The 57,671-nt window shown below is 37.4% G+C and carries 52 protein-coding genes and 2 pseudogenes (1 of these 54 running past the window's edge); 26 read left to right on the forward strand and 28 right to left on the reverse strand.

Features of this window, described 5'->3' with window-relative positions; genetic code table 11:
* The first annotated feature begins 36 nt into the window (after window positions 1-36).
* The 11 genes from H7254_RS09655 (at window position 37) to lpdA (ending at window position 10,726) form a co-directional block, all read left to right on the forward strand.
* The gene (locus H7254_RS09655; RefSeq protein ID WP_301932767.1) at window positions 37-450 is read left to right on the forward strand and encodes a DUF4878 domain-containing protein; all 414 of its coding nucleotides are present in this window, start codon (window positions 37-39) and stop codon (window positions 448-450) included.
* Between the two features lie 118 nt (window positions 451-568).
* Window positions 569-1,117: an inorganic diphosphatase gene (locus H7254_RS09660; RefSeq protein WP_301932768.1), complete on the forward strand. Its 549-nt coding sequence runs from the start codon at window positions 569-571 to the stop codon at window positions 1,115-1,117.
* Window positions 1,118-1,134: 17 nt separating this feature from the next.
* Window positions 1,135-1,557, forward strand: a complete 423-nt coding sequence (locus H7254_RS09665) for a sulfite exporter TauE/SafE family protein (protein WP_301932769.1) — start codon at window positions 1,135-1,137, stop codon at window positions 1,555-1,557.
* 272 nt (window positions 1,558-1,829) lie between these two features.
* Window positions 1,830-3,275: a tRNA (N6-isopentenyl adenosine(37)-C2)-methylthiotransferase MiaB gene (gene miaB, locus H7254_RS09670; protein WP_301932770.1), complete on the forward strand. Its 1,446-nt coding sequence runs from the start codon at window positions 1,830-1,832 to the stop codon at window positions 3,273-3,275.
* 137 nt (window positions 3,276-3,412) lie between these two features.
* Window positions 3,413-4,651: a sigma-54-dependent Fis family transcriptional regulator gene (locus tag H7254_RS09675; protein WP_301932771.1), complete on the forward strand. Its 1,239-nt coding sequence runs from the start codon at window positions 3,413-3,415 to the stop codon at window positions 4,649-4,651.
* A gap of 99 nt (window positions 4,652-4,750) precedes the next feature.
* Complete coding sequence (gene lptE, locus H7254_RS09680; protein ID WP_301932772.1) at window positions 4,751-5,311, forward strand: LPS assembly lipoprotein LptE; 561 nt, start codon at window positions 4,751-4,753, stop codon at window positions 5,309-5,311.
* A gap of 41 nt (window positions 5,312-5,352) precedes the next feature.
* Window positions 5,353-6,465: a hypothetical protein gene (locus H7254_RS09685; RefSeq protein WP_301932773.1), complete on the forward strand. Its 1,113-nt coding sequence runs from the start codon at window positions 5,353-5,355 to the stop codon at window positions 6,463-6,465.
* 51 nt (window positions 6,466-6,516) lie between these two features.
* Window positions 6,517-6,867, forward strand: coding sequence for a preprotein translocase subunit SecG (gene secG, locus H7254_RS09690; RefSeq protein ID WP_301932774.1), 351 nt, complete (start codon window positions 6,517-6,519; stop codon window positions 6,865-6,867).
* An 87-nt stretch (window positions 6,868-6,954) separates the two neighbouring features.
* Complete coding sequence (gene mltG, locus H7254_RS09695) at window positions 6,955-8,001, forward strand: endolytic transglycosylase MltG (protein ID WP_301932775.1); 1,047 nt, start codon at window positions 6,955-6,957, stop codon at window positions 7,999-8,001.
* 77 nt (window positions 8,002-8,078) lie between these two features.
* Entirely contained in the window at window positions 8,079-9,041 is a 963-nt protein-coding gene (locus H7254_RS09700; RefSeq protein WP_301932776.1) for a YihY/virulence factor BrkB family protein, read from the forward strand.
* Between the two features lie 293 nt (window positions 9,042-9,334).
* Window positions 9,335-10,726, forward strand: coding sequence for a dihydrolipoyl dehydrogenase (gene lpdA, locus H7254_RS09705; RefSeq protein WP_301932777.1), 1,392 nt, complete (start codon window positions 9,335-9,337; stop codon window positions 10,724-10,726).
* Between the two features lie 95 nt (window positions 10,727-10,821).
* On the opposite strand, the gene H7254_RS09710 is transcribed toward lpdA, so the two are convergent.
* Both H7254_RS09710 and H7254_RS09715 read right to left on the reverse strand, forming a co-directional pair.
* Window positions 10,822-11,589 carry a GLPGLI family protein gene (locus H7254_RS09710; RefSeq protein WP_301932778.1) on the reverse strand — a complete coding sequence of 256 codons (768 nt, stop codon included), beginning with the start codon at window positions 11,587-11,589 and terminating at the stop codon, window positions 10,822-10,824.
* 19 nt (window positions 11,590-11,608) lie between these two features.
* Window positions 11,609-14,401 carry an outer membrane beta-barrel family protein gene (locus tag H7254_RS09715; RefSeq protein WP_301932779.1) on the reverse strand — a complete coding sequence of 931 codons (2,793 nt, stop codon included), beginning with the start codon at window positions 14,399-14,401 and terminating at the stop codon, window positions 11,609-11,611.
* Between the two features lie 478 nt (window positions 14,402-14,879).
* Here H7254_RS09715 and H7254_RS09720 point away from each other — a divergent pair, with 478 nt between their 5' ends.
* On the forward strand, window positions 14,880-15,902 hold the full coding sequence (locus H7254_RS09720; RefSeq protein WP_301932780.1) for a tetratricopeptide repeat protein: 1,023 nt from the start codon (window positions 14,880-14,882) through the stop codon (window positions 15,900-15,902).
* 357 nt (window positions 15,903-16,259) lie between these two features.
* On the opposite strand, the gene secDF is transcribed toward H7254_RS09720, so the two are convergent.
* Window positions 16,260-19,208 carry a protein translocase subunit SecDF gene (gene secDF, locus H7254_RS09725; RefSeq protein WP_301932781.1) on the reverse strand — a complete coding sequence of 983 codons (2,949 nt, stop codon included), beginning with the start codon at window positions 19,206-19,208 and terminating at the stop codon, window positions 16,260-16,262.
* A 176-nt stretch (window positions 19,209-19,384) separates the two neighbouring features.
* On the opposite strand from secDF, the gene H7254_RS09730 reads away from it, so the two are divergent.
* The gene (locus H7254_RS09730; RefSeq protein ID WP_301932782.1) at window positions 19,385-20,677 is read left to right on the forward strand and encodes a serine hydrolase; all 1,293 of its coding nucleotides are present in this window, start codon (window positions 19,385-19,387) and stop codon (window positions 20,675-20,677) included.
* 73 nt (window positions 20,678-20,750) lie between these two features.
* Here H7254_RS09730 and H7254_RS09735 read toward each other — a convergent pair whose 3' ends face one another.
* From H7254_RS09735 to H7254_RS09755, 5 genes are all read right to left on the reverse strand, one after another.
* Window positions 20,751-21,641, reverse strand: coding sequence for a serine hydrolase (locus H7254_RS09735; RefSeq protein ID WP_301932783.1), 891 nt, complete (start codon window positions 21,639-21,641; stop codon window positions 20,751-20,753).
* A 48-nt stretch (window positions 21,642-21,689) separates the two neighbouring features.
* The gene (locus H7254_RS09740; protein ID WP_301932784.1) at window positions 21,690-23,543 is read right to left on the reverse strand and encodes an alpha-amylase family glycosyl hydrolase; all 1,854 of its coding nucleotides are present in this window, start codon (window positions 23,541-23,543) and stop codon (window positions 21,690-21,692) included.
* 5 nt (window positions 23,544-23,548) lie between these two features.
* Window positions 23,549-25,069, reverse strand: a complete 1,521-nt coding sequence (locus tag H7254_RS09745) for an MFS transporter (RefSeq protein ID WP_301932785.1) — start codon at window positions 25,067-25,069, stop codon at window positions 23,549-23,551.
* 101 nt (window positions 25,070-25,170) lie between these two features.
* Entirely contained in the window at window positions 25,171-26,448 is a 1,278-nt protein-coding gene (locus tag H7254_RS09750) for a glucose-1-phosphate adenylyltransferase (RefSeq protein ID WP_301932786.1), read from the reverse strand.
* A gap of 71 nt (window positions 26,449-26,519) precedes the next feature.
* The gene (locus H7254_RS09755; protein ID WP_301932787.1) at window positions 26,520-27,935 is read right to left on the reverse strand and encodes a glycogen synthase; all 1,416 of its coding nucleotides are present in this window, start codon (window positions 27,933-27,935) and stop codon (window positions 26,520-26,522) included.
* A 310-nt stretch (window positions 27,936-28,245) separates the two neighbouring features.
* Here H7254_RS09755 and H7254_RS09760 point away from each other — a divergent pair, with 310 nt between their 5' ends.
* Window positions 28,246-29,691 carry an MFS transporter gene (locus H7254_RS09760; RefSeq protein WP_301932788.1) on the forward strand — a complete coding sequence of 482 codons (1,446 nt, stop codon included), beginning with the start codon at window positions 28,246-28,248 and terminating at the stop codon, window positions 29,689-29,691.
* Window positions 29,692-29,757: 66 nt separating this feature from the next.
* A complete protein-coding gene (locus H7254_RS09765; protein WP_301932789.1) occupies window positions 29,758-30,741 on the forward strand; it encodes an ROK family protein in 984 nt (327 codons plus the stop codon).
* A gap of 96 nt (window positions 30,742-30,837) precedes the next feature.
* Here the strand turns inward: H7254_RS09765 and lipA are convergent, their stop codons facing one another.
* A complete protein-coding gene (gene lipA, locus H7254_RS09770) occupies window positions 30,838-31,761 on the reverse strand; it encodes a lipoyl synthase (RefSeq protein WP_301932790.1) in 924 nt (307 codons plus the stop codon).
* A 205-nt stretch (window positions 31,762-31,966) separates the two neighbouring features.
* The gene (locus tag H7254_RS09775) at window positions 31,967-32,773 is read right to left on the reverse strand and encodes a hypothetical protein (RefSeq protein WP_301932791.1); all 807 of its coding nucleotides are present in this window, start codon (window positions 32,771-32,773) and stop codon (window positions 31,967-31,969) included.
* 41 nt (window positions 32,774-32,814) lie between these two features.
* Here H7254_RS09775 and H7254_RS09780 point away from each other — a divergent pair, with 41 nt between their 5' ends.
* Window positions 32,815-33,222 carry an OsmC family protein gene (locus tag H7254_RS09780; protein WP_301932792.1) on the forward strand — a complete coding sequence of 136 codons (408 nt, stop codon included), beginning with the start codon at window positions 32,815-32,817 and terminating at the stop codon, window positions 33,220-33,222.
* Here the strand turns inward: H7254_RS09780 and H7254_RS09785 are convergent.
* The 6 genes from H7254_RS09785 to H7254_RS09810 all read right to left on the reverse strand — a co-directional run bounded on the left by H7254_RS09785 (window position 33,217) and on the right by H7254_RS09810 (window position 37,633).
* Window positions 33,217-34,476: a DUF2851 family protein gene (locus tag H7254_RS09785; RefSeq protein ID WP_301932793.1), complete on the reverse strand. Its 1,260-nt coding sequence runs from the start codon at window positions 34,474-34,476 to the stop codon at window positions 33,217-33,219. The two genes, H7254_RS09780 and H7254_RS09785, sit on opposite strands and share 6 nt — an antisense overlap.
* A 57-nt stretch (window positions 34,477-34,533) precedes the next feature.
* Window positions 34,534-35,139, reverse strand: a complete 606-nt coding sequence (locus H7254_RS09790; protein WP_301932794.1) for a Maf family nucleotide pyrophosphatase — start codon at window positions 35,137-35,139, stop codon at window positions 34,534-34,536.
* A gap of 47 nt (window positions 35,140-35,186) precedes the next feature.
* Window positions 35,187-36,134 carry a geranylgeranylglycerol-phosphate geranylgeranyltransferase gene (locus H7254_RS09795; RefSeq protein WP_301932795.1) on the reverse strand — a complete coding sequence of 316 codons (948 nt, stop codon included), beginning with the start codon at window positions 36,132-36,134 and terminating at the stop codon, window positions 35,187-35,189.
* 236 nt (window positions 36,135-36,370) lie between these two features.
* Window positions 36,371-36,889 (reverse strand): HAD family hydrolase, encoded by a 519-nt coding sequence (locus H7254_RS09800; RefSeq protein WP_301923886.1) that lies wholly within the window; start codon window positions 36,887-36,889, stop codon window positions 36,371-36,373.
* A 56-nt stretch (window positions 36,890-36,945) separates the two neighbouring features.
* Complete coding sequence (iscX, locus tag H7254_RS09805) at window positions 36,946-37,185, reverse strand: Fe-S cluster assembly protein IscX (protein WP_301932796.1); 240 nt, start codon at window positions 37,183-37,185, stop codon at window positions 36,946-36,948.
* A gap of 112 nt (window positions 37,186-37,297) precedes the next feature.
* Window positions 37,298-37,633, reverse strand: coding sequence for a 2Fe-2S iron-sulfur cluster-binding protein (locus H7254_RS09810; protein WP_301932797.1), 336 nt, complete (start codon window positions 37,631-37,633; stop codon window positions 37,298-37,300).
* Window positions 37,634-37,880: 247 nt separating this feature from the next.
* On the opposite strand from H7254_RS09810, the gene H7254_RS09815 reads away from it, so the two are divergent.
* Window positions 37,881-38,528, forward strand: a complete 648-nt coding sequence (locus H7254_RS09815; protein ID WP_301932798.1) for a GyrI-like domain-containing protein — start codon at window positions 37,881-37,883, stop codon at window positions 38,526-38,528.
* A gap of 6 nt (window positions 38,529-38,534) precedes the next feature.
* On the opposite strand, the gene H7254_RS09820 is transcribed toward H7254_RS09815, so the two are convergent.
* A complete protein-coding gene (locus tag H7254_RS09820) occupies window positions 38,535-39,293 on the reverse strand; it encodes a Rossmann-like and DUF2520 domain-containing protein (protein ID WP_301932799.1) in 759 nt (252 codons plus the stop codon).
* 19 nt (window positions 39,294-39,312) lie between these two features.
* Here H7254_RS09820 and H7254_RS09825 point away from each other — a divergent pair, with 19 nt between their 5' ends.
* The 4 genes from H7254_RS09825 to H7254_RS09840 all read left to right on the forward strand — a co-directional run bounded on the left by H7254_RS09825 (window position 39,313) and on the right by H7254_RS09840 (window position 44,894).
* Window positions 39,313-40,158 (forward strand): alpha/beta hydrolase, encoded by an 846-nt coding sequence (locus tag H7254_RS09825; RefSeq protein ID WP_301932800.1) that lies wholly within the window; start codon window positions 39,313-39,315, stop codon window positions 40,156-40,158.
* A gap of 321 nt (window positions 40,159-40,479) precedes the next feature.
* Window positions 40,480-43,038 (forward strand): type I DNA topoisomerase, encoded by a 2,559-nt coding sequence (gene topA, locus H7254_RS09830; protein ID WP_301932801.1) that lies wholly within the window; start codon window positions 40,480-40,482, stop codon window positions 43,036-43,038.
* A gap of 374 nt (window positions 43,039-43,412) precedes the next feature.
* A complete protein-coding gene (locus tag H7254_RS09835) occupies window positions 43,413-44,282 on the forward strand; it encodes a transglutaminase family protein (protein ID WP_301932802.1) in 870 nt (289 codons plus the stop codon).
* Window positions 44,283-44,423: 141 nt separating this feature from the next.
* Window positions 44,424-44,894, forward strand: a complete 471-nt coding sequence (locus H7254_RS09840) for a Dps family protein (protein ID WP_301932803.1) — start codon at window positions 44,424-44,426, stop codon at window positions 44,892-44,894.
* Here H7254_RS09840 and H7254_RS09845 read toward each other — a convergent pair.
* Window positions 44,887-45,345: an N-acetyltransferase gene (locus H7254_RS09845; protein ID WP_301932804.1), complete on the reverse strand. Its 459-nt coding sequence runs from the start codon at window positions 45,343-45,345 to the stop codon at window positions 44,887-44,889. The genes H7254_RS09840 and H7254_RS09845 overlap by 8 nt on opposite strands.
* Window positions 45,346-45,397: 52 nt before the next feature.
* On the opposite strand from H7254_RS09845, the gene H7254_RS09850 reads away from it, so the two are divergent.
* The gene (locus tag H7254_RS09850; protein ID WP_301932805.1) at window positions 45,398-45,727 is read left to right on the forward strand and encodes a tRNA-binding protein; all 330 of its coding nucleotides are present in this window, start codon (window positions 45,398-45,400) and stop codon (window positions 45,725-45,727) included.
* On the opposite strand, the gene H7254_RS09855 is transcribed toward H7254_RS09850, so the two are convergent.
* Window positions 45,724-46,014 (reverse strand): helix-turn-helix transcriptional regulator, encoded by a 291-nt coding sequence (locus H7254_RS09855; RefSeq protein ID WP_301932806.1) that lies wholly within the window; start codon window positions 46,012-46,014, stop codon window positions 45,724-45,726. The genes H7254_RS09850 and H7254_RS09855 overlap by 4 nt on opposite strands.
* 86 nt (window positions 46,015-46,100) lie before the next feature.
* Between H7254_RS09855 and H7254_RS09860 the strand changes: the two genes are divergently transcribed.
* Complete coding sequence (locus H7254_RS09860; RefSeq protein ID WP_301932807.1) at window positions 46,101-46,613, forward strand: methylated-DNA--[protein]-cysteine S-methyltransferase; 513 nt, start codon at window positions 46,101-46,103, stop codon at window positions 46,611-46,613.
* A gap of 11 nt (window positions 46,614-46,624) precedes the next feature.
* Here H7254_RS09860 and H7254_RS09865 read toward each other — a convergent pair whose 3' ends face one another.
* The 5 genes from H7254_RS09865 to H7254_RS21475 all read right to left on the reverse strand — a co-directional run bounded on the left by H7254_RS09865 (window position 46,625) and on the right by H7254_RS21475 (window position 51,559).
* Window positions 46,625-47,110 carry a cytidine deaminase gene (locus H7254_RS09865; protein WP_301932808.1) on the reverse strand — a complete coding sequence of 162 codons (486 nt, stop codon included), beginning with the start codon at window positions 47,108-47,110 and terminating at the stop codon, window positions 46,625-46,627.
* A gap of 106 nt (window positions 47,111-47,216) precedes the next feature.
* Window positions 47,217-48,779, reverse strand: coding sequence for a signal peptidase I (gene lepB / locus H7254_RS09870; protein ID WP_301932809.1), 1,563 nt, complete (start codon window positions 48,777-48,779; stop codon window positions 47,217-47,219).
* A gap of 275 nt (window positions 48,780-49,054) precedes the next feature.
* Window positions 49,055-49,693 carry an alpha/beta hydrolase gene (locus H7254_RS09875; protein ID WP_301932810.1) on the reverse strand — a complete coding sequence of 213 codons (639 nt, stop codon included), beginning with the start codon at window positions 49,691-49,693 and terminating at the stop codon, window positions 49,055-49,057.
* 9 nt (window positions 49,694-49,702) lie between these two features.
* Window positions 49,703-50,863 carry a sigma-54 dependent transcriptional regulator gene (locus H7254_RS09880; RefSeq protein WP_301932811.1) on the reverse strand — a complete coding sequence of 387 codons (1,161 nt, stop codon included), beginning with the start codon at window positions 50,861-50,863 and terminating at the stop codon, window positions 49,703-49,705.
* 597 nt (window positions 50,864-51,460) lie between these two features.
* Entirely contained in the window at window positions 51,461-51,559 is a 99-nt protein-coding gene (locus H7254_RS21475) for a hypothetical protein (protein ID WP_367875433.1), read from the reverse strand.
* A gap of 387 nt (window positions 51,560-51,946) precedes the next feature.
* Between H7254_RS21475 and H7254_RS09885 the strand changes: the two genes are divergently transcribed.
* Window positions 51,947-52,468 (forward strand): DinB family protein, encoded by a 522-nt coding sequence (locus H7254_RS09885; protein ID WP_301932812.1) that lies wholly within the window; start codon window positions 51,947-51,949, stop codon window positions 52,466-52,468.
* A gap of 272 nt (window positions 52,469-52,740) precedes the next feature.
* Here H7254_RS09885 and H7254_RS09890 read toward each other — a convergent pair whose 3' ends face one another.
* The 3 genes and pseudogenes from H7254_RS09890 to H7254_RS09900 all read right to left on the reverse strand — a co-directional run bounded on the left by H7254_RS09890 (window position 52,741) and on the right by H7254_RS09900 (window position 55,555).
* Complete coding sequence (locus H7254_RS09890; protein ID WP_301932813.1) at window positions 52,741-53,067, reverse strand: hypothetical protein; 327 nt, start codon at window positions 53,065-53,067, stop codon at window positions 52,741-52,743.
* A gap of 24 nt (window positions 53,068-53,091) precedes the next feature.
* The gene (locus tag H7254_RS09895) at window positions 53,092-54,525 is read right to left on the reverse strand and encodes an NAD(P)/FAD-dependent oxidoreductase (RefSeq protein ID WP_301932814.1); all 1,434 of its coding nucleotides are present in this window, start codon (window positions 54,523-54,525) and stop codon (window positions 53,092-53,094) included.
* Between the two features lie 376 nt (window positions 54,526-54,901).
* Window positions 54,902-55,555: pseudogene (locus H7254_RS09900) on the reverse strand (DUF547 domain-containing protein).
* Window positions 55,556-55,990: 435 nt separating this feature from the next.
* Here H7254_RS09900 and H7254_RS09905 point away from each other — a divergent pair.
* Window positions 55,991-57,301: a TIGR00341 family protein gene (locus tag H7254_RS09905; RefSeq protein ID WP_301932815.1), complete on the forward strand. Its 1,311-nt coding sequence runs from the start codon at window positions 55,991-55,993 to the stop codon at window positions 57,299-57,301.
* A gap of 144 nt (window positions 57,302-57,445) precedes the next feature.
* A pseudogene (locus H7254_RS21480) lies at window positions 57,446-57,577 on the forward strand (DUF4372 domain-containing protein); the annotation flags it as partial.
* A 2-nt stretch (window positions 57,578-57,579) separates the two neighbouring features.
* On the opposite strand, the gene H7254_RS09910 reads toward H7254_RS21480, so the two are convergent.
* A protein-coding gene (locus tag H7254_RS09910) for a hypothetical protein (RefSeq protein ID WP_301932816.1) crosses the window boundary here: on the reverse strand, window positions 57,580-57,671 show its 3' end. Its footprint extends 172 nt past the window's final position; 92 of the gene's 264 nt are visible here — the last part of the coding sequence; the start codon falls outside the window, past its right edge; its stop codon occupies window positions 57,580-57,582.

The following is a 57,671-nucleotide window of genomic DNA, read 5'->3' on the forward strand; positions in this document are numbered from 1 at the left end:
ATGTAATATTTAATATAAAGATGGCTACCTTTAATTATGAAAATTAAATTATTGATTGTAACGCTTTTTTTTATTGTGTTGAATTCCTGCAATAATACCGGCAATGTTCCTAATACAGATATTGATGTGGCCAGGGCGTTTATAAAGGACATCCTGGAAAATAATTTTAAAAAGGCCAAAAGTCTGGTGTTGGATGAAAACATCAATAACCAGTATTTTGATCTTGCAAAAAAGGAATTTGAAAGTAAAACCAAAGAAGATCTTAAAAAATATAAAGCGTCCGATATTATTATAAATGAACTAAAAAATCTAAATGATACTGTAACCATCGTTAACTATTCAAATTCCTTTAAAAGGGATATCAGGAATGAAGTAAAAGTGGTGAGGGTAAACGGGCAATGGCTTGTTGATTTAAAGCATACTTTCCAGGACTTCAATAAAGAAAAATAGTATGGTTGTTTTTAAAAGCAAACTTTTACAGGCTGTAAAATGGTGCTTTTAAAAGTCAGTTGCCGGTACTGGCTAAGATAAAAATTAAGTCAATCCAATAAAATTTTAAATTATTTTTATGTACGTTTTACATCCCTGGCATGGTGCCACTTATGGAGAAAATGCTCCTGATATTGTAAATGCTCTAATAGAAATACCTCAAGGATCCAGAGCAAAATATGAAATTGATAAAGCCACAGGACTCCTCAAATTAGACAGGGTAATTCATTCATCCTTTCACTACCCTGTTAATTATGGTTTTATTCCCCAAACCCTGGGAGATGATCATGATCCGCTTGATATATTGGTAATGTGCGGCGAAAGTATTCAACCGCTATGCCTGGTGGAAGCAACGGTAATTGGAAACATGCAAATGATTGATAATGGAGAAAGAGATGATAAAATTATAGCGGTGGCTACACACGACCCTACAGTTAATCATTTTACCAGTGTACATGATTTGCCGAAGCATTTTATTGCTGTGCTTAAAAACTACTTCGAACAATATAAGGCACTCGAAAATAAGGTAGTTGAAATTGATGAGTTCCAGGATAAGAAAGCCGCATACGAGGTCATCACTCATGCAATTGCATTTTATAAAAGAAGTTACCCCAACGGTAATAAATGAACAAAAACAACAAAACCATGGATATACAAACACTCATCATTCTTATAATGATAGGTATCCTGGCGGGCACGCTGGGCGGAATGGTAGGCGTTGGCGGCGGAATTATTATTGTGCCTGCGCTGGTATTCTTCCTGGGGTTTTCGCAAAAAATGGCGCAAGGTACTTCCCTCGGAATATTACTTTTACCGGTAGGCCTGTTAGGCGTTATACAATATTACAAACTGGGCTTTGTTGACTTAAGGGTTGTATTTATAATTTCTGCCGGCTTTTTTTTGGGCAGCTTTTTAGGAAGTAAACTGGCACTTAGTTTATCACAGGAAAGTATGAAAAAAATATTTGCCATCATATTGATACTTGTAGCCGTAAAAATGTTATTTTTTGAAAAAGAAACTCCAAAAACGAATTCTTCCCTGGAAATAACAACCGAACCTACAAAATAACATTTCTTTTAAAAATCATTGTTCGCAAATCAATAAGTCCTGTTTAAGGGACTTATTTTATTTATATAACCTGGTATTTGGAAAATCTTTCATTAAATATTAACAAAACCCATCCATTCAGTCATCGCTAAAGTTAGTGTTAGAAACAGTTTTAGCCTGTAAATCTGATTAAATGCCTTTTTGTTTTAAAGTAAGAATTGTTTGAAGAAACAAGTATGTCAATCTGGCACATTTACATCGTAAATGCCTATTTTTGCACCTTAAATTTACTGATGGATACTTTAATAAATACCAACACAAAAGCGCACGACGAAAAAAGGCAGGGAGAAGCGTTTGCTCCTTTTGTGGCGGATAAAAACGAATACAGAAAATTATTTTATATAGAAAGCTATGGGTGTGCGATGAATTTTGCTGATAGTGAAGTGGTTGCTTCTATTTTGCAACAGCATGGTTATGGCGCAACGTTAAATTTTGAATCTGCAGACCTCATCTTTGTAAATACCTGCTCCATCCGGGAAAAAGCAGAAGCAACGGTAAGTAAAAGACTTACGGAATTCCGTAAGTTGAAAAAATCTAATCCCGGATTACTGGTAGGTGTATTGGGTTGTATGGCCGAGCGGCTGAAAGAAAAATTCATTGAACAGGAAAGATTGGTTGACCTGGTAGTTGGCCCGGATGCCTATCGCAGTTTACCGGGGTTAATTGAAGAAGCAGAAACCGGACAGAAGGCTGTAAATGTTTTATTAAGCCGCGATGAAACCTATGCTGATATTGCTCCTGTACGTTTAAACAGCAATGGAGTAAATGCTTTTGTAAGCATCATGCGGGGATGTAATAACATGTGTTCGTTTTGCGTGGTGCCATTTACAAGGGGCAGAGAAAGAAGCCGTGATGCGGATTCTATCATTAAAGAATGCACTTCTTTATTTGAAGACGGTTACAAAGAAGTAACTTTACTGGGACAAAATGTTGACAGCTATCATTGGGTAGCGACACAAAATTTTGGGCAAAATGAAGGCTATGAAAAGCCTGTAAATTTTGCAAACCTGCTGGAAAAAGTTGCCTTGATTTCTCCCTTGCTTCGGGTTCGTTTTTCTACGTCTCATCCTAAAGATATTACGGATGAAGTGTTGTTTACAATAGCAAAATATGATAACATCTGCAACTACATCCATTTGCCGGTGCAAAGTGGCAGCAGCAGGATATTGCAACTGATGAACAGAACTTATACCAGGGAATGGTATATCGCCAAAGTAAACCGTATCAGGGAAATATTACCCGATGCAGGTTTATCAACCGATATGATCACAGGGTTTTGTACAGAAACAGAAGAAGATCACCAGCAATCGCTGAGCCTGATGGAATATTGTAAATACGACCTGGCTTACATGTATTTTTACAGCCAGCGGCCCGGAACACTTGCTGCACGGAGGTTTGAAGATGATGTTCCCGAAGATATCAAAAAAAGAAGATTGCAGGAAATGGTAAACCTGCACCGTAAAAATACCCTGCAGAGTATGCAGCGGGATGTGGGTAAAACATGCAGGGTTTTGGTTGAAGGATTTTCTAAAAAAACGCCTGATGAATTACAAGGAAGAAATGACCAGAATAAAGTGGTGGTTTTTCCAAAACAAAATTTTAAAAAAGGGGAGTATGTTTTTATAAAAATTACTGCCTGTACAGCGGGCACGTTAATTGGTACTGCTGTGGATATATAAAAAATACTTTTTTATGACGGGGAGTATGAAAGCATTTTCTTAAAAATATTCCCTTCTGTTACAAGAAAAAAATTGAAACAACTTTATAAATTATTCCCGCTTTGCGGATACAAAATGCAGTTGCATTTATTTTAATTATGGACTTACAATCAATTAAAAACCGTTTTGCAATTATTGGCAACTCCACTGCCCTTAACCATGCTTTAAATATTGCAGCTCAGGTTGCCAATACGGATCTGAGTGTTTTAATTAATGGCGAGAGCGGTGTGGGTAAAGAGGTGTTCTCCCAAATCATTCATGCATTGAGTTCAAGAAAACACAATTCGTTTATAGCCGTTAACTGCGGGGCCATTCCGGAAGGAACCATTGATAGCGAATTATTCGGCCACGAAAAAGGTTCTTTTACGGGTGCGGTTGACAGTCGTAAAGGTTACTTTGAAACAGTGAATGGCGGCACTATTTTTTTGGATGAAATTGGTGAGTTGCCGTTGGGTACGCAGGCCAGGTTATTGCGGGTGCTGGAAGCGGGTGAATACATACGGGTGGGTAGCAGTAAAGTACAAAAAACAGATGTAAGGGTAATTGCAGCAACCAATAAAGAACTGATTGAGTTTACCCAAACGGGAAGGTTTAGAGAAGATTTATATTATCGTTTAAATACAGTACCCATAAGAGTTCCATCGTTAAGGGACCGCAAAGAGGATATCCCGTTATTGTTTAGAAAATTTGCCGCAGATTTTTCAGACAGGTACAAGGGAGCACCTATTCAATTAGAAGAAGATGCAAAGAATTTATTGATGAATTATCCATGGCCGGGCAATGTAAGGGAACTAAAAAATATTGCCGAACAGATATCCGTATTATCCAAAGAAAAAAATGTTTCTGCAAAAGAATTACAAAGTTTTTTGCCAGATCATAATTACAATCGTTTACCTGTTTTAGCAGGAGGCAAATCAGCAGTGAGCCAGCAGGAATTTGCCAATGAAAGAGAGATATTATACAAACTATTTTTTGACATGAAAAAAGATGTCAATGAACTGAAGAAAATGTTTTTTGATCTTTTGCAAAATCCAAATCTGACGTCTCACATGCCCATGTATAACAATAATGATAACTCGCTGCCGGACTTAAAAAATAATGCAGGGCAAAATAATTATTCGTCGTCCAGCCTGCCGGTTTTTATCAATCAAAATGGCAATGAAATTCATCAGCATGAACAGATAGAAGAATCCTTGAGCATTATGGATAAAGAAAAAGAACTGATCATTAAAGCATTAAAAAAACATAAGGGAAAGCGAAAGGATGCCTCGTCTGACCTCGGCATCAGCGAAAGAACGCTGTACCGGAAACTGAAAGAATATGATATTGAAGAGTAATAATTAACGCTGCTTTTATCGGGATTTTCTGTTTTTAAAAACAGAAAATCCCGATAGTTTTAACAATTATACATAAATAAAAACAGGTTAATTTGCAATATGATGCAAGCTTCATCTTTTAATAAAAAACTACATCCAGTTAATTGGGTTAACCGTGTTGGTTTGATGACAATCTGTTTTTTTGTAGTAATTGTTTTTAGTTTCAATACCTGTAAATATTCATTTAAGGATACCTCTCCTATTCCGGCTGAAATAAAAACCTTTCGGGTAAATTATCTTGAAAACAAGGCCAGGTACATCAATACACAATTAAGTCCGCAATTAACTGAAAAATTAAAAGATAAAATACGCGGCAATACAAGGCTTCGCCAGGTGAATGAAGACAGTGCGCATTACGATATCAGCGGTTATGTATCTGATTATACGGTAAGCACCAGTGGCATTTCAGGTAATACTGCCAGTAGCAACAGATTGTCTGTTTCTTTTCACCTTATCTTTAAAAATAATTTAGATATTTCCAAAAATTTTGAAACTGATATATCCACCAACTATGATTTCAGTGCATCTCAAAACCTGTCGCAGGCCGAGTCTACACTAACACCAGATATTATTAAAAATACCATTGACGGCATCTTTAATAAAATCTTTTCCAACTGGTAAATGTCGGTTAATAATATTTATTTAAAAATCTGTTGTAAAATATGCAAAATACCGATCTTCTTTTTAAATCTTTATTTAAAAGAAACTTTCGTGCAGCTGACACAAAAGCTTTTCTGGCTGCCCTTACAAAAGAACATCCTTATTTTACTGCGGCTCAGTTTTATTTATTAAAACAAACCGAAAATACAGGTCGGGATTTTGTTAGTCAGGCAGCTAAAACATCGCTCCTTTTCAACAATCCTTTCTGGTTAAATTTTCAGTTAAATCAATTGGATACAATCATACCTGAGAAAGAACAGATTATTGAAAAAAGTAAAAATGATTTTGGAGGAGAAACAGAAGATTCCGAAAAATTACAACCATCAGCGGACGAAACTAAAATTATTGATGAGGAAATTTTAATTGCAGTACAACATCAGCAAACACAAATCACCGATATTAAAAACGAAATAGAACCGATAGTTTTACAACAACAGTCCACATCCATTTTTTCACCCATCACAACAATAAACAATGCGGTAAATAACGGGAATAATTACGCGACTGGTGATGAAATTTTAATTGTAGAACCTTCTCATCCAACAGAAATACCAGATACCGAAAACAACATAGTACCAGTAGTTTTGCAAGAACATTCTGCATCTATTTTTACACCAGGTGTAGTAATAAATGAAACGTTAGATGAGGAAGAGGATTACGATAATGAGGAAGAAGAAGACAATGGAAAAGATATTCAGCCACTGAATATTAAATTAAATTTTGATGCTTCAGTTATTACCAAGGATGATACCATTTCTTATCAGCCCTTGTACACTTCAGATTATTTTGCCAGCCTTGGCATTAAATTGGATGAAAACGGAAAGCCGGTTGATAAGCTGGGTAAACAATTGAAAAGCTTTACTGACTGGCTTAAAATTATGAAGAAAATACATCCGGATCAGTTATCCCAAGAGTCCGGCCAGTCAGACATTGAGATACAAAAAATGGCGGAAAAATCCAATACTAAAGGAGATATATTAACCGAAGCAATGGCAGAGGTATTAGCTCAGCAGGGCAAAATAACAAAAGCCATTGAAGTATATCAAAAATTAAGTTTGCTCAATCCTTCTAAAAGCGCTTACTTTGTAGCCAAAATTAACAGCATCGAAAGATAGGTTAATTGGATAAAATCAATTCAAAAATAATTTTAATTAAAGCATACCGTTATGTTAATTGTATTCGGAATTTTAATCATACTGTCTTCAGTTATTTTAGGGTTAATCGTATTGGTTCAAAATCCAAAAGGCGGTGGATTATCTGGTAGTTTAGGTGGCTTCAGCAACCAATTGATGGGCGTTAAACAAACCACCGATGTACTGGAAAAAGGCACCTGGTTTTTTGCAGGCATTGTTGCTATTCTTTGCATAGCATCTTCCGCGTTTATCCCCTCCGCAACCGGTACTTCATCAAAAAATGATGAATTAATTAAAAATGCACCTGCTTCATTGCCTTCAACTAAACCAACCAATGCGGTGCCAATTACTACGCCAGGTGCGGATTCGCCCAAATCAAAATAAAATATTTTAAAAAATATCTAAACCCCGTCTGTTTATGACGGGGTTTTTATTTTACTTTTAGTATCCATTGAAAACAGGATTACGATTATGGCTTCCGTTAAAAAAATTTCTTTTGTTATTTTTATTGTACTTGCTGTATTTACAACCTTTGTTGCCTGGCGGATATTTGGCAGCAATACTGATTTTGCTGAAAGCAGGAAAAGTTTTTACATTCAAACCGGTAGCAATTTTAATGACGTTATCAGCCAGTTAGCCGAACAAAAAATTCTTAAAAACCCCGGCACTTTTAAATTACTTGCCCACCAGTTAAAGTACGATGCAAATATAAAAGCCGGCAGGTATGTAATTGAAAACGGCGCCAGTATTTTTAAAGTAATAAAAGTTTTAAAAGCCGGCAGGCAAACACCTGTGAATTTAGTAATTACCAAGCTTCGTACTAAAGAAGACCTGGCACAAAAAATAGGCAATAATTTTGAATGTGATTCTTCAGCAGTAATTGCTTTGCTCAACAACAACGATTCGTTGCTGCATTATGGATTAGATACCAATACCGCCATGACAGCGGTTATACCCAACACCTACGCAATTTTATGGAATACTTCGGCCATAAAAATATTTAAAAAATTATTTACAGAACAGGAAAAATTCTGGACTACTGAAAGAAAGAAAAAAGCAGCCGCATTGAATCTATCTCCCAAACAATTATATATCCTGGCCAGTATTGTAGAAGAAGAAAGTAATAAGGAAGAAGATAAAGGAAAGATTGCAAGCGTGTACCTTAACCGCCTGCAAACAGGTATGCGGCTTTCTGCCGACCCAACAGTCATCTTTGCTTTAAAAGATTTTTCCATCAGGCGGGTGTATAGAAAATATACGGAGTTCCCTTCCCCATATAATACGTATCTCAACAACGGCTTACCGCCCGGGCCTGTTTGCACACCATCCATAAAAACAATTGATGCTGTACTGGATGCACCTAAGACCAATTATCTTTATTTTGTGGCGCAACCCAATTTAACCGGCTATTCAAATTTTGCTACTACCTACAAGGAGCATATGATGTTTGCAAAACAATACCAGCAATGGCTTACAGAATATTTAAAAGCTAAACAAACTACCGACAGTTTAAAGTGATTTGTTTTTTTAGCCGCTTAATCAGTAGGTTTGTTGCCTCAAAATTTTACTCATATTACATAACAAGACATTACGCATTGAATAAATTAGAACGGATTATAGTAAATAAAACACCCATTGGCTATTTTTTTCGCAAGAGCAAAAAATGGCATTTGCCGGGCTTTGAGGGTGTGCCTTTATATGATGTTATTATTTTTTTTTACAAGCAGGTAAAAACGGTAGGGCTAACAGAAAGAGCCTCTGCTGTTGCGTACAATTTCATAATGGCAATACCACCGTCTTTTTTATTTTTATTTACGTTAATACCTAGTCTGCCATTTATATCCAAAAGAAGCATCAAGCTGCAGTTACATGGTTTAATAACCGATGTAATTCCTCTAAAAGTGCATAACGAAAATCTGATAAAATTTGTTGATAGTTTTATTGATGGTTCTAAAATTGGCCTTATCTCCTTTGGCTTTATTACCGCATTATTTTTTGCATCCAATGCCATGATGGGTATTATGCGTTCTTTCAATAAAAATTATATTGGCTTTGCAAAAAGAAAAGGTTTACACAACCGCTGGATGGCCATTAAATTAACGATCCTGCTGTTTTTGGTAGTGCTGGGCAGCTTGATACTTTTGATAACACAGGGTGCTGTTTTAAAATGGATCGGGATAGAAAGTGAAACCATCCGCAACATCATTTATTATGCAAGATGGATTTTGATTGTATCGATGATTTTTTATTCAATGGCATTCATTTACAAATATGCACCGGCTGTGCAAAAACGCTGGAAATTAGTAAGCCCCGGAGCTATACTGGCAACCACTTTAAGTATCTTGGCCTCCGTTGGGTTCTCTTATTTTGTAAATAATTTTGGCAGGTACAATGCCTTATATGGTTCCATCGGCACCATCATTGTTTTAATGGCCCTCATCTATATAAATTCACTTGTGCTGATGATTGGCTTCGAGTTAAACGTAAGCATTAAAAGTCTTAAATCTATAGCTGAAAAAAGGGAGATAGTAGAAAAAGAAAGTCTGGAGACCAAATGAAATATAGGTTGGCTGACAGTGAATTTGAGATAACTCCTTTAAGATTAAATTTTAAAGTAAACTTTTACAATTTGAAATCCACCACTCGTACTTAATAAAAAGTTTCCAAAAATAAAATAAGCAATAACCTGAAAGAAATCAGCCATCCAATATCCAACCTAAAAAATCAGCCATCATACATCTAAAATTAGCTTTTGGCTAATCCCCTGTTTCAAAGTAATTTTACATCGTTAATCATTAAAAACCGGTTGACTTTTTATACTAATTAAATCAACCAATAAAAATAATCAAGTATGGCATACGATGTAATTGTTTTAGGCAGCGGCCCTGGTGGATACCCCGCAGCAATCAGGGCAAGTCAGTTAGGTAAAAAGGTTGCTATTATTGAAAAGGAAAGTCTGGGTGGTGTATGTCTTAACTGGGGATGTATTCCAACCAAAGCCTTATTAAAAAGTGCCAATGTGTATGAGTATGCCAAGCATGCTGCAAACTATGGCATTAAAGTAGATAACCCGGGGCATGATTTTGACGCGGTTATCAAACGCAGCCGTGGTGTGGCTGACAAGATGAGTAAAGGGGTTCAGTTTTTAATGAAGAAAAATAAGATTGATGTGGTGATGGGATATGGTAAACTGGTATCGCCCACAAAAGTAGAAGTTACAGCGGCAGACGGAACCAAACAAATAATTGAAGCAAAAAATATTGTGATTGCCACGGGTGCAAGAGTACGCCAGTTGCCCAGTATACCCATTGACGGTAAAAAAATACTCGGCTACCGGGAAGCAATGGTATTACCCTCTCCACAACCAAAAAGCATGATCATTTGCGGCAGCGGGGCTATTGGAAGTGAGTTTGCATATTTCTACAATACCATGGGCACCAAGGTTACCATGGTTGAGTTTATGCCCCGCATTGTACCGGTTGAGGATGAAGATATCAGCAAAGAACTGGAGAAGCAATTTAAACGTCAGGGCATTGAAATAATGACCAGCTGTGAAGTGTTGAGTGTTGACACAAGTGGTGAAGGAGTTAAGGCTAAAGTAAAAACACCTACGGGCGAAATTGAATTAACCGCCGACATTTTATTGAGTGCAATTGGTGTAACGGCCAACCTCGAAAACATTGGTTTGGAAGAACTGGGTATTAAAACAGAAAAAGGAAAAGTTGTAAGAGATATAAACGGCCTTACAAATGTACCTGGCATTTATGCCATTGGCGATTGTACTGCAGGGCAGGCATTGGCACACGTTGCAACCAAAGAAGGCATCAACGTGGCTGAACATATTGCCGGTCATCATCCGGAACCCATGGATTACAACAACATTCCTGGTTGTGTTTATTGTTCGCCTGAAGTTGCCTCTGTTGGCTATACAGAAAAAGCTGCTAAGGATGCAGGCTTTGAAATTAAAGTAGGTAAGTTTCCTTTTATGGCAAGTGGTAAAGCAAGTGCTGCCGGTGCTACCGAAGGTTTTGTAAAAGTAATTTACGATGCCAAATACGGCGAATTTTTAGGTTGCCACATGATAGGAATGAACGTTACCGAAATGATTGCCGAAGTAGTGGTAGCCCGTAAATTAGAAACTACGGGACTCGAAATACTAAACTCCGTTCACCCACATCCCACCATGAGCGAAGCGCTGAAAGAGGCTACCGCTATGGCTTATGGAGAAGCAACTGATATTTAAGTGTTATTTTTAGAACTATTAAAAAAGGAGAAAATTGCTTTTCTCCTTTTTTTATGTGTAGATAACATATAGTAAGTGCTCTATTAATTTTATGCCTACAATAAAGCAGCCCAAATCATTTGATTTATCCAGTTTTTTGTATCCTCTTCCATTTCCTGGTTAGCAAAATCATCTTTTATTCTTTTATTTATGATGGTATTTATATCCTTCGAAGTATAGTATTTTTTGGAGAGGGTAGGTTTTATAATGCTTTCTTTTACATCGTTTACCGTTAGTTTGGTGGCCATCATAGAAACATATAAACGAGGTATGGTAACGCCTAAAATCATTCCAGGTAATCCATTGATTGAGCATGGGCCACCACTAATGGTTATTTCATCTGTATAAAAAGCAAATACATATACACTGTCTAATATTTTACCAATTGCTTTACGGCAGTTAAAGCCTGCAATCAGCCTGCTTTCATTGGTTATCTTCCAGTTAATAATTCCAATACTATCTTTTAAATTTAACAAAGTACCCATCATACTTTTTTGAATAATTGTTTGTCCGGTTGTAAAATCATTGTACCAATCATTTTCATCTTCCCCTCTGCGTAAATTATCTGGTACCCTTGCCTTCTTTTCATCGTAATGGTCAAACTTATAAAGGCTTTTATTATCGGCAAAAGTAAAATTGTAATAGGCCGTTTTAAAAGTAGGCATCTGGTCTTTCACCATTTCGGCCCAGCTACTGTTGCCCATTGTTTTCTTTACATTGGTTATTACCTCAAATTCAATACTGCCCCTGGATATAAACTGTTGTGCGTTTGTTTTTATAGTAATAAACAACAAAGCAAAAAAACAAAAAATTGTATGTTTCATATAATATTTTTAAAGATTATTATTTTGATGGTGCAGGTGCCGCCGACTTGTTTTTAAAATTCCAGGTAAAGCCCAGCATCCAGTATCTTTTTAAACGATCGTTTCTAACTTCAGACAACGTATTGCTGTAAAAACTTCTATCTATACCAGTGTTCTGATTTAAAATGTCTCTTACGGTGAAATAAAAAGTATACTCATCCTTTTTAAAAGTGCGCTGCAGCCTTGCATTCCAAAGCTGGTTACTTAAATTGTTTTGAAACTGCGGTGTTTTTTGGCGAACAAAATAATTGAAATCGCTTTGTAAAGACCAAACTTTTTTCAGATAGAATGTACCATCAAAACGGGTTTCGTTGGTATTGTATTTTATTTTAGTATTGTATTGTTGGGTAGAATTGCTGTTGTAATTAAAATTATTACTTACAGAAACATCAAATACCTTGTCTTTTGATTTGTATAATCCAATACCTAACCCTGTACTCAGGTTCTTTGTAACATTATCCTGTCCGTTGATGATTTCTGTACTGTGATTGTAGCCAACATTTGGATTAAAATTAACCCGGATATTTAGCTTCTTTAATTTGAAACCACCGCCACCGTAAAAATTTAAACTAAAATTACCATCGGTATTTACGGGCTGGCTGATTGTTTTGCCAGTTGCAGCATTTATTACACGGCTGTTGGTAATGGCGTTACTGGTTTGGGTAAAACTAATATCCTGGTACAGATAAAAATCTTTAATAAAATCGTAGGTCTGACGGGACAGGTTGAAGTTGTTGCTAAAGGCAGGCTTCAATAATGGATTACCAAGATACTGGTTAAAATAATCATTGTTGTCCCGCAATAACTGCAACTGATCAATACGTGGTTGGGTTGTATTACCAGTGTAATTAAACCGAAGGTTGCTGCCACCTTTTGGACTATACGTAAGATTTGCATTCGGAAAAAAATTGGTGTAACTGCGTACATAGTCTTTCCCAAATGTTTTGTCCATCAAATCAAACCGGGTAAATCCTATACCAGATCCAATATTAAACTTTAGTTTTTTATAATTATAGTTAATTTTAAATCCTGGCTTGTTTACCGTAATCTTCTGATTAAACAAGTTGGTGAGCGAATCAACCTGTTCATCATATTTACCTGAAACCGGGGAATACGAATGAGTTGTTTGATTATTTTTACCGGTGCCTATACTTGCTTCATAATCTAATAGCAGCGAATATTTTTTACTCAACGGTTCTGTGTATATAGCTTTTGCTAAAAACTGTTTGGTATTTTTATCATAATCCTTTTGCTGATCAAATTTTTGACTAAAGGAAGGTATGCCATCCGTATAGATTTCATTGTCAGATTTTAAAAAACTTGTTCCGTTTGTGTTTAGGGTATTCCAGTCTACGCTTAAAGAAAATGTTCTCCTTATCTTTTTTAATTTATGTTTAAATAAAACATTGCCGCTTAATACCTGCTTATCGGAATTGGTATTTAAATCTCTAAGGCTTGTATTATTTAATTTGCCAGACTCATTGGTATTTTGCGAGGTTCTGTAAGACTGGCTTACTGTATTATATGCATTCAGTTTTCCTGTAAATTTTAGCGAATTGGACGAATCAATTTTAATATCATATACACCTTTCAGTTTAAAGGTTTCTTTTTTTACATGCATGTTCTCAACGGTATTATCGTTAAAAAAAGAATTAGCCACCTGTGTTTGTTGAAAGGTTTTTTTTGTATTTATGTAATCCTGGTAACTGTATTTGGGAGAAACAGAAAGTGACTGCCTGTCTTCGTTAAACTTATTGCTGTATTGTAGCCCGACATTATTATTTTTAAAAAATCCGTTTTGTGTATCTACATACGGTTCATCATCTGAACTACCCTGCCAGTTAAAATTTAAACCTCCGTCCTCATCTGCACTTACAGAGAAGTTATCGTTTTCTCCCCCAAACTTATCATTATCCTGCCAGTTTAGCATATCCTGCCCTGTATTGCCATTTAAAAAATAACCCGCTATTTTTCTTTTTCCTTTAAATGAACTTAGTAAAATATTGTTGTTGTACCGATTGCCCTGGTTGTTATTTAAACCACCTGATAAATCTATTTTTCCGAAATAACCTTTCTTGCGGTCATCCTTTAATTTAAGGTTGATTGTTTTTTTTGTTTTGCCATCATCAATACCCGTAAATTCAGCCTGGTCACTTTTTTTATCATACACCTGCACTTCCTTTACCGCATCGGCTCTTATATTTTTTACTGCCATGCCAGGGTCATCTCCAAAAAATTCTTCGCCATCTACCAGTACTTTCTCCACGGTTTCGCCCATAGCTTTTATTTTGCCATTTTTATCAACCTGTATGCCCGGCAACTTTTTCAGCAATTCTTCCACGTTGGCATTGGCACTTACTTTAAAACTATCGGCTGTAAAAATTACGGTATCGCCTTTTATCCGCATGGGGCTGCCGCTTTTAATAATCAATTCCTGTAACAATTTACTTTTGGGGATAACGGAAACATCATTCAGCTCAAGTCCTGCACCAGTAACAGTTACGTCATCCAGCAAATCTGCGTAAGATGGATGAGTGATCAACAGGATATACTTTCCCGCAGGAATATTTTTTAATATAAATTTTCCGTCTTTATCAGTTCGGGTAAATTTGTACAGGATAGAATCTACCGGCGTTAAAATAGCTACCACCACATTACTTACCTGCTTTTTATTAGTGGTGTCGGCAATGGTACCATTAATGTTCTGGGCCGAAGCAATGTAGCTGATCAGGCAGAAAAAAAGACAAAATAAAATTGAACGGAAAGGATGCATCGTAAGGGAGTTAGTAATGGGAAAAGAAAATACTTATTAAAAGTCTTTAAATATATTCAAATTGTCTAAACACGCTGTTTCAATTTACGTTAAGTAAATCTTAAAGTTATTTTTGTAATATAAAAACTTATTCCATCAATGGAGCTATTACATCACAGGTGGCAAAACGTTAACAAAATTCTATGATGCAGCATGATATATCTTTCCATAAAAAAAATATGAAGATGCATATTTTGTAAACTGTATATGGTGGTAAAACAAAACAACAGCCGTACGTGATACCCGGTATCAGCGGATGGAAAGAAATTTTTAACCGCAACAAGTTTGCATTTTAGGCAACAAGTGATATATCCGGTCACGCTGTAAAAGTAAAATCAGTTGATAAAGATGCCGGGGTATATGAAATAAATATCCAGATCACTGCGTTAGCGGGGGTAGTTTTCCGGTAATACGGAATGCTTTTTGTTAAACATTCACTATGAAAAATTATACTTTATTATTCGCACTGGTGGCTAATGCCCACACTATATTTGCTCAAAATATGGACAGTGCAAAAATTTATTATCAAAAAGGCATTGATCAAAAAGAGGTAAAACACTTTCTTGTTGCAGCCGGCTATTTTGATAAAGCTATTCAATTCGATTCAAAATATGCTGCCGCTTACCAGGAAAATGGGTATGCTAATTTAGCCATGCATAAGCCTGATATAGCGATTAGAAATTTTTCTGCATTATATGAACTGGACCCCACCAGTAAAGCTGCCATCAAAGAACTGACAGACCTTTATTACAGTTATCATCAATACGAAAAAGCCATTGAGTTTGCAAACAAATGTATTGGCTGTGCCAATGCAGAAAGAGTACTCGCCATGAGCAGTTACAAAAAAGAAGACTATGCTGCTGCCATTAAAGGACTAACAAATGTTATTGCAAAAGATGTAACCGATGCCGAAGCAACTTATACCATTGGCCGCAGTTATCTTGACATGGAACAATACACAAAGGCAGTTCCATTTTACACAAAAGCGATTGAACTGGATACTACCAAAAATAGCTGGATGAATGAATTGGGATTACTGTATTATAACCTAAATGATTTTCAACATTCAAAAACTTATTTTCTTACAGCCGTAGAACATGGTTATGTGGCAAACAATGACTTTAATGAAAACCTTGGCTACGCCTATATCTACAGCGGAGAATTTGAAAAAGGTGAAAAAATACTACTGGATATTTTAGCAAAAAAACCTGGCAATAAAGATATTTTAAGAGATATAGCAGAAGCATCTTATAAACAAAAACTCTACGATAAATCTCTGGATTATTGCCAGCAGTTATTGGCGTTAAATGATAAAGATGGCAAAGCCTTATACCAGGCAGGATTGTGTTTTATAAAAAAAGGAGCAAAAGAAAAAGGTCAGAATATGTGTGATACCGCAATTAAAATAGATCCATCTTTAGCAGGCATGCGGACAAAGCAGGACGGTGGAATGGGATTGTGATAACTAATTTTTCAATATTTGAAATGTTTTAACAGTAGAAAAGCATACCTGACTCAGGTATGCTTTTTTTATTTAATAAGCCTTTTGCCGGATTTTGTTATCCGGTATGATAACATGGCTGAATAAATTAATAATGACTGACTCCAGATATTCGCCTATGGCTGTTGTTATAGTATTTCCGATAGTTGAATCCCGGCGGTTTATAGTAGGTTGAAACCTGATTGATACAAGACCTCCTCCATAATAAACCTAGCTTAGTTATTTTGATTATACCTCTTTGTATGCCTCAGATATTCAATGGTATAATAAATCCCGTTCATTATTGGTGAACGGGATTTATTATAAAAAATAATTTCATTAAGCTCCCTTGGTAACAGCAGCTTTATCAGTATTGATTACTAAAGGTTCAGTTAAAGCTTTGCTTTTTCCAAGATCAACCAAAACAGGTGAGGCTACAAAAATAGAAGAATAAGTACCCGTAATAACACCAATCAACATAGCAAATGCAAAACCTCTTGTTACTTCACCGCCAAAGATGAACAATATCAAAATGGTTAAGAAAACCGTGAGTGAGGTCATGATGGTACGGCTTAACGTATCGTTGATTGCACGGTTAATGATAGAACCTTTGCTTTCTCCTTTTTTAGCAGTACCACTGTATTCCCTTATACGGTCAAACACAATTACAGTATCATTCATACTAAAACCAATTACGGTTAAAACTGCCGCAATAAAATGCTGATCAATTTCTAAAGGAAATGGCACAATGTTTTTAAAGAAAGAAAAAACAGCCAGCGTAACAAACACATCATGCAGCAGGGCAACAATTGTTCCTACAGAATATCTCCAGTCGCGGAAACGTACAAAAATATAGAGGAAGATAATCAGCATTGCAAACAGTGTTGCCTTAATTGCACCCTTCTTTAATTCTTCAGAAATGGTAGGCTGCACTGTTTGAGAACTTAGGATATTATTTTTGGCAAAATCAGCATAGCTAATACCTGGCAATACTTTTTGTAATCCCTGATATAGTCTGGTTTGTACAAGGCTATCCGCATTATCAACCCCTTTTTTGTAGGAAGTAGTAATATTTAAATGCCTGCTGTCGCCCACAGTTTTAATTATCGGAAAATCTCCGTCAAAAGCATTTTTGAGATCATCTCTTACGGCATCATTTTTTACACTTTGTGGAAAAGCTACCGTGTAACTACGACCACCTTTAAACTCAACCCCTTCATGAAAACCGTTAAAATAAGAACCTATGCCCAGCAACAATACCACCACTGAAATACCATACGCAACTTTTCTGTATTCAATAAATTTAAAGCTGGCATGTTTAAATACTCTTTTTGATATGCCGGTAAAATAATTAAAGTGACGGTTTTTATTAGTCCAGAAATCAGTGATGAGTCTTGAAACTAAAATACCGCAGAACAAAGACAAAACGATACCCAGCATTTGCGTAGTAGCAAACCCTAAAACAGGTCCTAAGCCAAATACAAACAAAATAGCGGCTGTTAAAAAGGTGGTAACGTGCGCATCAATAACCGGTGCCAGTGAACGTCTGTAGCCATCGTTTATAGCCTGTGGATAAGCTTTACCTTTTGTAAGTTCCTCTTTTATTCTTTCAAAAATAATTACATTGGTATCTACTGCTAAGCCGATGGTTAAAACCAAACCTGCAATACCAGCAGCTGTTAAAGTAAAGCCCATGGCGCTTAACACGCCAATGGTAAACAACAAGTTTAGTACAAGCGAAATATTGGCAACCCAGCCACCGGAATTATAGTATAAAAACATTAAACTAAAAATTACTAAAAAGGCGATACCAAACGCCATCATACCACCATTTACTGACGCTTCTCCTAACGTAGGACCAACAACCTGTTCTGCAACAATTTTTGCCGGAGCATTTGTTTTACCGGATTTTAAGATGTTGGAAAGATCCTGCGCTTCTTCTGTGGTAAATTTTCCGGAAATTTCTGTCTGGCCGCCTTCGATTGCGCCTACTACATTTGGTGCAGTATAAACAATGTCATCCAATGCAATGGCAACAGGACGATTCACATTGTTCTTAGTAAGATCAAACCATTTTTTTGCGCCGGTACTGGTCATATTCATTTTAATGGAAGGAGCTCCTTTGTCATCATATCCCTGGAAAGCCTCTTCCACACTTTCTCCATCCATGGGTGCTTTTTCACCAGCCAATGTTTTAACCACATACACATTCATGTATTTAGCACCCTTTTCTGCAACTTCTTCTGTGCCTAATAAAATCTTTGAATCTGTGGGGAAACTATTTCTTACCACGTCTAAAGACAGGTAATAGTTTAACATGGCCGTATCCTTTGCATGGGTAATGAAACTATATTGCCTGTTGTACGGAATTTTTTCCTGGCGGATATCCAGCGGAGTCATTACTTCAAATAAAGCGCTTGCATATTTTGCTTTTTTTGCTGAATCCGCTATACCACTTGAATCGGTTGTACCACTTAAAAAAGCAGCTAAAGAAGTTGCTGCATTTTCGTATCCCTTACCAATTTCATCCAGATTGTAAACAGCCCAAAACTGCAGGTTGGCACTTGCCTGTAAATATTTTCTTACTCTTTCTTTATCAGTTACCCCGGCCAGTTCAACCTGGATTATCCCTTTGTTTTCATCAAGGTTAATGTTGGGTTGTGCCACGCCGAACTTATCGATACGTTTTAATAATATTTTGTAGGTTTCGTTGATAGCACCTTTGGCAATTGTACGTATATCGCTGGTTACCTTATCATCACTGTCAGTAATTTTGATGGCTTTACCGGCACCGGCAAATTTAGACGCCAGGGAAATACCAGGATTTTGTTGTGTAAAAGCTTTGCTGAACAGAGTAATGTAATCGGAATTGCTGGCAATTTTTTGTGCAGTAGCAGTTTGAATTGCTTTTATAAGGGCAGGGTCTTTCGGGTTATTACTGATTGATTTTAACAGCCCTTCCAGTCCTACTTCCATAGTAACACTCATTCCTCCCTGCAAATCCAAACCAAGATTCAGTTCATTCTCTTTACACTTCTGGTAACTGGTACCAATCACAGGATAAATACTTTTTTCTTTTGTGCTGTCAAGGATATGTCTCATCCTAGTTTTCACCAAAGCATTTTTGTCTTCGCCTGTTGCTTCGGGATACTGAGATTTCACAATTCTTTCTGCCTGCGTTTTAACCTTTGCTTCGTAACTGCGTACCACCACCGTGTACGATAATTCCCAGATAGAAATTAATATTAGTGCAATCGCAAAAAACCAGATTAAGCCTTTTAATTTCATATTTGGTTACTTTTAGTAGCTACTTTGTTAATTTTTAGAAGTTGGCAAAGATAGGGGAAAAACTGTTTGAAGTCTGTTAGCGGTTTATTTTAGATTTTTCATCAATTTGCACTTAAATAACCTGTATGCTTTTAAAATTTCCATCCCTTTTGTCCGCTTGTTTTTTTACCTTTTTTTTGTTTTGCAATATTGCGGATGCACAAATACCGGCAAAACGGTTCATCCCCCCGGCAGGTTCTTTAAAAGCCGCTGTGGTTGTGCCTGTTACGGATAGCAGTAAAACAGATAGTATGTTGGTGCAATTGCTGCAACAGTATCCTCAATACTTTAATACGGTACTCAAAAACACCCAACAATGGAATGTCCAATTTATTTATACACAAATAGACAAAGGGGTAAACGGCATACCTGCTTTAAAAAACTATTTTTTTAATGTTGATCCAGCACAATATTTTTACCCTGCATCTACTGTTAAGTTGCCCATCTGTTTGCTTGCCCTGCAGCGGTTAAATGAATTAAAGCAGCAAGGTATTGACAGAAACACTACCATGATAACAGAAGCTAACGAAGATGGACAAACTGTTGTTTATAATGATCCAACTACACCTGATGGAAGACCATCCATTGCCCAATACATAAAAAAAATATTATTGGTTAGCGATAATGACGCTTTTAACAGGCTATATGAATTTTTAGGAAGAAAATACATCAATGAACAATTGCACCAAAAAGGATATGGTGATGTACAGATTCTGCATCGCCTAAGTATTCCATTATCACTACAACAAAACCGGGCTACCAATCCTATCAACTTTTTCGGACCTGATAAAAAGATTATTTATCGTCAGCCGATGCGGTACGATTCTTCCATCTATGAACAGCGCAATGATTCGATTGGCAAAGGCTATTACAAAGGCGATTCTTTAATCAAAATGCCAATGAACTTTTCTGAAAAAAACAGGATTAGTCTGCAGGATCTGCACAATATTTTATTGAGCCTGGTTTTTCCGGAAAAAGTTATGGCTTCGCAACGGTTTAATATTACAGAGGATGACAGAAATTTTATATTGAAATATATGAGCGAATTACCCACTGAAAGCCACTACCCTCCTTATGCTGCAGACACTGCAAATTATTGGCCTGCCTACTGTAAGTTTTTATTATTTGGTTCAGAAAAAGGAGCCCTTCCAAAAAATATCCGAGTTTTCAATAAAGTGGGAGATGCTTATGGGCAGTTAACTGACGTTGCTTACATTGTTGACTTTGATAAAAAAATTGAATTCTTTTTATCAGCCATTATTTATTGCAACAATGACGGTATTTTAAATGATGACAAGTATGATTATGATAACATTGGTTTACCATTTATGAAACATCTGGGCGAAGTATTGTATGAGTATGAACTAAAACGTACAAAGAAAAATGTACCAGATCTTTCTCCTTTACTATTTAATTATGATGGTCGTTAACTACAAGCTTGCCTAAGAATTGACAAGCCCTATCCTGATTTGACAAACAAATTTTAAATGATTTCTTTATAGTTTATGGCAAGTTGGAAGTCCACCTGGAAGATGGGCTATAATATTTCCACAACAGCGCAGAAAGCCTGCGGGTAAGCACCCAGGCTTTATTGTCGTTTGTCCAGCTCTGGTCTTTATTATTTTTTGTAAACACACTTAAAATATATGGGTTCTTTCCATTGTTTACATACATCACTTCACTCCGGCTTTCATCCACTGCTCCATTTTTATCCGCTGTAAAAACACCTGGCGGTACCTGGCTCATCGCCTGCTCATCCCAATACTGACGGGCTAGTAAACGGAGCATTTTTTCGCTGCTGGAAGTATCTAAAATTTCGTTGTTTACAATCCGCTGCATAAAAATATTTATCTCACGGGGCGTAGTTTGTCCCCATCCGTAATTGTTGCTGTTTTGTTCCCTGCCTGCAGTTCTGCTATTTACCCTGGTAGCTTTAAACCCAATACTGTCGAGTATTTCATTGATCCTTACTCCTCCTCCTGCCAAGGCCTGTAGCCATAGACTTGCTGTGTTATCACTGGTTGTAAGCATCAGCATTAGTACTTTACTTAGCTTAATTTTTTCACCATCTTTAAATGACCCTAAAATATCTTCGCCCGCATATAATAAAGAGTCTTTGTACACCAGTTGCTGATGATAGTCCATTTCATTTTTCTTAATCTTGTCCATGATACCAGTGAGAATAGAAATCTTAACAATACTTGCAGTAGGAAAAATAGTATCGGCATTTACTGCAGCAAAAGTATTGTGTTTCAGATCATGTATATAAACACCTATATCCCCGTTAAAGCCTTTTATCAGGTGCTCAATTTGCAGCTGTAATTTTTTATCTTTTTTTTGTGCCTGTATGACACAAGGCAATAAAAAAAATAGCAGTATTATTGAGAGTTTCATATAATTTAATTTATGCTTTTTTAAAATTTTTCTACATCAAAAAACCTCCTATTTTGTTAATTCAAGTATCACTGCTTTATCGGCACCAAGGGTAAAATCTTTTAATTCCGTTTTTGTTTTTGTAATCACATCAGTTGATTTTGTAAAGCCTTTTGTTCTTTCAGCATATTTGCCAAAGGATATTATTTTATCCGTTTTAGCCGTATTCATCACCACCATTACAGTTTGTTTATCATCATATCGAAAGTAAGTGTACACGCCATCTTCCGGAAAATATTGCATCATTTTTCCAAATCGGATGGCAGAGGAATTTTTTCTGAAATTTGCCAGGTCATAAACGTGTCTCCATATTTCATGGTCTTTAACAGTTCTGCCACTAAGTTCAAATTTATTTAGTTTGTCGCCGGGAAAGCCTCCGGGAAAATCAAGCCGTACATAACCATCGTTGGGAGAAGTAGTGCCAGTAGTAGCCAGTTCATCCCCATAATATATTTCCGGTATACCCCGGCAGGTAAACAACCAGCACAAAGCAGATTTATATTTGTCCATATTCTCTCCTACTACTGAATAAAACCTTGCCATATCATGGTTATCTAAAAAAATCACATTGCGCATGGGATCTTTGTAAACAAAATCCTGGGCCAGTGTAGTGTAGAGATTATTAACGCCGTCGCTCCATCCAAAATCTTTTGTCATCGCATCGGTAATACCCCACAAAGTTTGAAAATCGGTAGCCGCCTGCAGGTTACTTTTAAAAGGAATGTTATAATTGTTTTGTACAAAATAACTTTGATTGGGAACACCGTGCACCCATGTTTCACCAAACAGGGTTATGCGGGGATATTCATCCGTCAATGCTTTATTACAACGGTTCATAAAGTCGAGATCGTTGTAAGCATAGGTATCTATGCGCCATCCATCGATTCCAAATTCTTCCACCGTCCACAAAGCATGCTGAATTAAAAAATTTGCCACAAAGGAGTTATTTTCATTTAGATCAGGCATTTGAGGGGTAAACCATCCATCAGACATTTTTTTCTTCTCCAGGGGGGATGCATAGGGATCAAACAAAACCTGGTCTTTAAAATTAGTATTGGTATAAGATGCCCATTGGTGTAACCAGTCTTTCATTGGCAAATCCTGCACCGTAAAATGGAAGAGGCCTACATGATTGTACACTGCATCCTGTATAATTTTTAATCCTCTCTGGTGGGCCGAATCTATCAGTTGATGATAAGCCTTTTCGCCACCTAACCTCGGATCAATTTTATAATGATTGGTAAATGCATAGCCATGCTCGGTGCGGTTGGGCATATCATTTTCCACCACGGGGTTAAGCCACAGCGTGGTAACCCCTAACTCCAGCAAATATTGTAAATGATTGGTGATGCCCTGTAAGTCGCCCCCATGGCGATTAAACACCGTATCCCTGTTCAGCGACTGGTCACGCATTCCTGCAACACGATCGTTGGAGGTATCACCATTGCTGAACCGGTCGGGCAAAATCAGGTACATAAAATCATCCGATCTTACCCCTTGTGCAAAATGTACACCCCTACCCTCCCGTTTTGTTTTAATTTCAAAATCAATGGTGAACGGTTTATTTTCCCGGTTCACTTTTATCTTTACAATACCTGGTTTTGTGGTGGAGGCAATTACAATATCTAAAAATACATAATTGATATTTTCAACTTTATTGATCTTTTCTATTTTAACTCCGGGATATAAAATACTAAAACCACCTTTGGCATTTGCAATGCTATCTCCATGAATCATTATCTGCACTTTATTCCACTTCATACCCGTCCACCAGTTGGTAGGGTAACATTGATAACTGCTTTGCTGCCCATTTACAAAAATTACAAAGCACAAAAAAATGAACAATCCGAAACCCTTTTTCATAGTTATTATTTTATTTTTATTCGCAGGGTTAACAGGGCCGCAACAATCATCAAACACCCACCCAGCACCAGTGTATAAATAGCATTGCCATTAAAAAAATGTTTGGTAAAAACCCCTAAAAGTGTAGCGGCAAGAATTTGTGGTATTACAATAAAAAAATTAAAAATGCCCATATAAACACCCATTTTATTAGAAGGTAACGCTGCGGTTAACATAGAATAAGGCATCGATAAAATACTTGACCATGCAAGCCCGATACCCGCCATGCTTAGGATGAGCAGGTATTTATCTGTAAATATAAAAAAAGAAATCATTCCGATTCCGCCAGCTACCAGGCAAATTAAATGCGTCATTGGGCGGCCGGTTTTCTTTGCAAGCACGGGCAATAAAAATGCAAAAAGAGCAGAGAAGCCATTGTAAAATCCAAATAGTACGCCTACCCAGTTTCCTATTTCATTGTATGCTTTTGAAGAAGTATCCGTAGTATTTGCAATGTTTTGAGCCAAAGCTGGTGTGGCATAAATCCACATGGCGAATAGTGCAAACCAGGTAAAAAATTGTACTACGGCCAATTGCTTCATGGTGTCGGGCATTTTGTATAAATCATTCACAACCTCTACCAGTCCGTTTTTCTTTTTACCAGACCAAAACATACCTGCTATCAATTGAATAATACCAAAGCTTGCAATACCCAGGGTTAGTACGTACAATTCTTTCTCCAGTGGCATTTCCAAATGCATTGCATTGTAGTAATACAATAAAAAACTTACAATGGTCCCGGTTATTAACCATATCAAACCTTTGCTGTAAAATGATTTTACCGGAGTGGTAATAATGGAATGATCTACCTGCTGTTGTTCAACAGATTCAAAACTTTTAAGCTCTGCAGGTGAATATTCTTTTGTGGTAAAAACGGTGTAGGCAACGGATAAAAAAAATACAACTGCCCCAATATAAAAAGAGAATTTTACTGAGTTGGGTATGATGCCCGGCGCTGCCTCATTGGCAACACCCAACGTTGTTAATAAGTAAGGTAATATGGATGAAACCACTGCACCAATGCCTATAAAAAAACTTTGCATCGCAAAACCCGCAGTGCGTTGGTCATCGGGCAGCATATCACCTACAAATGCACGAAATGGTTCCATCGAAATATTGATGGATGCATCCAGCAACCACAACATAACGGCGGCCATCCACAAAGCATATACATTTGGAAAAACAAGCAGGGCAACGGAAGCCAGTATTGCACCAATTAAGAAGAACGGCCTTCTTCTTCCCCATGCTGGCGACCAGGTTTTATCACTTAGATGACCAATAACAGGTTGTATAATAAGACCTGTTAAAGGAGCAGCAATCCAAAGAATCGGTATGTCATCAATCTTTGCACCCAATGACTGAAAAATGCGGCTGACATTGGCATTTTGCAACCCAAAGCCAAACTGAATACCTAAAAATCCCACACTCATATTAATGATCTGGCGAAGAGTTAGTATTGGCTTTTTAGCAGTAATGAAGGAAGACATAGCAAGAGTTTAAAGTATATATTTTTACAAAAAAATACACATGGGTTGCGTTGAAATAAAAAAACATCCTGCTGAGCAGGATGTTTTTTTATTTTGGTTTCTTAAATAACAAAACCATCTGGCAAAACAGCACGTTTCTTTACTACAACAATGCCGTCTTTTACTGTATACAATTCATGATCTGAATCCTGGAGATGACTTCCTCCATTGATGCGCACATCATTACCGATGCGGCAGTTTTTATCAACTATGGTATTTTTAATATAGCACCTGTCGCCGATACCGCATTGTGGAATCCCCTTCTGCTGGTTGTCGGTAATTTCTTTAATGGTTTGGTAATAATCGTTGCCCATAATATAACTGCTAACAATGGTAGAACCATGGCCAATACGGCTTCTTACCCCTATTACACTGTTTTCAATTCGGCTGGCATTGATGATGGAACCTTCTGCAATGATGGTTTTTTCTAAAGTTGTACCGCTTATTTTTGCCGGCGGCAACATCCTTGCCCTTGTGTATACCACTTTTTGGTTATCAAATAAATTAAAGAGTGGCAGGTCGAGCGTTAATGCAAGATTTGCTTCAAAGAAGGAATAAATATTTCCAATGTCTGTCCAGTATCCATCATATTGATAACTGATCACTTTGTATTTTTCAATCGAAGTGGGAATGATTTCTTTACCAAAATCGGTGGCATCTTTTTTCTCATCTTCCAGCAAATCAAATAAAAGCTTTCTGTTAAAAATATAAATACCCATGGAAGCCAGGTAATTTCTTCCCTGCTTTTTCATATCTGCCCCGGTATCACTCACCCAATCCGGCAGCAATTCGGCTTTGGGCTTTTCTATAAAGCTTGTAATTACATTTTCTTCATTGGCTTTTAATATGCCAAACTCCGGCGCTTCCCTATCCCCCACCGGTATGGTGGCAATAGAAATATCCGCCCCGCTGGCAGCATGATTGTTAATCATTTCCTCAAAATCCATCTGGTACAACTGGTCGCCGCTTAATATTAAAACATACTCAAAATCGTAGGTGTTAATGTGCCGTAGCGACTGACGTACCGCATCTGCTGTACCCTGAAACCATCCGGCGTTATCCGGCGTTTGCTCTGCGGCAAGAATATCTACAAATCCCTTGCTGAAGATGCTGAACTGGTAGGTATTTTTTATATGCTTGTTGAGGGAGGCAGAGTTAAACTGTGTAAGTACCAATATCCGGTTAAGGCTCGAATTAATACAATTGGAAATGGGGATATCCACCAGGCGATACTTACCTGCAATAGGTACTGCAGGCTTACTGCGACTGGCTGTAAGCGGGTATAACCTTGATCCTGCTCCTCCTCCTAATACTATTGAAATAACTGAATTACTATCCATATATGGCTGGTTAAATGTTTACTGAATTAAAATGCAATGCTTTATTAAATATATTACAATTCCCGAAACTACTATAGTAAACTGCTGTATAAATTAATATAACTCTCAGCGCTCTTTTGCCAGCTGTTATCTATCTTCATAATTGTTGTTCGTATTTTATGCAGGCGTTTGGTTTTTTTATATAATTCCAACGCCCGGTGAATTGAGTAAGTGATATCCCAAACGGTAGCATCATTAAAAACAATTCCATATCCTCCTGGTTCGCCGTAATCAATTACGGTGTCCCTTAAACCTCCGGTATTTCTTACAATAGGGATGGTGCCATACCGCATGGCATACATCTGATTTAATCCACAAGGCTCTACCCTGCTGGGCATTAATAAAAAATCAGCCCCTGCATACATCTGGTGACTTAGTTTTTCATTGTAACCAATTTTTGAATTGTAATAACCTGCCAATGGTGTCTTCATATTTTCCAGTTCCTGTTCCACAATGGCATCACCACTGCCAAGAATTAAAAAATTCATAGTGCCCTGCAAGTGGTATACCGCATCATAAATAGCCTGCGGTAATAAATCAGCGGCCTTTTCATGCACCAGCCTTCCGATAAAAATAAACAACGGCTTTTCAATGTCTAAACTAAACTGTTCGCACAATATTTGTTTACTGGCCAGTTTACCTTCCGCTACATTTTCTACACTAAAATTATTATCAATGTAACTGTCAGCAGCAGGGTTCCATACGGCATCATCAATGCCATTTAATATGCCGGTACATTTGCCCTTCTCGTATTCAAATAAATTTTCCAAACCATTTGCGTTGGAACGCATTTCCTCCAGATAACTCTGACTAACGGTGGTAACTTTTGTAGCGCATTTTACCGCACTGGCCAATGGATTGATATTTTTATTCCAATCAAGTTTCCCCCACTCCCAAGAGTTCCATTCAGGAAGATAAATGGCTTTATCCCAGCCCATCCATCCCTGGTATTGCGCATTGTGAATGGTAAGCACTGTAGGTATGGCGGCCAGGTGCTGGTAGGCATAACAGTACTGCATCATAAAAGGGATAAGCCCGGTATGATGATCATGCACATGCACAACATCCGGCTTATGATTCCATTTACTAACCCAGTCAACTACAGCAATCTGAAAGGCAGTGAACCTTTCGGCATCATCATAATATCCATAAACGGCTTCCCGGTCAAGTAAGCCATTAATATCCACCAGGTAAAGATCAAAACCAAGTTTGTTGGTTCTTTCTTTTATAATGGTGTAATTAAACCAGTATGGCCCCATCCCAAAAGATCCCTTATGAGCAATATCAAATTCATTTTCGTACAAAAATTTTGTTTTGTACATAGGCATCACCACTTTGGCGATGTGCCCAAGCTGGTGCTGGTATTTCGGCAAAGCCCCCACCACATCACCCAATCCACCAGCCTTTGCTACGGGATAACATTCTGCGCTTACATGTAGTATTTCCATTCTTTAAAGATTATCTTAAAATCCTTTCAATTTATGAATGTTTTTTCTTTGAACAATCAATGTCTGAAAATAAAATACCGGGCTGTTGTATTGCTACAGATTGTTTTTTAATTTGATTACTGAAAGATATAAATGAACGTTTACAAATTATAATAATCTTTTTAAATTACAGGAGCTGGAAATATTATAAAAAAAATTTACTGCAGAAAATAGTCATTCACTTTTAGTAAGAACACACACTGTTTATTTTTTCAAGTAAACAAAAAAAATGATAACTTTCCTCATTCTTAATAAAACTCAACGATTCAATATGAGCCAACAAACCAAATGGTCGCAATTCGGAACCCTTGTAACAGTATTTTTTTTCTGGGGATTTGTAGCTGCAAGTAATGACATTTTAATACCCGTATTTCGAAAGGCATTTAATTTATCACAATTTCAAAGTCAGTTGGTATCGGTAGCGTTTTATGTGGCATATACAGTCGGGTCAATTATTTATTACATAGTTTCTAAACTAATTGGTAGCGACCTTTTGAATAAAATGGGTTACAAAAATGGAATTGCTTTAGGATTAATTATTTCCGCCATCGGTACTTTATTGTTTTATCCTGCTGCTAATACGGCCTCTTTTACCTTAATGCTAACCGGCCTGTTTGTAGTGGGTCTTGGGTTTTCATTGCAGCAAATTGCAGCAAACCCATTAGCGATAATAATGGGGGATCCTAAAACAGGTTCACAGCGTTTAATCATGGCGGGCGGTGTAAATAATTTTGGCACTACCATCGGTCCATTACTGGTAAGCTTTGCCATTTTTGGAAGTGTGGCCTCAGGCCGTACAGTTGCCAGCATTGAAAGCGTCAAAACTCCTTATTTGATAGTTGGACTTGCTTTTTTATTAGTTGCACTGTTCATAAAGTTTTCCTCTGTTCCTAACAAAATAGATCTGGAACATGTTGCAGAAGAAGAAGCGGTTACAGGAGATAAATTAATTCACAGAAATTCTGCCTTTCAATACCCGCAATTGTGGCTGGGCATGATTGCCATTTTTGTTTATGTAGGTGTGGAAGTTTCAACTGCCAGTAATTTACCAGCATACATGGAGCAGCATTTGGGTGTTCCAACAGATAAAGTAGCTCCTTATATTTCATTGTATTGGGCTAGTTTAATGATTGGCCGCTGGACAGGTGCGGTGGGTGCCTTTGATGTAAGTAAAGGGGCCAAACAGATACTTAATTTTTTAATGCCCTACCTGGCGTTTGGCGTTTTTTTACTGGTAAATACCATTGCACAGCATGACGTTACACAGTTTTTTGTATATGCGTTTGTGATAGCTATAATGATTGCAGGTGATATTTTAAGCAAGGGTAATCCAGCAAGAATGTTGCTGATTTTTGCTGCAATGGGAATCACTGCTTTATGTATCGGTATGTTGACAACAGGTATGGTAAGTGCCTATGCGTTCATAAGTGTAGGTCTTTTTTGCAGTACCTTATGGCCGTGCATCTTTACATTGGCTGTTGCCGGCCTGGGCAAAAATACAGGACAAGGAAGCAGCTTGTTAATTATGATGATTATGGGAGGAGGTTTAATAAGTGCCTTGCAGGGATGGCTGGCAGATAAAACAGGTATTCAGTTTAGTTACATCGTTGGTGTTGCCTGTTTTGCGTATCTTGCATTCTATGCTATACGTGCTAAATCTGTTTTAAAATCGCAGGGAATAGATTACGATGCATTGAATGCAGAAGGCGGCCATTAATGGAAGCGAATTAAGTTACAGCAGCATGCGCTGCTATTTTTCATCTTTAATAATTTAGAATCCGTTATGCGCAAACCATACGCCATAGGTATTGACGTGGGGGGAACAACCACCAAATTTGGTATTGTAAACCGCCATGGAGAAATTTTAGAACAGGATCGTATCCCGAGCAATGCACACGAAGTGGTGGAAGAATTTATAGACGACCTGTGTGCCAAGTTGCTACCAATGGTGAAAAGAGCTGGTGGCATTGAAAAATTTGTTGGCATTGGTATGGGCGCCCCCAACGGAAATTTATATACCGGCACCATTGAATATGCGCCTAATTTAAGATGGAAAGGCATTATTCCGATTGCTGATTTAATGCAAAAAAAATTCGGCCTTAAAACGATATTGACCAATGATGCCAATGCAGCGGCAGTAGGAGAAATGATGTATGGTATTACTAAAGACATTAAACATTTTATAACCATTACTTTGGGAACCGGTGTTGGTAGCGGCATTGTGATTGACGGAAAAATTGTAGTGGGATATGATGGCTTTGCGGGCGAGCTTGGGCATACTATTATCCGCCCTGGTGGCCGCTTGCATAAAAGTACCGGCGCTCATGGAAGTCTTGAAGCGTACGCCTCTGCAACCGGTGTCAGGCAAACAGCTATTGAAATGCTTACAGAACATCCTGAAGTACCGAGCCTGTTGCGTAACTACACTATCAACGAATTAACAAGCGAAACAGTATATGATTGTGCCATGCAGGGGGATGGCATTGCTAACCGGATTTTTGAATTTACGGGACAGATACTGGGTGAATCACTGGCTAATTTTATTATGTTCTCTTCACCAGAAGCCATCGTATTCTTTGGTGGCCTCACCAAGGCGGGTCCGTTATTGCTAAACCCAACCAGGAAACACATGGAAGCTAATCTGCTTCCGATTTTTCAAAACAAAGTAAAGCTTTTGTTTAGCGAATTGAAAGAAGCGGATGCAGCTATATTGGGCGCCAGTGCCCTGATATGGGATACGGTACGGGATGAAAAGGGCGTATTTTAAAAAAGGAAAATCAATACTATATAATTTTATTACAACAAAAAGCCAGGCGGTATGCACTGGCTTTTTGTTGTAATTTATTCTTTGATAAATGCAATATTATAACATGGCTTTTTCCTGCATCCAGTTATTTCTGCCCCATCCTTCAATAACATGTTTATCGCTATGATAAGATGACCTTACCAGTGGCCCGCTTTCCACATAATCAAATCCCATCTGGTAACCAATTTCCCTCAGTTCTTTAAACTCGTCCGGGTGCACAAAACGTTGTACCTGTAAATGTTTTTTGCTGGGCTGCAGGTATTGACCAATTGTAATTACATCTACCTTACTGTCACGCAAATTCTGCATGGTTTGCACCACTTCTTCCTTTACTTCGCCAAGGCCCAGCATGATACCACTTTTAGTGCGCATGCCGCCTTGTTTTAAAATGCGCAAAGTTTCCATACTGCGCCAGTATTTGGCTTGTATGCGTACCTGCCGTGTTAGCCTTTCTACCGTTTCTATATTGTGCGATACAACTTGTGGTGCAGCATCAATTATTCGTTGAATATTTTCTGCTTCCGCTTTAAAATCGGGTATCAGCGTTTCCAGCGTGGTATGAGGGTTTAATGCTTTGATGGCTTTGATGGTGTTATACCAGATGATGGAACCTCCATCCCGTATTTCATCCCTGTCAACCGACGTAACTACGGCATGTTTTACCTTCATTAAATGGATGGCTTCAGCTACCCGCTGAGGTTCATCCCAATCTACCGCTTCCGGCCTTCCTGTTGCTACCGCACAAAAACCACAGCTTCTTGTGCAAATATTACCCAGTATCATAAAAGTGGCCGTACCCTCTCCCCAGCATTCGCCCATGTTGGGGCAATTGCCACTTTCGCAAATAGTATGAAGTTTATGGGTGTCCACCAAATTTCTTACATGGCGGTAATCTTCACCAATGGGTAACTTAACTCTTAGCCAATCCGGCTTTTTTATTGTAGGGATTACTGGTTCTTCTAACATAGGTAATTCTATCATTCAAATATTTTATAATTTAAAATAATTAATTTATGCTCAGCCTGGTTAAGTTCAATATTGCAAGAACAGGCTTTATTTTTTGCTCCTGAACCAACTTAGTGTAATCCGGCTTTTGCTGGTATACCTTCATGTTGAGGCAGGTGGGAAAATGACCCCTTGGCAGAAGAAAATAAAAAGAGCCAGCTTGCTTCTTAAAGAAGGCATTCTATTTTCTTTTACCAAACATAATTGTTACGTATAAGTTCACAAATAAGTTTTTAGGCGTAGAGAATACCAGTTGTGGTATTTTCTTAGCATACAATTCGGCAGTTACACCAACTTCTATTGCACTCAAAACTTCATTATACCTGCCATAATCAAAACGCAATGCTGCTTTGGCATAGGCGCCGGGTGTAACTTTTAAATTACCCCATCCTTTACCAAAAGTGGGTCCTGTAGCCTGCAGATAATAAAGCAGGGAACTGGAACTGAATGTATTGCTGTCGGCACTTTCGTATCGGATAGATTTTCTTGCTGCCGGTGATTTGGTGGTATCGAAAACATCCAAATAATACGGCCTTAATAATCCAAGCGAAATGCCGCCGCCAAAATTAGCTGTAATACTCACCCCATTTTTATTGCTTTTATTACCCAATAAAATTTGCTGTTGCACACCAAGTTTTACCGGATAGAAAAAATTTATTTTACCAAAAATCAGCGAAGGTCCTGCATAGAAAGAATTAGTTTGTTTGTCTTCTTTGGAATTTTTGCGTTCTGCAATATCCAGTTGAAATAACAGGGATTTTTTAATAGATTGTGCCCTTCCAATTTCCATAAAACCACCATACCCGTCGTTGGTTAATTTAAATCCAAATGCGGTGTGTTTGGTATAAGTAATTACGCCCTCTTCCTCCTGCCGGATGAGTGCATTTATTTTTTGGCGATGTTCTTCTTTTTTGTCTTTTTTAGTTTGCTGTCCAAATACCTGGGATGTTGCCGTTATTGCCAGGATAATAAAAAATATTTTGCGCATGGTAATTTTTTACTTCAGTAAATTTATACAAAAATAGTACAATGACAGCAACCATTCAATACCAAGGTAATTTAAGGTGCAGTGCCCTGCACCTGCAAAGTAATTCACAGATAGAAACCGATGCCCCGACCGATAACCGGGGAAAGGGGGAAAGATTTTCTCCTACCGACCTGGTTTGCACGGCCCTTGCAACCTGTATGATAACCACCATGGCGCTAAAGGCTACCGATATGGGAATTGAATTGAAAGACACCACTGTTGCAGTAAAAAAACACATGGCCGGCGACCCGAGAAGAATTGCAAAAATTGATGTCGAGCTCACATTTCCTGCAACGTTGAAACTGGAAGATAAGGATAAAATTATTTTACAAAGAATAGGCGATAATTGCCCGGTTATAAAAAGTTTACATCCGGATGTGATGATTAATGCCCGCTATAACTGGCTATAATTTTTTAAGCAAACTATTACCCACCGCACATTCCAGGCAACGCTTTCTATTACAGTATTCATTTTTTAACTGAATGAGTGCCTGCGAATTGAAAGCGTTTTTATTTTGTATGCCTAACAGGCTATACGCATTGGTGATGTTATTTTTTTCAGCTGCAGTTTGCTCCAGCCATTGCATCGCTTTTTCTTTATACCCCTCTTCCTTATTATACAAACCATACGCAAACACAATGGGAATAATAGTATTAATGAGAATATTATTGATCATTTGCGTGCCCAGATGCTTTTCTTTAAATGCAGTGGCTTCGTCAAAAACATAGTGGTAATGCCAGTAATCGTTGGCAGTAACATTTAACAAATCTTTTATTTCTTTCAGCGTTTCTGCTTCTCTTAACACCGAAAATAAATGAAGGCTCCTGTTAATCAACATGGCCAGCTGCGCCAGTCTTACAGAGGGAAAATTTGCAGGCCGCATCCGCAAAAAAAACAACGGTGCCTGTATAGGTTGAAGTTTGTATTTACTTTTATAAAAACGATACTCTTTTTGAAGCATTAATGGATAAGTCTCCGTAAAATTATTTTGCAGTAATCCTGCCTGTCCAAACAACAATGCCTCCAGCTGATGAATTTGATTTTTATGTTTTGTAAGGAGATTAACCGGCAACGACCGGGCAATTTTTTCAAATGCATCGCTGTTTACTTTTATGCCGAAATTACTGGCCAGCAGCCACCAGAATGTTTCTTCCCAGTGATTATTGTTGGCAGCAAGGTGCTTAAAAATAATGGTAGATTTATGCTGCAGCCGCTCTGCCAGCAAACGGTCAATCCAGCTTTTCCAGGTAAGCCCGTTTACCTGTTTAATATTTTTTTCGCATGGAATAAAGGCAGTGGTATTCATCAGTTCATCGTACCTGCCCAGTAAAAATTTCGACACCCTGTTTTGAAGTTCAAGTACCGGAAAGGATAATTCTGCAGCGCCATCATCCTGCCATACCACATGTAAAATGATATTGCTGTAATTTTTATCTTTACTATGCTGGTGGCTTATCCAGCCGGATGATTTTAAATGCAATTCGATATTGCCCGCCCAGGTGGTATTGCCTACTTTAATATTGGCGTTTAAAAAATCCGGCCCCTGGTTGGTGTTTAAAATACCCGGGGTATTTATTTGTAAAATCTCGTTATCGACAGTAGTTAATAAAGCATGATTAAAATACTGAAACTGCCAGATGTATTGAAGCAACTTTTCCGTCATGGTGCTGATTTTATAATGAGGGCAAACAGAAATGTTTACCAATCTACAAAATCAAATTCAACATTGCAACAGTGCCTGCACCACCCTGCTCACCGGCAGCCCCATCACGTTATAAAAATCGCCCTTCACCGATTTTATTCCCACTACGCCAATCCATTCCTGTATGGCATAGGCGCCCGCCTTATCATAGGGCTGGTATTTATCTACATAAAATTCTATCTGCTTATTAGTCAAAGCATGAAACTCAACTTCTGTTATATCTGCAAAGGCAATTTCTGTATGATTATTTAAAATAACAACGCCGGTTATCACCTGGTGTTTTTGGCCAGATAACTTTCCTAAAATTATCATCGCATCTGCCCTGTTGGCCGGCTTGCCAATTATTTCACCGTTTAATACAACAATAGTATCGGCGGCCAGTACCGGCAAAGCTGGCTGAACCATTTGCACAATAGCCAACGCCTTATTGCGTGCAATATGGATGGCAATTTCATCTGCCGGTAAATGCGCTGGATACGATTCATCTGTTGGATGAATGATAATATCAAAAGGCACTTCAGCCCATTCCAGCAACTGTTTTCGGCGGGGCGACTGAGAAGCTAAAATTATTTTTTGCATGGCCGAAGCAGCCGGATGAAATTTGCCTGCGGGTAAAGTGTTCATTGTACAAACTTGTTTTTTAAATTAAATATTCTGCCATTCCATAATTTTTAAAGATACCATTTAAAAAAAAGCATCGATAAAATACCACTCAACATCACCAGTTTAATAAGACTGCTCAACTGATGGTATTGCCGGGTGTTTTGCGCTATATATAATTTTAGCAGTATCCACACAAGTGGCAATAGTACCATCAAAAAACAATAAAAACCTGTTACCCACCAACCCAGTTGAAAAGCATAAAACTGCAAAATAATTAAGGCTCCGATTAATACAACCAGCCAAACCCCAACAAATACTTTAGAGGACGGTACACCCCATACGATGGGCATTGTTTTACAATTGTATTTTGCGTCGCCTTCCATGTCTTCAATATCCTTTACCACTTCTCTTATCAGCGAAATTATAAATGCAAAACCGGCATACAATACGGCGAATTTAAAAATATGGTTCATGGCTTTTGACAGACCCGGCACAGGTGGAGAAAGAAAATGGAATGTGTTGCCCGTTGCAAAATAAAGTACCATAATCGTCCAGGCAGTGAGAAGGGAAATAATAATATTTCCTGCCAGTAATTTTTTTTTAAAAGTGGTGGAATAAAACCATAGTAACAGCGTACACAACACATTTACAATAATAACTATGTAGCTGGTTTTAAAAGAAACATACAGGCTTATCATTAATCCAACGGTGGTAATTACCCAATGCAACACCATTGCCCACCGACGTTTAATTATTTTTTCTACCACCATTTTTTCAGGCTTATTCACCTGGTCGATATTGATATCAAAATAATCATTGATGATGTATCCTGCCGCAGCAATAAAAATGGAGGCGAACATCAATAAAAAAAATAGCGGTTGTGTAAGGTGTAATAAAAGGTGATTATCGTTGAAAGAGGAAACAATGATGTCGTAGTAAAACAGTGATTGGCTTAATGCAATAAAAAAAAGATTCCGCCAGCGGATTAAACGAAAAAAGGCAAATAATAATTTCATGCTTTACTGCTGTTATGAATAAGTATGCAAGATATGCGGGATAAAATAGAAACACGCCAGCTCTAAAGATTCATTCGGGCGGCGATGATACTGATTTCCACTGATCTAGTTGATAGTAATTCAAAGACAAGACATCTGCTGATGAATTTTCTCAAACCGTAAAAATAAATCCATTTTACTCAGGTGGATAAGCGCCAGCTGCATTTTTATTTTATGTTGCGTAAGCAATGTAAAATTTATTCTGAAGCGATGACGGTATCAAGCTCCCAGTGCCCGTTTAATTTTAATACTTTTTCAATTACATCCCTGCCGCAGCCACATCCTCCATTTACAGGAGAAATATACCGGGCTATTTGCTTTATTTCATTTACTGCATCGGCCGGGCAACAAGGTAAACCAACCAATTGCATGGCAGTATAATCTGGTATATCGTCGCCCATGAATAAAATTTCTTCCCACTTTAAATCATGCTGCTGAACATATTTCAGCAATTTCTCTTTTTTATGGTGTGTGCCTAAAAAAATATCTTTTATCCCAAGCCCTGTTAAACGTTCCCTCACCGCTTCTGACTTTCCGCCAGAAATGATCACCACACGGTATCCTTTTTTTACAGCAAGTTGTAAAGCAAACCCATCTTTAATATTCATGCTCCGGGCCATTTCACCCTGTAAAACAAGCACCATGCTTGAAGCCAATACGCCATCTACATCAAATACAAAAGTTTTAACGGGTTTAAACAATGATAAAATATTCATGGTAGTGAAGTAGCTGGTTTATTATAATCAGTTTTAATAAACAACAATAAGTGGCGTTATTTTTTGTGACTGTCCCGCCATTCATATACCCAACTGCTTTGTATCATTTCCAGATGGCCTTCATTGCTTTGCTCGGAGGTACCGGAAAAATTAGGAATTTCCATCACCCATTTGTGTAGTTCTGTAAAACGGATGCGGTATATTTTACCTTCTGTAAATTCATCGCCAAAACGTTCATGCAGCTTCATGGCGATGTCTTCATAATCGTTCCAGTGTATAGGAGGTTCAAAGGTCATTGTTAATAATTTGAAAATGTGAAAATGTGAAAATTCGAAAATGAAGGAAACTTCAATATAAATATTGTTTTTATTTTCAAATCGGGCAATTGACTAATTGAGTAATTTGTTTTCATTCTCCCAAAAACTGGCTCTGATCGGGTAAAGTAACTACAATATTTCCTTCACCTTCATTTAAAAGGCATTGGCAACCTAACCTGGAATTGATGCGGGGGCTTACAGCCCTGTCGATAAAATCTTCCTCGCGGTCGTTTAACTCTTCCAGGAATTCATCGCCCCGTTCCACATAAACATGGCAGGTACTACAGGCGCATACCCCCCCACAATTGTGATGAAGATTGATATTGTTTTTTAAAGCAACTTCCAAAAGGGATTGTCCTTCTTCCACACCTGAAAAAGTGATTGACTCAAGGTCTTTTTGTTGAAAATTATAAGTGATTGTATACATAATTTTTGCAAATATCGGGATATAAAACTACGGTAGAATTACCAATTCAGGAAAACTTATAACTATGCCTGTTCATTAATTACCTGAAAGTTGTTTAAATGCAGGTGTGGTATGTGTTGTATCTATCCCGTCATTTATATACTATTTGTTAAATGAGGGTTTCCGTGAAATTGACCCGGTTGAAAATATTTGCTTATAAAAAAGCATTTCGCTATTTTTCGCTTCTTATAAAATTAAAAATTTCTTTATGAATTACAAAAGGATACCGTACGCAAAATTTTTAATCCTGCCATTAATTATTACAATAAGTGCCTGTAATAATGCGGGCGATATTAAAACAAACGGTAAAATAAAAAGTGACACCGTGGTAAAAACTGCTATTAAAAGAGAAGAACCAGCCATAACAAAAAAAGCTCCTGTAATCAATATTACCGATACCATTTCCATAAAACAAATAGTGCTTTGTATAAAGGACAGTGCCAAAACCAGTGACCGCATTGCCAATAAACTAGGTCAAATTTATGGAGTGAAACTGGCCGCTATCATTAAAAAAAATAAGTTAAAAATCACCGGCGTCCCGATGGCCTGGTACAAAAGCCAGAAGGCTCCTTTCTTTTTTGAAGCGGGCTTACCAATAGATAAAAAACCGGCCAGATTACCTTCGGGTACCAGTATTAAGCAAATAGGCCAGGACAGTGTAGTGGTGGCTCATTTTTATGGCCCGTATGATTTAACAGGTCAGGCTTACACAGCCCTGCAGGACTGGATGAAAGATCATAAGAAGAAAGCAATACAGCCACCGTATGAAGTATATGTTGACGATCCAATGGATAAAAATGGCAAACTAAAAGATCCCTATAAAGTGCGGACAGATATCATATTTACCTGGCGGTAACTGGTATTAAGAGTTCATAATGCTATCGGTAATTTTAAGATACATATTATATATGGCGGGATATGGGGCCAGCAGTTGCAAATGTTTTTGCAGAGTTTCAATATCTTTTCTAATTGCAGGTCCTGTTCTCATTTCAATGGGTGGATAATGACGCAGCCGCAAAGCCGTTTCTTCTATTAAGGGCTGCAGTAATTTAAAATCAACTTCTTCTTTACTGCAATAATCTGCCGCCATTGCGTACAGGTGATTGGTAAAATTACTAACCAATACAGCGGCAACATGCAGTTTAAGGCGTTGTTCATCGTTGGCTGTGGTAACGTTGGCGGATAAGGTATCTGCAAAATTTTTTAATGCGGTAAAACCCTCTTCTGTATTGGCATCTATCAGTAACGGGATATTCTGCTGCAACTCCATATTTTGTTTGCGCAGGCTTTGCAGGGGATACAAAACACCGTAATGATGGGTGATATTTTTTAACACTTCCTTTGATACAGACCCCGCAGTATGTATTACCAGCTTATCACCTAAATGGTATCGGTCATCCAGTTGGCCCATAGCCGTATCTGTTAAAGCTACCAGGTACAAATCAGCCGATTTATCAATTACGCCGCTGTTATCAGTAAAAGCACAATTCAATTCTTCTGCCAATATTGCTGCGTTGTTGGCCGTTCTGCTAACTATTTGTAAAATATCATGTCCGTTATTTTTAATGAGGCGTCCTAAAACTGTTGCAACATTACCCGCTCCTACAATTACTACCTTCATATTATTATCTTTGTTAACGATGAAATTAAAGCAAAAATTAGCAATAAGTTATATAAGAACAAAATTTAAACTGCTGTCGCATGTGTCAAAAAGAAAAACGGCTGAGCAGGCTTTTGAATTATTTTGTACTCCGTTACTAAAAACGCACATTAAAAACAGGACAGTTTTTGAAAGGGCAGAACCGGTATATTTTATTTTAAACGGATTAAAAGTGAATGGTTTCCGGTGGAATAAAGACAAGCCTCACAAGGTTTTGATACTACATGGCTTTGGTTCTTCTGCAAATAATTTTCACAGCTATATTATTGCATTGCTGCAAAAAAATTACCAGGTACTGGCCTTTGATGCACCAGCACATGGCAAAAGTGAAGGCCGCACTGTTAACGCCATGCAATACTGCCAGATGATTGAAAAGGTGATTGAATTATATGGCCCCATTGATGGGTTTTTGGCCCATTCATTTGGAGGCATCGCTCTGAGCCTTGCGATGGAAAAAACACCGCATGATGAAAACACCCGGATAGTTTTTATTGCACCTGCTACAGAAACAACCACAGCTATTGACAGTGCTTTTAAATTATTACAAATAAATGATGAAGAAATCAGAACAGCGTTTGACAGCATCATCTTTGAAAAAGGCGGATACCCTACAAACTGGTATTCTATTAAAAGAGCCATGAAAAATATAAAAGCTTCCATACTCTGGATTCATGATGAAAACGATGATATTACTCCGCTTGCAGATGCACTAAAAGTGAAGGAGGCAGGTTTTAAAAATATAGAATTTATAATTACCACAGGATTGGGACACCGTAATATTTACAGGGATCAGGCTGTACAAAGAAGGGTAGAATCGTTTCTTTAACCCTACCCTGTTCCCTGCTTTATTTTAGAGAAAAATTTTGATTTTTTAATTTTAAACTAATATTGCACTTGGATTTGTTTTAAGTTGCATACTTTTTATCATGCAAATAACTTGTGAAAAAGTGTATTATTTTTTATAAAAGTCCGTCAATACAATACCATAAAGTACAATAACCGGCATTTGCATTGCACACAGGGTTGTATAGTATTATACTGCAGGAAAAATAAACAATTAATTTTCTTCGTACGCTCACAGTTGTTGGTACGAATACTAAGAAAAAAACCCGGAGCAGGTTGAAAAGCACCGGTCAAAAAAATAATTATGGCGAAGAATCTGTTAATAGTAGAATCCCCGGCGAAAGCAAAAACCATCGAAGCAATTTTAGGAAAAGATTTTCAGGTAAAAAGTTGTTTTGGACATATCCGCGACCTTGAAAAAAATGATATGGGCATTGATATCAATAATAATTTTAAGCCCAAATACATTGTACCTGCGGATAAAGAACGGGTGGTAAAAGAATTAAAAAGTCTGGCCAAAAGCAGTGGCGAAGTCTGGCTGGCATCGGATGAAGACCGCGAAGGAGAAAGTATTAGCTGGCACCTGGCAGAAGTTTTACATCTTGACCCTAAAACAACCAAGCGCATTGTCTTTCATGAAATTACCAAACCTGCTATTGAAAAAGCGGTTAAAAATCCACGCACCATCAATATGGATTTGGTAAATGCCCAGCAGGCAAGAAGGGTTGTTGACAGGCTGGTGGGGTTTGAACTGAGCCCGGTTTTATGGAGAAAAATAGGTATGAGCGGTGGCCTTAGTGCCGGCCGTGTGCAAAGCGTAGCAGTAAAATTAATTGCCGAAAAAGAAAGAGAGATTAACCAGTTTGCAGCCGTTGGCAGTTTTAAAATTGAAGCTTTGCTGGCAGCAACAGACTTGAATAACAAAACAGTTTCCTTTAAAGCAGAAGGTGGAAAATATACTGTAGAAGCAGCCGCAGAAAAGTTTTTGCAAAGTTGTATCGGCGCTAAATACACGGTGAAGGATATACAGGTTCGTCCCGGTAAACGCACGCCTGCCGCACCTTTTACTACCAGTACACTGCAACAGGAAGCCAGTAGAAAATTGGGATATGGTGTTAGCAGAACCATGTTACTGGCTCAAAAATTATACGAAAGCGGAAAGATAACTTACATGCGTACCGATAGCGTTAACCTGGGCGAAACAGCGATGGATGCCATTAAAGCCGAGATTAATACAAGCTATGGCGCCAGGTATTTACAAATTCGCAAATACAAAACTAAAAACGAAAGTGCACAGGAAGCCCATGAAGCCATTCGCCCAACGTACATGGAAAACCATACGGTGAATGATGCTGAAACTGGCCGCTTGTATGAACTGATCTGGAAACGTACCATTGCTTCTCAAATGAGTGATGCTGAATTGGAAAAAACAACGGCCAAAATAAATATCAGCAGCAATAAAGAAGATCTAACGGCTACAGGTGAGGTATTAAAATTTGATGGTTTTTTAAAAGTATACATGGAAAGTACGGATGATGAGGAGGAGGAAGAAAATGAAAAAGAAGGTGAAAGCCGATTGCCAAATTTAACGGTTGGGCAGGTACTGGATTTTAACCAGATGACGGCCACCGAAAGATTTACCAAACATTCTGCAAGATACTCAGAAGCCTCGCTGGTAAAGAAGATGGAAGAATTGGGTATCGGCAGACCAAGTACCTACGCCCCTACTATTTCTACAATTATTAAAAGAACTTATGTAGAAAAAAAAGATAAGGAGGGTGTGAAAAGAAGTTTCAGAATTTTAAGGTTAAAAAATGATACCATCGAAAAAATGATGGAGCAGGAAAACACCGGTGCCGAAAAATCAAAGTTGTTTCCAACTGATTTAGGTTTAGTGGTAACCGATTTTTTAAACCAGCATTTTACCAAAGTGATGGACTATTCTTTTACGGCTAACATCGAAAAAGAGTTTGATGAAATTGCGGATGGAAAAATGCAGTGGAATAAAATGGTAGAAGATTTTTACACTCCTTTTCACACCGGTGTGGCGCATACCCTTGAAACCGCAGAACGTGCCGTGGGTGAAAGAATGCTGGGTGTTGCTGAAGACGGAAAACCAATCATAGCAAGGATGGGACGTTATGGCCCGATGGTGCAGGTAGGCAGCCAGGGGGATGAAGAAAAACCACGTTTTGCGAAACTAAAAGCCGGGCAAAGTATTGAAACCATTACGCTGGAAGAAGCACAGGAATTATTTAAATTACCAATTAGCTTAGGTGAATACGAGAATGCAGAAATAAGTGTAAACATCGGACGTTTTGGGCCTTATGTAAAATTTGGGGAGCAATTTGTTTCTATTCCTAAAGGAGAAGACTTATGGTCGGTTACGCTTGACAGGGCCATTGAAATTATCAATGCCAAACAAAAAGAAGATGCACCGATTGGTTTTTATGATGAAAAGCCCATTACCAAAGGCAAGGGCCGTTTTGGGCCGTTTATTAAATGGAACGATTTGTTCATCAACATACCTAGGGCGTACAATTTTGATATTCTTACGCAGCAGGATTGTAATGAACTGATAGAGAAAAAAATGGAAAAAGAAGCCAATCGTTTTATCAGGCAATGGCCCGAAGAAAAGATTGCAATAGAGAATGGCCGCTGGGGTGCATTTATACGCTTTGGCAAAAAAATGCTCAAACTTGGTTTCAACAAAAACAATACAAAATATACGCCGGAAGAATTGGCAGTGATTGAACTGGATGAAGTAAAGAAAATGATTCTGACACAGGAACCAAAAGCATTCGATAAAAAAGCCCCTGCTAAAAAGAGGGCTGCACCAAAGAAAGCTGCAAAGAAGAAATAATTCCGGACCTTCAACCGACCCGGATTTTATTCGATTGAAAGAGACTTCCATTATTTGAAAGCATACATGTGATCACTAAATGTTTGAGGGATGAGCAGAATATTTATCGCTTTGATCTCGTTGCTTTTGTTTGTTTATTCAATGACAATAAATATTTTTTAATCCCAACCACCAATAAACTTTCTAAAGTAAAATAGCAAGCGCAAACAAAATGATGCTATATAAATGGCTCATCAGCCATTTATATAGCTATCATAAAATACCAGAAGATCCCCCGTCCGAAATCCTGCACCCGGAATATAAACACATAATGTGGAAAATTTAACTTCTTTATTTACCTGCATTGAACGAAATTCATTTTTAAATAAAATGCCTTGGTAGAAAACAAAGAAATATCAGCACTTTTCCATTTAATAGATGACCCGGATACTGAAGTATACAGCCAGGTAAGTGATAAAATAATCTCGTTTGGAAAAGCAATTATTCCTAACCTGGAAGACCTTTGGGAAAATACCATCAGAGAAGAACTACAGGAACGGATTGAATCGCTGATTCATAAATTACACTTTCGCGACCTTACCAATGATTTTATAAATTGGAAGAACGGGAGCTGCGAATTATTGCAGGGAGCCTTGTTAACTGCACGGTATCATTACCCCGAAATGCAGTCGCTGCAAGCTTTACAGGAGATTGAAAAAATGCGCCGCAACATCTGGCTTGAGTTAAATAATTACCTTACACCGCTTGAACAAATCAATGTACTTACAAGCATTGTATACAATTATTATAAACACAAGGGCATAAAAATTACTTATAACCAGCCCGACGATTTCCTGATTAATAAAACACTGGAAACAAAAAAAGGTAATGGAATCAGCAACGGTATTGTTTACCTGGTGTTGTGCGAATTGCTGGATATTCCCGTAAAAGCAATCAATCTTCCGCGGCAGTTTATATTGGCTTACTTTGATCAGCAGTATGAATTTATGAACCCGATCGGGCATGCATCACAAAAAATAATTTTTTATATTGATCCTTTAAACGGACAAATATATTCTCATAAAGATGTGGAAAATTATTTTAAACGCATCAACGTACCGCTCACTACTACTTATTTTAAACAAAGAGATAATAAAAAAATTATCCAGTTTTTGCTGCAGGAACTAAGCAAATGTTTTGATGATGAGCGCAACAGGTACAAAATGGAAGAGCTGTTAAGCCTGGTTAAATTATTAGACGAATAATTTAACCAGGAGATAAAAATGGGATGTATAATTGCGCCGCAGTATAATTTTACAAGTATATTTTTAGCATCGAAAAGTATATGAATGTTTTCTATGCAACAATATGAACCCATTTTTGTTAAAATTTAAACTACATAAAACATGAAAGCAAATATTGGATTATCCGATAAAAATTCGAAGGAAATTGCCGGTGTACTAAATAAAATTTTAGCAGATGAATACCTGCTTTATACCAAAACAAGAAATTACCACTGGAATATAGAAGGAAGTAATTTTACGGAAATGCACCTGTTTTACGAAAGTCAATATAACACTATTGATGAGGCCATTGACGAAGTAGCAGAAAGAGTAAGGCAGATTGGCCATTATGCACAGGGCAGATTAAAGGATTTTATAAAACAAAGCCAACTGGTTGAACAGGAATATTCAACAGATCAAAAAACCCAGATACAAAATTTATTGGATGACCATGAAGCTATCATTCGGTTTTTAAGATTACACATTGATGTTTTTACCAGTAAATATAAAGATGCAGGCAATGCAGATTTTGTTACCGGGCTGATGGAAAGGCACGAAAAAATGGCTTGGTTTTTACGTTCTTACCTTAAATAATTGAGGGGGATAAAGCAAACTGGTAGAATAAATCTGTTTGTTTTATCCAGCCGTTTTGTTCATACAAAGCTTGTGCGTTGTAGTTATCAAAAGCTGTTTCCAGCAATAACCATTTGGCATTTTTTTCAATACCGAATTCTTTTGCCTTATTGAGCAAAGCGTTTGCAACGCCTTGTTTACGTGCTTTCTCAGCTACATACAAATCGTTTAATAACCAGGCTGGCTTTAAGGATACCGAAGAAAAGACGGGACACAGTTGCGTAAAACCCACGGCGGTTTCATTTATAAACGCAATAAAAATAGTTGATTCATTTTTTGACAACCGTTCAGACAAAAAAGACGCAGCTGCTTCAATATCAGTTTTCTGTTGGTAGAAAACCCTGTAAGCGTCAAATAAAGGAGCTATTATTTTTACATCCTCAATGCCTGCTGTTTTTATTATTGGTTGCATAAAAATATTTTAATTATCAATAGTACAAAATACTTTTGCGGTAAAAAAATCAATGATTACCTGGAAAGATTTTGAAAAAATAGAGATGCGTACCGGCACTATCACGGCAGTTGCCAATTTCCCCGATGCTAAAAAACCTGCTTACCAGCTCACCATCGATTTTGGTGAATCTGGAATCAAAAAATCATCTGCCCAAATAACCCAGCTTTATACCAGGGAGGCATTAATAGGTAAACAGGTGGTGGCAGTTGTAAATTTGCCCACCAAACAAATAGGTAAATTCTTTAGTGAATGCCTGGTAATGGGTGTTTATAATCTGCAAAATGACGTGGTACTGCTGCAACCTTCCCTGCCTGTAACAAATGGTTGCCGTATTGGCTAAACCTCGCAAAAGCGTTCTAAAAAAATGCTTACTTTTTTAAAGTTATTTTTATTAAGGGTAAAAAAATGATTGCGGCCATCTTTGCGGCATACCACCAGTTCGCTATCTGCCAATAATTTAATATGGTGAGAACAGGTGGGCTGAGAAAGTCCTGTAAGCTGCTGCACATCGCCACAACACATTTCACCCTTACGGAATATTTCCTGCAAAATAGATAACCTGCAGGGGTCAGCAATTGCATTCATTGCCTTCTCAATAAACTTCGTTTCAGCTTTTACGGTACTCATAGTTTTTATTCATTTCCTAATCAAAGAAATTGTATTTTTTATTGCTTTGGCAATATTAATTCATTTAAATTTATCAATATATTTTTATGCCTGAAACAGCTACATTTTATCCTTCCCCTGTTGGAACTATTTTAATACAATCTACCGGTGAATTTATTTCAGGATTGTTATTTATAAATGAGGATGAACTTCAAAAAGTTGAAGATAAGCTTTCAATAACTCCAGCAGACAATGATGTGTTGCTTCATAAATGCCGCCAGCAATTAAGCGAATATTTTGAAGGTACAAGAAGAACATTCGATTTACCCCTTCAACAAAACGGCACTGGCTTTCAACAAAAAGTATGGTGGGCGCTTACACAAATTCCTTTTGGCCAAACCATTAATTATATGGAATTATCCAAACGAACCGGCAATACAAAAGCTATCCGTGCAGTGGGTACTACCAATGGTAAAAATCAACTGAGTATTGTAGTGCCCTGCCACCGCGTAATTGGCAGCAATGGTACGTTAACGGGCTATAGTGGCGGCTTGTGGCGCAAGCAATGGTTATTGGAACATGAAGCAAAAATTGCTCATGGATTACAAATGCTTTTTTAAAATGTCAGTAGCTATTTCATACTAACTGCTGAAAAAGTTAAGGGCAATAATTGCTGCGCTTTTTCAATGATGTACACTTCTCCTAGCATACCACTTAAAATTAACCGGATAGACTGGTGTGTACGTTCCCCGTATTCTGCCAGGCTTTGTCTGCAGATACCACAGGGAGAGATGGGCGTATTACTCTCGCCATTGATATTGTGATAACTGATGGCCATAGTAATAATTCCCCGACCCGAAAACTGAGACGCTACTGCTGACAACAATACCCTTTCTGCACAAATACCCACGGGGTAAGAAGCATTTTCCTGGTTGGTAGCAGTTACCGTTGTACCATCGGTAAGCATCGCTGCGGCTCCAACATTAAAGTGACTATATGGTGCATACGCCTGTGTAGTAATGGCCCTTGCCTTTGCCAGTAAAGTGGCATCACTGTCATTCAATTCTTCTGCTGAAGCATATATTTCCACGGCAAAAGGAATCTCTTTCTTTATCATTTATTCTTTTTTTTGCGCCTACTTTTTTTGTAAAAAATCCTTCTTACATTGCTATAAGAAGGACGATCTTTTTCAGAATTATAAATTAACTGCTATGATACTTCAATTATTTTATCCATTTAAAAAGGCGTTTCCACCTTGGCCCGTTCTCCCAGCTAAACCATATCAGCGAAGCTTTACCCACCACATGATCTTCGGGTACAAAACCCCAATACCGGCTATCCAGTGAGTTGTGGCGGTTATCCCCCATCAGCCAGTAGTAATTCATTTTAAAAGTATAGCTGGTTGCTTCCTTTCCATTTACAAAAAATTTGTTTCCTTTATTTTCCAGTTCGTTGTTTTCAAAGGTTCTGATGCAACGTTCATAGCGAATGTAATTATCCGCCGTTAATTCAATAGTGGCGCCTTTTTTGGGAACATACAACGGCCCATAGTTATCTGAACTCCATTGCCTGACCGTATCGTAGTACGGAAACAATTTATTTTCTACAGGATATATAAAGTCTGTAAGCGTATAACCAGCTGGAATTTTTAAATGTAACTTTTCTTCATTGGTAATATTTACAAGATACGTGTTGTTGCCAAACTGTTGAACATCCCTTTGTTCAAAACGAACATGAATGCCCATAGGTATAAGAATCTCTTCTGCATTTTCTTTATTGTCGAGTGCAGGCGAATTGGAGGGAGTAGTCATTTTATAAAACCGTTCCGATTGTGGAAAAAAATCCTGCGGTTTACCATTGATCATTAAAGCCCCGTTGATAACCTGTATCGTATCGCCTGCAATACCCACACAACGTTTTATAAAATTTTCTCTTTTATCTACCGGTCTTGTTATGATCATATCGCCGTATTTACTCCATACCTCCTCCCTTGCTTTTTGTTCTGTAATATGGCCCTGGTTCATCTCATCCCGTATCTCCTGGTAGTAGGTAAGTTGCGAACCAAACTGTTGCTGCCCGTCTACAACAGGATCGTTAATGAGTGTATCGTTTGCAGGAAAATTAAATACTACGGCATCATTGCGCTGCACGGGGCTTGCAAACCAGCGTGTGTACGGAATATGTATCCACTCCACATAACTTTTGGCATTACCAAAAGGCATGGTATGGTGTACAAATGGCATCGCAAGCGGTGTGTTGGGAATTCGGGGGCCGTAGGTCCATTTGCTTACAAATAAAAAATCGCTTACCAGCAAAGTTTTTTCTTCAGAAGGTGTGGGAATGGTATACGCTTCAAAAACGAAAGTGCGTATGATAGTTGCTGCTACCACCGCAAAAGCTGCTGCATCAATCCATTCTCTTGCAGCGGTTTTTTTATAATTTTTTACCACCAGTTCCCCCGCATATTTTTCATTTTTGCTAAAGCCGAGATATGGAAAATATATGAACGGAAGCAATACTGTAGCACCATGTTGCCAAAATCCAAAGCGGCCAAAATGCTCTACAAATTTGATAGTAATCCAGATGGTAATGAACTGACCGGCGATAGGAATAAACTGTAAAAAAAACCACACTTTATGCAGCTTCATTTTTTGTACCAGGCACCAGGTATTGTAAAATGGCACCAATGCTTTCCATGGTTCGATACCCGCTTTTTTAAACATGCCATATAAACCAATATGCCATCCAAGGGCGGAAACAATAAAAATAATCCAGCCAATACTCATAAGTAAAATTTTAATAGGGCCAAAAATACCATATTTAATTTTGCATTACAGTTATATATAAAAAATGTTTTCAAATGTTTAACAGTAAAATAAATTATTTAATAAACCAATATCCTTAACAAAATATAAAAGTAAAATAAATATTGTCCGGGCTAAGAAGCATTGTGGAACTTCATGGGCGTCGCACACTTCATCTGCATAATATAGATCAGCTTTGGCTTTCTGCGCCAGGTTACCCCTATATTTAAAAAGTATATAAATCGTACAACCCGTTTCTAAATAATATCATTAATGGCGGCACTTACCTGGGCAGCTTTGTTCATTATCATAAAATGACCCCCACCTTTTACAACATGTGTTGGAGAAACATATTTAATAGGAAACATCCTATCGTTATCGCCATGGATGTGAAACAACGTGGGCGGCTGCCAGGTATTGCGCCAGTTAAGCACTTCATTGATGGCCCAATCTGTGTATTGCTGCGGGGCATTTTTCCGGTAAGATCTTGCCATATCTTTTTCATCTTTACCAATGGCACCCAAAAAAATATTTTGTACAGGTTCCATAATTTTAAAAGAACGCATGGGGAACAGCCTGTTTAAACGTAACTGGCCCGAGCGCTTTAACCAGGCAGGTAATTCATCCCCCGATTTTATGCTGGAAATAAGAATTACCTTCGGGGCATTGATTATTTTGGCTATTTCAATACTCATCATCCCCCCAAATGAAAGCCCCATCAGTATTGGATTTTCATCTTTTATACCCGCACTCATCCGTTTTGCATATTGCCCAATGGTTTCATGCGGGTTGGGCATTAACCAGGGAAGTGCAGCCATGGTATGACCTTTAATTTGCAAACGGCCAAAAGCCCTTTCATCTGCGCCCAGGCCACTGATGCAATATATTTTTTTCATAGGTGATTCTTATTTGGGTAACACATAGCTGGTTACATCGTCTGCTGTAATATTTTTACCAGATAAAATAATCAGTCGCTCCACCACATTTCTTAACTCCCGTATATTACCCGTCCAGTTATAACTGGTTAACATATCCAGCGCATTTTTATCCATTATTTTTTTAGGCTGGCCGTATTCATCCGCAATCTTTTCAAGATAATAGTCCACTAAAAACGGCACATCTTCCCGCCGCTCATTCAGGGAGGGCACATGAACAATGATTACGCTCAGCCTGTGGTACAAATCAAGACGAAAACATTTATCTTCCACTTCCTTTAACAAATTCTTATTGGTGGCAGCAATCACCCTTACATCTACATTGATATCTTTATCTGCACCCACCCTGGTAATTTTTCCTTCCTGCAAGGCACGCAACACTTTGGCCTGCGCACTTAAACTCATATCACCAATTTCATCTAAAAACAACGTGCCCCCATTGGCCTGCTCAAACTTACCAATTCGCTGTTTAATGGCAGACGTAAAAGAACCTTTTTCATGCCCAAACAATTCACTTTCTATTAATTCGCTGGGTATGGCCGCACAATTCACTTCCACCATGGGCCCGGTACTGCGGTTACTTTTTTCATGTATCCATCTTGCCACCAGTTCTTTTCCCACACCATTTTCTCCCGTAACCAATACCCTTGCTTCTGTAGGAGCAACCTTTTCAATGGTTTCTTTTATCAGTTTAATTCCAGGGCCATTACCCACCATTTCCTGCACCCTGGCAACTTTTCGTTTTAACACTTTGGTTTCTATAACCAGTGTTTGTTTATCCAATGCATTGCGTAAAGTAATCAGCAGGCGGTTTAGGTCCGGTGGCTTACTTATATAATCAAACGCACCTTTCTTTACAGCTTCTACCGCGGTTTCAATATTACCATGGCCACTGATAACGATGATGGGCACATCACTATTAATTTCCCGGGCTCTTTCTAAAAATTCCAATCCATCCACTTTAGGCATTTTAATATCACACAACACTACATCATAAGTAATAGTACTAAACTTTTTTATTCCCTCTTCACCGTCTGCTGCTTCATCAATTTTGTATCCTTCATAACTCAAAATTTCCGATAAAGTTTTACGGATTGCTTTTTCATCGTCAATGATTAAAATACTGGCCATACTGTGTTTCTATTTTAAATTGGGTTAGATGCAAATCTGCATTTAAAAAAAATATAGTTAAAATTAACGATTTATGAATCAATGTCATTTAGTTAAAGCAATATAAAAAGCCTTCGGTATTTACTTTAAACACTAAATCACTATAAAGAATAAAATTTTGCAAGTGTTAAAAATCAGGCAAAAATATTCTAAACCCTGAATCTTTTATGGGAATGGCTTTTTGAGAAATTGTAGAAATAAATGTGCCAATCAAAGAAGCGTTAAATAATCTAATTTAAAGTTCCCCGTAAAAACGAAGCGATAGTTTTTTACAAACGCCGGTTAGCGGTACAATCAACAATAAAAAGTTCTTTAACTGTTAACCCATGCATGCGGCTGTACGGCAAAAAACTGGAGTAACATTGAATTAGTTGATAATATAACGCGTCAAAAACTCCATATTACCATTACGTAGCCCATCTTCTTTGCAACGCTTTGCGAAAGACTTTTGTAAGTATACATGGTTAAGCTTGCCCCTTATACCCCAAGCCCCTTGCAGGTTTCAGCCTTTAAATCGCAACAGTTATATATACCATACATGATTGTGACAAAGTGAGGCTAATTCTTAAAAGTCTTATAATAGTGGTCGCTTTTCTTTTCTGCAATCAATTCCTCAAAGGTCAACTTATCTACCAATTGTAATAGCTGATTTAAAATCGGCTGACTATCTAATTTTACCTACAAATATTTGCTCAGATTGTTTTGTTTTCGCAAACTCAAATTACAAAATGGATAGGTAGTTTTGGCTACCTACTTTTTTAAGACTTTTTCTTAACTTTTTTTTGTCGTCTAGAGGTGAAAAACTTTATTAATAATCCAGGTAGATATTGAAAGTAAAGAAGGAATAAAGATTGTAAAAAACTATGAAGTTACTTGAACTCCACCCTTAGTTTTTTTACCCCTGATGGAAAGGTTATTAATAAATTAGGGGGTTACCAAACAAGGCAGAATTAAGAGCCCTGTCAAACGCAATTTTATTAGTAAGCGAGTCAATAAACAGTTGAGTGATCATTTTTGATTAATTTTATTTAAATATTAAAACGTATGCGATTACTTTTCATTGTGTTTTCTTTATTGGTTATAAATACGCTAACTGCCCAAAAAGCTGATTCTTTATTTTTAGATGCTGCCATTACCAAATTACAAAATTCAAAAGAATACACATTGAAAGTGGCTACGGAGATGCCAGAAGAAAAATATGGCTTTAAGCCTGTGCCAGGAGAAATGAGCTTTGGTGAACAACTGCTGCATATTGCAGCAAATTTGCGTTGGTTAACTTCATCTTATATTACCAACAGCAAAAGCCCTGTAATAAAACCGGCAACACCCATTCAGAAAAAAGAAGAAATCATACAGGTATTAAACAAAACGTATGATTTTGCAATTAGCGCATTAAAATCGTTTGATGCAGCGCATTTAGCGGATACAGTTTCTTTTTTTGCAGGTACCAAAACCAAACTCCAGATAATTAATCTTATCAGCGATCACCAGACACATCACCGGGCGCAGCTGATTGTGTATTTAAGATTGAACGGCATTAAACCACCGGAATATATAGGATGGTAATAAAATTGCACCCTAGCTAAATTTGAACACAGCTTTTAAAAAATCTGATTCAACTTTTTATTTGCTTTGCCTGCCACTTCAATTAATGCACCAATATTTTCCGGCTGCTGGGTATCAATTAAATAACGTTTTCCGCTGTCAATAATTTACTTTTAATGATGTGAAGTTATTAGGAAAAACAAGAATTTTTTATTTTATGAATACCGCTTATCAAAATCCAATCATGTAAAAGAATGATAAAAAAAATGCAGAAAATTTGGCGGAGAGATTAATTAAGCAGTCTTTGATTTGTCCTTTATTTTTTTTACTGTTGAATACACACCATAGACAACCATAGCCGCTATAAAAATATACACCCATACCGGAATATTTTTACCAACAATAATCAGGTATAGATAGGCGGATACAAAACATAATCCGGTTAGCAATACGGGTATTACAAAAGGCTTTTTATTCCGTATATTTTTCACCGTCCAGCCAAGGCAAAGAAAAAAAAACGGGATAGCCGCAATATAAATTCCACCAAATATGTATGGATTAACACAATACTTTGTACCAAGGCTTAAAAACCATTCTTTAAAAATCTCCCACCATCCCATAACATTATTTTTTAGAGTACGATATTATACAAATCGAAAAAGGAATTTCAACAATTTCTTTAAAGCGCCGGTTAACTGCTTTTCTTTATGTTTTACGATGATCATTTGATTTACACGGGATGCAACCGGGTATGGGTAAATTTTATTGAAAATATCATTAATACTAAGGCCCTTTACATTTGCAAGAATTAATTCCTGTACCAGTTCGCCGGCATTTGGTGCAACCATACTGCCACCTAATATTTTTTCTTTTTTAAATAATCCTCCCTTGCTTATGTAAAGCACTAATTTACTATATTGATAACTGTCAACAATAGCCCGGTCATCTTCATCAAAGTTCATCGCCAGTTTTTCAAAGGAAATATTTCTTTTCAATAATACTTTTTCGCTTAATCCAAATGTAGCCACTTCGGGGTCGGTAAAGGTTACCCACGACATGTAATCGTTATTCAATTTCTTTTTTAATGGCGAAAAGAAATTATTCAGCAACAACCTTGCTTGTTGCTCGGCAGCATGGGAAAACATCAGCGAGCCTGAAACATCTCCACATGTATATACGTGCTTATTGGTAGTTTGTAAATATTTATTAACTACAATTTTATCATCCTTTACCTGTATTCCTGCCTGTTCAAGCCCTAAATCTTTTAAAACAATTTTTCTTCCTACAGCAACAAAAACCGCATCAAAACTTTGTTTAAAATTGGTTCCGTCTTTTTGTTGAATGATGGCCTCATTGGCATTTGTAAATTCTTTTACTTCAGCATTAAGATGGAAGGTAATTCCTTCTTCTATTAGTTGCTCCATTAGTATGCTGCCCATTTCATTTGCATCGTGTGGAAGAATAACTTCACCGCTATGAATGATGGTGACCTGTATGCCTAAACGATTTAGAGCTTGACCAATTTCAATACCGATAGGGCCACCACCTGCAACCAGCATCCTTGCAGGCATATCGTTGAGGGCAAAAATAGTTTCATTATTGAACTGTCTTACTTTTTCAATTCCCGGCACAGTTAAAGCTGCAGGCCTTGAGCCTGTGGCCAATACTATTTTTTTTGCAGTATATATTTCTTCTCCCACCTTAACAGCCGAGGACGAACTAAAATAAGCCTTGCCTAAAACAACATCAAGCCCTTCCTTTCGCAAATAATCAGCATTCTCATGTCTGCGTATAATGGCTTGCTTAGACAATACATATTCAATGGCTTTATTAAAATCAGGTTTGCCGGAAATGGTATAACCAAAAAGCTTGGCCTGTTTGGCCTTGTGCATCAGCCGGGATACATGAATCAATGCTTTGCTGGGTACACATCCATAATTCAGGCAATCACCGCCAATATGTTCATCGGTTTTATCAATCAAAAGAGTTTTAAGACCAACCCTGGCCATAAAAAGTGAAATGCCAAGGCCGCCGGAACCTGCGCCTATCACAATAATATCGTACTTATTTTCTTTCATGCTTGTTTTTATTTAGCAACATTTTTACTATTCCCAATGGGCTGGTGATTTTTTTAAAGCTGTTAACGGCTTTTGTTAGGAAGTAGCAGACACACCAGCAAAATTGATGCAGAAAAATTACCTGTGTTTTGTAAACCCCATTCACCTCCAGGCTTTTTGATTTAAATAGCCTTTGCTTTAAAAAACGCTGCTATTGCAATCGTATCATCGCTACTGCCTCCATCACAAACAATAATTTCAGCAATCTGCTTACAGTCGGGTACGGTACTAAAAAAGAAAGTAAGGTCGGTAAAGTAGTTGGCTCATTAAGTACAGGAATAATGATACTGATAGTACAAGGCTCAATTCATTTTTTTAAGTTATTATTGCGGGTATTTTATTCCTCAAATTTAGCCAGTTCGGCAGCCCAGTCGTACATCTTAAATTTAACAGAATAACCTTCCACATCCTTTTGAAGTTTTTCTTTAATGATTTTTCTAATTCCTTTTTTACCACCAAAGCCGGCAATAAACCAGCTCATTATTTTTGTAACCCTTACTTGTTTTTTAGTATCATCAAATTCAGTTTCTGAATGAAGGAATGATTTTGTAGCTTTATCTAACTGTTTATTAATATTTTCATACGTATAAAAAGCAATAGGCGGACAGCTTTTTGCTCCGCAGTTCAATGCAAAATGTATACGGTAATCAATTTTTGAAACGGCTAATTGCTTTATCAATTTACCGGGAAAGAATTTTGGCAGGTATCCTCTACTTAATTTTTAACGGTATCTTCTTAAAATACCATGTTCAATATCGTCCAAACTAAATTTAGTTTTCGCAATGGTTATAAGTTTCCCTGTAAATATTTCAGGCATTGTTTTTTTCTCCCTGGTGGCTAAAATCTGAAACCAGGCGTTGTACATATTTATCCAGAAGGTTTTAATAGCCTCATCATTATTTAATCCTTCAATCAAATGTTTCGGATCGGCAGTTGCCAATACTGCTTCAATTTCTTTTGTGTCTGCGTCGGTTTTAACATTGTATAACAACTTTTCGGAGAGCTTTTATCAATGCAGTATTAGGCATAGCTTCAGTAATTTTTTTTTGAATGGGCAATGCGTAAATAAACCCTGTCGAAAGACAAATCATCGCAATTATGCACAAACATTTTGTTATTTGTAAAAATCTTTTCCTAAAAGAAATTATCATTTTTGTAGATTGGAGAAGTTATAATAATTAATGGTGACAAAAATACCTGCCATTCCTTACACAATAGCTTGTATAATTTTAAAAATGATTGAATGTTTTAGATTTTGCTTGATTTGCCCGGCTTTAAAATTAGTACAGATCTTGTAAATTTTGAAGTTGTATATACTAATTTTAAAAGGGCTGTCACGTTGTGTAATCCCTGATTTTTACTGTGGCCGCAAAAGAGTTTTGCTTAAATTTACCACCTTACAATAATACTTTTTAGTTTAATAGATATGGCTGAAAATTTTTTTGATAAATTCAGGTTGCTGACTGAAAAAGAGGACTATCAAACCGTTAACACAAATATTGAAAATGGTGTAGTTTTCCGTGGCACAAATTTATGGGTTTTAATTTTTGCCATCTTTGTCGCATCGCTCGGATTAAATGTTAATTCTACAGCCGTTATCATCGGCGCCATGTTAATTTCTCCGCTGATGGGTCCAATAATGGGTATTGGCTTCGGTATGGGTATCAACGATATTTCATTACTGCGAAAAGCCATTTATAATTTTCTTGTGGCTACTGGTGTTGCATTAGCTACTTCTACCATTTTCTTTCTGCTGTCGCCTATAAGCGATGCCCATTCTGAAATTCTTGCAAGAACATCTCCTAATATTTATGATGTACTGATTGCTTTTTTTGGTGGCCTCGCCGGAATACTGGCTACATCAAGCAGACATAAGGGAAATGTAATACCCGGTGTAGCCATTGCAACTGCCTTAATGCCGCCGCTTTGCACCGCAGGATATGGATTGGCAACTTTACAACTGAGTTTCTTCTTTGGAGCATTTTATCTTTTCATTATCAATACAGTATTTATAGCCCTGGCAACATTTATTTTTGTTCGGCTATTACATTTTCCACTAAAAGACTTGCATAGTGTACAATCTGAAAAAAGAGCCCGGCGGATAGTTTGGGTAATTGTTTTACTTACATTATTACCGAGTATTTATTTTGGATTTGACATCGTACAACAAAGCAAGTTTACTAAAAACGCCAATCATTTTATAAATAATGAAGCTCATTTTACCAATGATTATTTATTGAACAAAAAAATTGATGCTAAAAACAAAAGTATTTCTTTGGTTTTTGGCGGTAAGGAAATTTTGCCAGCAGAAATACAACAACTTAAACTTCGGTTAAAGAATTATCAGTTAGACAGTTCGGCTCTGGAAGTAAAACAAGGATTTGCTTATTTAGCTGATAATAAAAATAATGAATCGAATGAGCAATTTAATCAGTTGACAAATGCTTTGGGGATGAAGGAAAAACAATTAAATCTGGTTCAATTGAAGTTTGACAGCATCCTTAACCAGCAAAAATTAAGTGTACAGATTTATTCTGAATTAAAAATTCAATATCCTCAATTAAAAAGAGCAATTATAGAACCATCCATAACCATTAATGATAGTTTGATGCAAACTAATACTTATTTAGTATTGCTAAACATGTCTGCAGGCCTGCCAAAAGCAGAAAAAAATAAATTAGAAAAGTGGTTAAAAGTAAGGCTTAACCAGGCTAACCTTAAACTAATATTTCAATAGTGATTACACTACTGTCCGGTAGATTTTTTATAAAAGTGGTAAAACGTAGTAATATCACACTTTTTGGCGGTTTTAATTATTTGACGATTTGAATTAAAAGTCGATTTTTTGCTATTAGATTTAGCAATGAATTAAGGTAAATATATTTTCGCACAGTTATTTGAAACGGTTTATTGGTATGAATTTGATTTATGTGTCAGCCGCTACCAAGGTAACTTAGGTATAAAAACTTTTACCTGCTGGGAGCAATTTCTAGTAATGAGCTTTGCTCAATTCTGTTATCGGGAAAGTCTGAGAGACATTGAATATTGCCTGGAAAGTATAGGGTCTAAATTATTACTCCTGGAACCTAAACAGCGCATGGAATATT

This window comes from Ferruginibacter sp., assembly GCF_014377975.1.
Lineage (GTDB): Bacteria > Bacteroidota > Bacteroidia > Chitinophagales > Chitinophagaceae > Ferruginibacter.

Excerpts from the sequence above, each read along its gene's own strand:
- H7254_RS09655 (WP_301932767.1), top strand. The coding sequence starts at position 37 with ATGAAAATTAAATTATTGATTGTAACGCTTTTTTTTATTGTGTTGAAT.
- H7254_RS09660 (WP_301932768.1), top strand. The coding sequence starts at position 569 with ATGTACGTTTTACATCCCTGGCATGGTGCCACTTATGGAGAAAATGCT.
- H7254_RS09665 (WP_301932769.1), top strand. The coding sequence starts at position 1,135 with ATGGATATACAAACACTCATCATTCTTATAATGATAGGTATCCTGGCG.
- miaB (WP_301932770.1), top strand. The coding sequence starts at position 1,830 with ATGGATACTTTAATAAATACCAACACAAAAGCGCACGACGAAAAAAGG.
- H7254_RS09675 (WP_301932771.1), top strand. The coding sequence starts at position 3,413 with ATGGACTTACAATCAATTAAAAACCGTTTTGCAATTATTGGCAACTCC.
- lptE (WP_301932772.1), top strand. The coding sequence starts at position 4,751 with ATGATGCAAGCTTCATCTTTTAATAAAAAACTACATCCAGTTAATTGG.
- H7254_RS09685 (WP_301932773.1), top strand. The coding sequence starts at position 5,353 with ATGCAAAATACCGATCTTCTTTTTAAATCTTTATTTAAAAGAAACTTT.
- secG (WP_301932774.1), top strand. The coding sequence starts at position 6,517 with ATGTTAATTGTATTCGGAATTTTAATCATACTGTCTTCAGTTATTTTA.
- mltG (WP_301932775.1), top strand. The coding sequence starts at position 6,955 with ATGGCTTCCGTTAAAAAAATTTCTTTTGTTATTTTTATTGTACTTGCT.
- lpdA (WP_301932777.1), top strand. The coding sequence starts at position 9,335 with ATGGCATACGATGTAATTGTTTTAGGCAGCGGCCCTGGTGGATACCCC.
- H7254_RS09710 (WP_301932778.1), bottom strand. The coding sequence starts at position 11,589 with ATGAAACATACAATTTTTTGTTTTTTTGCTTTGTTGTTTATTACTATA.
- H7254_RS09715 (WP_301932779.1), bottom strand. The coding sequence starts at position 14,401 with ATGCATCCTTTCCGTTCAATTTTATTTTGTCTTTTTTTCTGCCTGATC.
- H7254_RS09720 (WP_301932780.1), top strand. The coding sequence starts at position 14,880 with ATGAAAAATTATACTTTATTATTCGCACTGGTGGCTAATGCCCACACT.
- secDF (WP_301932781.1), bottom strand. The coding sequence starts at position 19,208 with ATGAAATTAAAAGGCTTAATCTGGTTTTTTGCGATTGCACTAATATTA.
- H7254_RS09735 (WP_301932783.1), bottom strand. The coding sequence starts at position 21,641 with ATGAAACTCTCAATAATACTGCTATTTTTTTTATTGCCTTGTGTCATA.
- H7254_RS09740 (WP_301932784.1), bottom strand. The coding sequence starts at position 23,543 with ATGAAAAAGGGTTTCGGATTGTTCATTTTTTTGTGCTTTGTAATTTTT.
- H7254_RS09745 (WP_301932785.1), bottom strand. The coding sequence starts at position 25,069 with ATGTCTTCCTTCATTACTGCTAAAAAGCCAATACTAACTCTTCGCCAG.
- H7254_RS09750 (WP_301932786.1), bottom strand. The coding sequence starts at position 26,448 with ATGGATAGTAATTCAGTTATTTCAATAGTATTAGGAGGAGGAGCAGGA.
- H7254_RS09755 (WP_301932787.1), bottom strand. The coding sequence starts at position 27,935 with ATGGAAATACTACATGTAAGCGCAGAATGTTATCCCGTAGCAAAGGCT.
- H7254_RS09760 (WP_301932788.1), top strand. The coding sequence starts at position 28,246 with ATGAGCCAACAAACCAAATGGTCGCAATTCGGAACCCTTGTAACAGTA.
- H7254_RS09765 (WP_301932789.1), top strand. The coding sequence starts at position 29,758 with ATGCGCAAACCATACGCCATAGGTATTGACGTGGGGGGAACAACCACC.
- lipA (WP_301932790.1), bottom strand. The coding sequence starts at position 31,761 with ATGATAGAATTACCTATGTTAGAAGAACCAGTAATCCCTACAATAAAA.
- H7254_RS09775 (WP_301932791.1), bottom strand. The coding sequence starts at position 32,773 with ATGCGCAAAATATTTTTTATTATCCTGGCAATAACGGCAACATCCCAG.
- H7254_RS09780 (WP_301932792.1), top strand. The coding sequence starts at position 32,815 with ATGACAGCAACCATTCAATACCAAGGTAATTTAAGGTGCAGTGCCCTG.
- H7254_RS09785 (WP_301932793.1), bottom strand. The coding sequence starts at position 34,476 with ATGACGGAAAAGTTGCTTCAATACATCTGGCAGTTTCAGTATTTTAAT.
- H7254_RS09790 (WP_301932794.1), bottom strand. The coding sequence starts at position 35,139 with ATGAACACTTTACCCGCAGGCAAATTTCATCCGGCTGCTTCGGCCATG.
- H7254_RS09795 (WP_301932795.1), bottom strand. The coding sequence starts at position 36,134 with ATGAAATTATTATTTGCCTTTTTTCGTTTAATCCGCTGGCGGAATCTT.
- H7254_RS09800 (WP_301923886.1), bottom strand. The coding sequence starts at position 36,889 with ATGAATATTTTATCATTGTTTAAACCCGTTAAAACTTTTGTATTTGAT.
- iscX (WP_301932796.1), bottom strand. The coding sequence starts at position 37,185 with ATGACCTTTGAACCTCCTATACACTGGAACGATTATGAAGACATCGCC.
- H7254_RS09810 (WP_301932797.1), bottom strand. The coding sequence starts at position 37,633 with ATGTATACAATCACTTATAATTTTCAACAAAAAGACCTTGAGTCAATC.
- H7254_RS09815 (WP_301932798.1), top strand. The coding sequence starts at position 37,881 with ATGAATTACAAAAGGATACCGTACGCAAAATTTTTAATCCTGCCATTA.
- H7254_RS09820 (WP_301932799.1), bottom strand. The coding sequence starts at position 39,293 with ATGAAGGTAGTAATTGTAGGAGCGGGTAATGTTGCAACAGTTTTAGGA.
- H7254_RS09825 (WP_301932800.1), top strand. The coding sequence starts at position 39,313 with ATGAAATTAAAGCAAAAATTAGCAATAAGTTATATAAGAACAAAATTT.
- topA (WP_301932801.1), top strand. The coding sequence starts at position 40,480 with ATGGCGAAGAATCTGTTAATAGTAGAATCCCCGGCGAAAGCAAAAACC.
- H7254_RS09840 (WP_301932803.1), top strand. The coding sequence starts at position 44,424 with ATGAAAGCAAATATTGGATTATCCGATAAAAATTCGAAGGAAATTGCC.
- H7254_RS09845 (WP_301932804.1), bottom strand. The coding sequence starts at position 45,345 with ATGCAACCAATAATAAAAACAGCAGGCATTGAGGATGTAAAAATAATA.
- H7254_RS09850 (WP_301932805.1), top strand. The coding sequence starts at position 45,398 with ATGATTACCTGGAAAGATTTTGAAAAAATAGAGATGCGTACCGGCACT.
- H7254_RS09855 (WP_301932806.1), bottom strand. The coding sequence starts at position 46,014 with ATGAGTACCGTAAAAGCTGAAACGAAGTTTATTGAGAAGGCAATGAAT.
- H7254_RS09860 (WP_301932807.1), top strand. The coding sequence starts at position 46,101 with ATGCCTGAAACAGCTACATTTTATCCTTCCCCTGTTGGAACTATTTTA.
- H7254_RS09865 (WP_301932808.1), bottom strand. The coding sequence starts at position 47,110 with ATGATAAAGAAAGAGATTCCTTTTGCCGTGGAAATATATGCTTCAGCA.
- lepB (WP_301932809.1), bottom strand. The coding sequence starts at position 48,779 with ATGAGTATTGGCTGGATTATTTTTATTGTTTCCGCCCTTGGATGGCAT.
- H7254_RS09875 (WP_301932810.1), bottom strand. The coding sequence starts at position 49,693 with ATGAAAAAAATATATTGCATCAGTGGCCTGGGCGCAGATGAAAGGGCT.
- H7254_RS09880 (WP_301932811.1), bottom strand. The coding sequence starts at position 50,863 with ATGGCCAGTATTTTAATCATTGACGATGAAAAAGCAATCCGTAAAACT.
- H7254_RS09885 (WP_301932812.1), top strand. The coding sequence starts at position 51,947 with ATGCGATTACTTTTCATTGTGTTTTCTTTATTGGTTATAAATACGCTA.
- H7254_RS09890 (WP_301932813.1), bottom strand. The coding sequence starts at position 53,067 with ATGGGATGGTGGGAGATTTTTAAAGAATGGTTTTTAAGCCTTGGTACA.
- H7254_RS09895 (WP_301932814.1), bottom strand. The coding sequence starts at position 54,525 with ATGAAAGAAAATAAGTACGATATTATTGTGATAGGCGCAGGTTCCGGC.
- H7254_RS09905 (WP_301932815.1), top strand. The coding sequence starts at position 55,991 with ATGGCTGAAAATTTTTTTGATAAATTCAGGTTGCTGACTGAAAAAGAG.